Below are 56,229 nucleotides of genomic sequence, written 5' to 3'. Positions count from 1 at the left end.
AACTTGCCGGGAGTGGGTTGAGGACAATATTGGGATTCCCAAAGACCAGTATCAGTGGTCACAGAAAGAGGATCAGGTTGGGAAAGAAAAAGGGGAGTGGGAACGCTGGGGAAGCCATACCTGGGAGATTTTTATGGGTTGGGGACGACCCGATCCGAGCGATCCTGACAAAAATTTGATCAAAGCAGCAATGGACGACCTGGAAACCCGCAAGCTGAAGCGAGATTGGGTTGCTGTTAACTGGACTGGTGAAAGTTCAAGTTTGTCTGGAACAGATGCGATCGCGTGGCACCGGCTTGGTGAAAAGGATCTCGTTAAGCGGGATCTTAAGGGTGAACTAACATCAGAAGAAAGACGAAAACTAAAACAAGAGTTAGAAGATTTTTATTTCAGACTATCTCAAGCATTAGAAGAAGACTCATCTGATGAGGAGCTACCTCAAGGAAAGTTTCTTCGCTCTAATGAGCGTCTCAGCATTCCCGAATTAGCAAAACGCTTAGTAACTCGATACGAAGGTGTTGGTGAGCATCTAGACGAGTCTTTCAAGGTAGAGAGCTTTTCTGAAATGGTGCGAATGCCCGAACCTGGACAGCTTGGGCACTGGACAGGTTGGTTTATGGGTGATGGTGATGAGATTGGTAAGTATCTCAAGAACCTCAAGAGTGAAGCTGAACTTCAAGAATTTAGTCATGCAATGCGAACATGGGGAAAAGACTTCAAAAAACAGTTTCCTCAAGAGCTAGGCAGAGTTGTCTATGCAGGGGGAGACGATTTCATGGGAGTCATCTATAGCGGAGATCGACAAAAGCCAATTTCTCCTTCTACTGCATTAACTTGGTTGACTCAACTCAACTCTCAATGGACTACTCATAAGCAACCTGTCAGTCTTAGTGTTGGCTTTGTTTGGGCGGGTCATAGTGTGCCCCAGCGGGATGTATTGCAGCATTGTCGAGAAGCAGAAAAACGAGCCAAGAGTTTGGGGCGAGATCGCGTCACAATTCGAGTTGTTTTCAACAGCGGTCAAAAAGTTGAATGGACGTGTCCTTGGGACTATTTGGATATTTTGACGAAGTACCGCGATCGCAACGACAAAACCTGGGGAGATCCAAACCTTAACTGGACTCACCTCTACAGTGATTGGGCACAACTCAAAGCCCGTCATGCTATTCCCATACAAGATCGCTCCGATCAAGTGGACGATCGCATTGCCTTGAAGATATTTGAACTGTATTTCGATGACATAGAGCGTTTTGAGCAGTACAGCCAGGAAATTTTTAAGAAGGATTACACGCCAAAAGCAGTGATTGAATGGCTGGATGGTTTAGTGAATGTGGGGTGGCAATTATGTTCAAATACCTGATTACGATTCAGCCCCTTGGCTTGATGTATGGCAGTGCTGGAGCGTTTCTATCGCCTGAAAATCTGGTGGGGCGATCTGGCACGAAATTTCCACCCGATGCTGCAACCTTATCTGGTTTGTTGTTCAGTGCCAATAAAGAACAAAAGTTTTCTTCCCATAAGGAGCTAGCTGAACATCTTCGTGTTGCAGGTCCATTTTGGGCGTTTGTGGATGCGGAAGATGATTTTTATGTACCCTTGCCACGCCATAAGGTGATTGGTAAAGATGACTATGACGAATGGACAATCAAAAACTACAAATGGTGCTTGAAATCTGAAGGGGAAGATCCCGATCAGGAAGAAGAAAAGAAAAAAGAAGAGTCTGAGTATCGCTGGCTGAGGATTGACTATTGGGATGCGTCAGTAGAGACGATTTATAGCGATCGCACCGAAGAAAGACCTTCCGTAGCTGAGAATCCTTGGAAGATGTCACCATTCTTACATCCTCAGTTGAAAAAGGATGAGCGACATGTGCTTTCAGAGAAAGGGCTATTCCTCGAAAATGCCATTCAGATGAAGGAGGATACTTGCTTAGTTTATCTCTCCAACTATCTCCTAGAAGATGGCTGGTATCAATTTGGTGGAGAGGGGCACATGGTTGAAGTCAAGTCTATGGAACTACATCCTGAAAGTCGAGTTTTGAAACGACTACAAGCTCCCATTCAAAAAGCCTTTGCATTGCTAACACCAGGCATATGGGGTTCAAATCAACTTTCTACCCGTTATCCCAAGCAAGCAGGTTTTGCTGAGGACAACAACAAGATTACTTTGCTGACTGATAAAGCAGTGCCTTATCGCTATCGCATTGGGTATGGCGATAAGCCAGAGAAAAAACAAGATTTCCGAAGTCGCGACTCTGGACGGCTATCCCGTGGGCGCTATGCGGTGCCATCCGGCAGTGTGTACGTCTTACGAGAACCACTCAATGAACCGTGGTGGAACTTTCCGAAAAAATGGTTTCCAGAAAAGGGCTTGCTACAAAAGTTTGGTTGTGGGCTGTGCCTGCCCGTTCACATTGAAGGAGTTGATAAGTAATGTACAAAAAAGCATATGGCGTGATTGAAACCCTGGCTCCACTGCATGTGGGGGCAACCGCTGGGGAAGAAAGCGGCAATTTGAATCTAATTTTCCGCGATCAGTTTACTCAAACGGGCATTGTTCCCGGTAGCTCGATCCGAGGGCGATTGCGGTCTGAGATGCGAAGAGCAACCGATGGAGATGAAGACTATTGGTATGGGAGTGAAGCAGAAGAGGGTGTCCCGGATTCCACCAGTGAATCCATGGTCAAGTTTGAATATGCTTCGCTGCTCTGGTTGCCTGTTTTCTGTCCTGGTCAACCAATTGTCTGGGTCAGTTGCCCCAAATTACTCAAGCGTTACAAGCGTTTTGCCAAGAACTCTGAGAATTTGCCTGATCCTGAAAGCCTGAAATACAAGGGTTCAAGCAAACTTCAAGCACCTACCATTGAAGGTTCACCAAAGTTGTTTTTCAATTTTGGGTTTCTTACGGTTGAAGGAACTGAAAATTTATCATCATGGTTTCCACTAGGTAAGGAACTACCTGCGGTGGTGGTTGGTGATGATGAAATTGCCATGATCCACGATATGGCACTCTATCGCCAAAGTCGTGTCGCTCTAGACAAAGAACAGAAAAAAGTTTCTAAGGGCAAATTCTTCAATACTGAGGCACTACCCGAGGGCACGATCTTGGTTTTTCCTATTGCAATTCGAGAAGAGAAAGCTGAAGCAGACGACGCTCAAGTAAAGAAATGGCAACCCTTTGGAGCAGGTAAAACTAAGGCTGATGTTTACCTGGGTGGTCTGGAATCAATTGGCTTTGGACACTGCGAAATCACATTAGAAGGAGTGTAGGAAATGGGGTGGGAATCGTACAACCTCGATCAAACCGCGCATGATCTCGTGTTTAAGTACCGTAACAGTAGTGAAGCACTCCAGCAATCCTACAAGATGAGATCCGCTGTCGCTTACGGACTCGAGCGTTTTTGGGGTGAGCAACTGCGTTTGAGTGGCGATAAAGAGCAGATTTGGACAGATACCTGGTCTGAGCTACGAGGCATTTTGGCAGGAACTGGAATTCGTTTGCCAGCTAAGAATGCAAATCCTGAAGATCTGTGGAATTTTCCAATACAGCAGCGCAAGATTGCACTCGCCATTCTGATACAACTCTGCGACGCAATTGTGTGGTGGACACAACGATACAAGAAAACTGATAGTGGGTTTGATGGAGGAGATGATGACTGAGGCAAACTATGTTCCCCTCATGTTTCAGGCACAGATTCCTGATCGGGGGAAAATCCAGTATGCAGGTAATCCTGAGCCTGCGTCGAGATGGGTTAATCAATGGTTAAAAGGTTGTCCGCCTGTAGCTGAACAACCGGATGATCAGGTTCCCGTCTGGAAAAGGCAAAAACAGAACCCAACTGTTGAACTGCCTAAGTTTGGAGGTAACGTCAATATCCAGGAATATCAGTTTTCTTGGCGTTTTGTTACCAATAGCGGACAAGATGAAGGTGTTATTCGTCCTGTGATTGGTGCAAAGGGCTTACCCTTCTTCCCTGGTTCCAGTATGAAAGGAGCTTTTAGTCGCGCCTGTGAAACCGAAGAAGATCGTAAGCGATACTGTGGTGGTGAGGAAGTCAACGCACAAGGGGAAAAGTCCACAGTGCCAGGAAAGTTGCGCTTTCATGGTGGCTACCCCATTGATATGGCATCGTGGGCAAAGCGAGATCGCCTAGTGGATGTAGTGCATGGTCAGCAACCTTTTCAGGTGATCAGTAATAGTGAAAGTCACAGTGCTAATGTTCAAATCTCTCTCTATCAGCCCAAGTATAAATTTGGGATTTCAAGTGATGTCATTCCCAAAAATGATCCGGAGTGGGGAAAAATTTGGAATATCTGGGAACGCTCACTTGCAGGAGGTTTAGGGTCTAGAGTTAGTGCAGGCTATGGCTATGTAGAAGAAATTGAGTCACAAGCTCGAAAAATTCTATCCGTTCATCTCAGTGGCAAAGGTTTAACATCACAACTTTTGAACCGTACCCCTGAGTTTCGTCCCAATATGTTCAAAGCAACTTTGCGAGGTCATACCCTGCGAATTTTGGCAGGTATTACAGATGAAACAACTGCAAGGCTAATGACCAATCAACTTTGGGGTGGTATTCAGGGTGGAGCAGTTGTTGGGAGAGTTGGGATCAGCTTTTTAGTCGGTGCTGAGAATCTGAGCTTTGGTACACATACCTATCGACCTCAGAGTAAACCTGTTTCCATGTCAACTTACAACTTAGAGGATGGACGCTTAGATTTACTTCAAGTCAAGCCAATTTCACCTGAACTGAAGCTATTTCTAAAATATCTTGTATGGTTTGCTTGCTTAATGGGCGGCTTTGGAAAATCATGGCGACGTATTCATCATGATATTTTTTACAAGGACTATTTCAGAAATAATGATAAACCCATGATTGGTTGCCATTGGGAAATTTTAGAGGAATCCCAAAAGCTATGGGTTCTCACCAACAACATTAAGCAAATTACGGGTTTCCTAGACAAGGCTAGAGAGAGTGCGATCGCATGGTTGGCATCTGAAAACCAACCAATGGCGGAATACGTTCAAACCTGGCGAGAGGTTTGGCATCCCAACAAAGTCCAAGTTTGGGGCAGGTTGAAAAAGAAGAATGATGATACTCCTCTGAGTGAAGCTGTTCAGTGGTTTCATGGAAACTATGATGCCCAGCAATCTATTAAAGGCTCAGAATTGACAGGATGGTCCGCAAGACGGGGAGTTGACAGTCAAGTTGGAAGAATTTGGCATCGCATGTATCCCCACTATGTCAAGACTAAAGCTGGAAAGCTAGTTCGGATACCAGACGAGTATGTGGAGTTGCTAACTATCTTTCCAGATGAGTCAGATCTATCACAGCAGTTCCTAGATTTTCTGGACAATCACATTAGCTTTGAGCGGCTTTGGGGAGGTGATCAATCATGAATATCTGGATTTTGACGATCGGGAGTAGCGATGTCCAACTCAAGGTTAAGAATAACTGGACAAAATTATTTAGAGAAGGTCGAAGTCAGTTGAAACCCGATCGCGGCTTTAGTCCTCATCCTATTCCAGATAGCGATCGCTTGCGGATTCCTGCCAGAGTAATGGGCGTTATTTATAGCCAACCCCAGGCAAAACTTGACGATCTTGCTTTTCCGCTCATTGACAACTTTATTAATGAAATCAAAACGCAGACAATTGATATCGATAGAGTAATTCTGGTTTTGAGTGATCAATCGGTATTCATCGAGGCAAAGCGGACTCAAAATCATCCCTACTGGCAAGACACTTGTACATTACAAACCCTCTTAGAAAAGTATCTTAAAGAACAATTAAAAGAGGTTTCTCCGAGTTTAGCGTTTCAAGATCCTCCATTGCTTTTGAAAGCCAAGTCAACTGATGAAGGCTTGGATGATTGGAATGCTGTTCTCAAACTTGTGCAGGATGAATTTTCTTTGCTGGATTTTCCAGGTGATGCGATTGTTTATGTTAGCCATCAGGCAGGCACTCCGGCTATTTCCTCAGCAGTGCAGTTTTGCAGTTTGGCGAAATTTGGCGATCGCGTCCAATTCCTCGTCAGTAACGAACAAAACAAAACTCTCACCGATATAGTCGAAAGCTCTACCTATTTACGAGGAATTAAGCGAGAACAAGCTATAAAGCTGCTCAATCACCATGACTATTTAGGGGTTCAAGATTTATTAGTAGAGTATTTAGAAGATGACATAAAAATCTTGCTTGAATCAGCAATTCAATGGAACTTTGCTCACTTTGCTGAAGGCTATAACCTCATTAAAAGTAACAAGCTAATTAAAAAGGATGATAGAAGAAAAAGCTTTGTAGAAATACTGAGCCAAAATCCATATTTTCGTGATCCTGTTGCAAAAAGAACAGGAGACGATAAATGGTGGTGGGCAGCTTATGAGGCTGCTTACTTGAGTTTTATTCGCCTTGAGCAAGGAAATACCGTAGAAGCGGTCTTTCATAGCTTTCGCTCTGTTGAAGGTTTACTCAAAACCTGGGCTGAAAAAAAATATCCTGGAGAGCTTGTCACTACCAAACATCCAAGACATCAAGAAAATCCTCGCTGGGATAGAAATCTTCGTTTATACGGAGAAGATCTATACACTTTTCTAGATATTAAAAGAGAGATCGATCAAACTAAGGACTTTGATATTTGGGTGTTTGGAAATATAGTGATTAAAAGAAGAAATGATCTATTTCACAATATCAAGGGCTTAAACGATCAAGGAAATGTATTTGAAGCATGGCGATCATCCAATGAAACTCAATGGAAAGATCAAGCTAAAGAAAAATGGAAGAGCAGGGTTTTAAATTGTCTCAACTTTATCGTAAGAGAAGATTTTCCTGAAGGATTCAAATTAGAAGATGCCAGTTTGATGGTGAAGGTGCATCGGGAATTGGAAAGGGCGATCGCCGCCCTCTAACCGTTATCCCATCTTTCCCTTACCATAGAAAGACGATCGCCCCTTGCTTTAGCGTTAGACCGATGGTTATTAGTTCAGCCAAGTTCCCACAGCTCCCACAGTTAATTGGTGAAAAGCGTGTCACCTTTCACCACCTCAACTGGCAATCCTACCAGCAAATCCTCCATGCTCTACCCCAGAGCCGTTCCGCCCGCCTCACCTACGATCGCGGAATTTTAGAAATCACCATGCCCCTGGAAGACCACGAATTTGCCGCCCGCCTAATTGAGCTATTTATCCGCATCCTGGTAGTTGAGATGGGGCTAAAAATCAAAACGATGGGATCGACCACCCTGGAGCGGCAAGATCTGGATCGCAGCCCCGAACCCGATAACGCCTACTATATTCAAAATCAACCCCAGGTCGCAGGCAGAACCGTCAACCTGGAGAGCGACCCCCCGCCGGATTTAGTGGTTGAAATCGACATTACCCATACCGATATTGATAAGTTTCGCTTGTATGCCAGCATGGGGGTGCCTGAATTTTGGCGTTACAACGGGCAGATCTGGCGCATTTACCAATTACAAGAGGGGCAGTACCAGGAAGTTACTGCCAGTCCAACATTTCCCTTTGTAGCAAAGGAGAAGCTTTACGAGTTTCTGGCGCTGGCAGAACAGGATGAGGTAGCAGCAGAGCAGGCATTGCGGCTCTGGGTTCAGCAGCAACGTTTAGGTTAGCCAGTGAATCCTGTTGCCGACCCTGAGCGCCATACGGGCGATCGCCCAGGCTGCGCCACCGCCCACCTGTAACCATCGCCCGACTAATCCCAATGGCAAGTATCCTGCTTTCGTTTGTGGGACAACAAGACCCCTTTGCCAAAACGGACACTGAAGGGTCGATTGTGACCTTGATCCGGCATCTGGTGGCAACTCAGCATCGGCTAAAACGGGTGTTTTTGTTGCACACCGATGCGACTAAGCAAAACGCGATCGATACCCAACATTGGCTTAGTTCCGAACAAAATTTATCTGAGGAAACGATCACAGTTATACCAGTTAGTGAAGCTCTATCTCTCGATCCAATCAACCAAAGGTTAGCGGTACAGGAGGCTCGCAGAGCGGTAGAACTTGTGCAACAGGAACAAACAGAGCAAGACACCCTGGAATTCAATGCCTCATCTGGCACACCGGCAATGAAATCCGCCTGGGGCATTTTGCAAGCATCCGGTTATGTACAACATAGTCATCTGTGGCAAGTGCGTAATCCTGAGCAGATGAAGCCTGGTCAGCTTTTAGTATTTAGAGATGATGTAAACGCTTTAAAGAATGAATTCGACTTAAAACTAATCAAGCAACAAATTCAAGATTATGACTATTCGGCGGCATTCGTCACCTTGCAGGGGAGTGACCTGGCAACTAACGCACTGACTACATTGCTTAAATATGGGCGCTGCCGACTTTCACTAGATTTTGATCGCGCCTATGATGTGTTAAATCATCAAGCCAGCAATTACCCCAAACTTAACCAGGAAATCGTTGCACTTAGTTCTAAGAAGTTGAGCGATCGCTTACAAGCTATTTCAAAGCAAGACTGGCAACGTAGGCGTGAGATGCAAGAAGCGAATGATAAGGCGCTATTGTGTGAAGCCTATTTCAAGGCGTTAGTTCGACTAAAACGAGGAGAGTACTCAGATTTTCTGGTAGATGTTTTTAGATTATTGGAAAGCATTCCTAAGTTTTTAGTACAGTACCGAGTTGGGTTGGCAATCCCTCGATCGAAAGCTGAAATAGATTCTTGTTGGGCAAAGGTGAAGCAGTTCCAACAAGGACAGCTTTATGTCTATTTGCAAACTTACCAATTTTCTAATGGTAAAAGGCTTGAGCTGGATGGGTTTATGAGTCGTTATTTGTTGATGGCGATTCTGGAGTATTTTCCTCAGTTCAATGATATTCTTCCAGCCATGCAACGACTCAATGAATATTGTGATCAGCGGAATGAATATGTACATGGATTTAAGGGAGTATCCGCGATCGACAAAGCACATGAATTGATAGCCGATTTACGAAAAGTCTTGTTAAAAGCAACTCCTGTGACTTCAGACAGTCCCTTCGATCGCTTAAATCAGCAAATTTGTGAGTTTCTTGATCGTGCAGTACAAGCGACTCAATAGTTGGGACTGTCCATCATACACAGGAAAAATTACCGAAGAAAGCCTGTACTAAAGCGAATAAGTTCCGTAGAAACCGTGAACGGAAAAGTCTTTTTGCCTTTGGAGTCTAGTTGGTAGGAGTGCAGCCTGACCGGAATTCCGAATCAATTGAGCTGCGATCGCTCTAATTACCAGCTATGAAATCGCTTTATATCTCCCAGCAAGGTTGTTATCTCTCGCTTGCGAAAGAAGTGGTCATCGTCAAGCAGGACCAAACAGTGCTAGATGAGGTGCAGTTGCCCCTGATAGAACAAATCCTGATCTTTGGGCAGTCTCAGGTCACCACTCAAGTTATCCGTGCCTGCCTGCAACGGGATATTCCCATCGTCTATCTCTCTCGTATGGGACGTTGTTACGGTAGGCTAACTCCGATTGAGCGGGGCTATCGTTACCTGACTCGTCATCAACAGGCGATCTCTGATGACGTAAGATTAACAACTGCCAAAGCGATTGTGCAGGCAAAGCTGAAAAACAGCCGTGTGATTTTGATGCGTCAGCAGCGGCGGCAAAACTCGGATGTAGCCATAAAAGCGATTCAATCACTTGAATCGTTAATTCAGCAGATAACCCACATTGATTCAGTTGAACGATTGCTGGGAATAGAAGGAGCCGGAAGTGCCAGCTATTTCTCTGCGTTTGGTGAGTGCATTAGCAATCCAGCCTTTGAGTTTAGCGGGCGATCGCGTCGTCCTCCTGGTAACCCAGTGAATGCCATGCTCAGCTTTGGCTATCAAATTCTGTGGAACCATCTGCTCAGTCTGATTGAGTTGCAAGGCTTAGACCCCTACTATGCCTGCCTGCACCAGGGAAGTGAACGCCATGCAGCACTGGCTTCAGACCTGATTGAGGAATTTCGTGCCCCAATTGTGGATTCACTGGTGCTCTACCTGATCAACAAAGGAGTGATGGACAAAGAGCATGATTTTGAGCATCGGGATGGCGGGTGCTATCTCAATGAGTCTGGACGGAAGAAGTACCTGCGGGCTTTTCTCTTACGCATGGAGGAGAAGGGGCAGGCTTCTGCAACTTCATCTCAACCTGATCATGGCTCTGAACCTGTGCGACGCTTGAGGCGACGAGTAGCAGAACGAGAGGCTGAAGGTTTGGTTGAACCAGCCCTTGATACTCAACCACGACGACTACGCCGTCGCAGTGCCCAGCTTGAAACAACCGATCAACCACGCTGGGATATTTTGACGCAGCAAGTTAAGGCATACAAACAATTTGTCTATCACCCTAACCAAATCTATCGACCTTATCTGATTCGTTAATCGACTCATCAAACCTATTATCTTTCTTGCCCCGCCATGCTTTTCTACATTGTGACCTATGATATTCCCTGCAATAAGCGGCGAAAGAAGGTATCTGACCTGTTGGAGGGTTATGGTCAGCGGGTTCAATACAGTGTCTTTGAATGTATTTTGACCCAAGCAAAATTTGAAGAGCTGCGATCGCGGTTACGGAAAAAGGTGAATGAAGAGGAGGATAGTGTGCGGCTCTATCCAATATCGCGGCACACTTTGGGGCAGGTGGAAGCTTGGGGTGGTTTACCGCTACTGAAACCCAGGGGGTCGATCATTGTTTAAGGGCTTTTCCCGCGAGGGATCTGCTCTCCAGGCTGGGATCAAGGACTGTCGTACTAAGCCTCGATCAATGATTTATCAGGGGTTTTGAAACTTTGGAATAGATGAGATAATGAAGCTGGCTCTCCTAAATCCTTATCCCTCGCAAATCCAGTTTGGACATTCGATGAAATAAGGGTTTTGAAGAGGGCAGTCCCCACTCGCTGGGGAAACCAATTGAATGGAAACGAAACCTCGGTCTGTGTAACCGATCGCTGCAATGATGTGTCGTCCCCACTCGCTGGGGAAACCAATTGAATGGAAACTCGATTTCGCAATCGATTTGATCACAGTATTCGTCTGTCCCCACTCGCTGGGGAAACCAATTGAATGGAAACCTAGGGCATTCGGCGGCTGATACCTCCGATCAGCAATCAAAGTCCCCACTCGCTGGGGAAACCAATTGAATGGAAACAGCCAAGCTTTTGACCGCATATCCAGCACAGTTTCTTCTTGAGTCCCCACTCGCTGGGGAAACCAATTGAATGGAAACGCCATCCGACTCAATCTTTTGATCTACCCCGATCAGGTTCCCGTCCCCACTCGCTGGGGAAACCAATTGAATGGAAACGCACCCAGATGCCCGCCTCGTCTGCCGGGTCGTTCCAGGCGAGTCCCCACTCGCTGGGGAAACCAATTGAATGGAAACGTATTCGGATCTGCGATATTCTGTGCAACTTTATCAAGTGGTCCCCACTCGCTGGGGAAACCAATTGAATGGAAACCTCAAGCTCTGTCACTCTTTTCTCTAAAACCGACAGCCGATGTCCCCACTCGCTGGGGAAACCAATTGAATGGAAACATAAAATAATTTCTGCCTTTCTGCCCAAGAAAGATCGAGGTCCCCACTCGCTGGGGAAACCAATTGAATGGAAACAAGATTCCCTGGTGTCCGGTACGAGTAGCTGATCCGGTAGAGGTCCCCACTCGCTGGGGAAACCAATTGAATGGAAACTCTACGACAACATCGTTAATCCCTCTACCTGCCTGAAAGAGAACAAGTCCCCACTCGCTGGGGAAACCAATTGAATGGAAACGAACCCCGTCCTCTGCTGAGTAGTAGACGACGACTCGGCGGATGCCTGTCCCCACTCGCTGGGGAAACCAATTGAATGGAAACTAATTAACTTGACTGGGAACATAGGGAATAGACTCATATCGTCCCCACTCGCTGGGGAAACCAATTGAATGGAAACCATTTGAATCGCCATCAGTATATTGAGTTCCGCCGCCGAGTCCCCACTCGCTGGGGAAACCAATTGAATGGAAACGAGATAAAAAGAAAAGACGTATTCGTAACGGATTAATGATTGTCCCCACTCGCTGGGGAAACCAATTGAATGGAAACGGCCTGATCTGGTGCGAGTAATAGTTCGACGTGTTGTCCCCACTCGCTGGGGAAACCAATTGAATGGAAACTATTGTTGATGAGAACACTAATCTAATTCCCCCTTCTGAAGTCCCCACTCGCTGGGGAAACCAATTGAATGGAAACTTCTGGAGTAATTGAAGTCTCCAATAAAGACGGACTCAAGTCCCCACTCGCTGGGGAAACCAATTGAATGGAAACGTGCCGACCCCATCAGTAGAAGCATCTGAGCCTCCACGTGTCCCCACTCGCTGGGGAAACCAATTGAATGGAAACTCCAGTCAATCGGTGTATCTCGCCAATGCTCCTTTGCCATGTCCCCACTCGCTGGGGAAACCAATTGAATGGAAACTGAGATGAAGGGGAACGACTACAAGAGGGGGAAGCCTCAAGTCCCCACTCGCTGGGGAAACCAATTGAATGGAAACATCAGAATTGATTGACCATTGGTAGATCCTGATAGTTTGAGGAAGTCCCCACTCGCTGGGGAAACTAATTGAATGGAAACAATTGAAATCGGGCGATGACCGATAGGTTTCCAGTCTTCAGGTCCCCACTCGCTGGGGAAACCAATTGAATGGAAACCGTTCTGGGTAAAGCTGATACAAATGAGCGTCGTAGGGGTCCCCACTCGCTGGGGAAACCAATTGAATGGAAACTTCGACCGACACCCTCCCCTCTCGCAGCGAACCCCAAAGCGAAGTCCCCACTCGCTGGGGAAACCAATTGAATGGAAACTTAATCCAGGCGATAGAACTAGCACTAACAGCTTTATTGTCCCCACTCGCTGGGGAAACCAATTGAATGGAAACCCAAACTCAGCCGTCCACATGGTTCCAACCTTATAAACGTCCCCACTCGCTGGGGAAACCAATTGAATGGAAACATTTCCTCAACTCCGTCAATTCCCTGGGGATTCTGGCGGTCCCCACTCGCTGGGGAAACCAATTGAATGGAAACAAGAGTAGAGCCAACCACGCCTCAAAGACTCCCCTTGAGTCCCCACTCGCTGGGGAAACCAATTGAATGGAAACTAAGCCACCTTTCCTAGACATATATTTAACGCTTCGTGTCCCCACTCGCTGGGGAAACCAATTGAATGGAAACTTGATGGGAAGAAAGCACAGTAGCGTCATAGAGATACCGACCTGGTCCCCACTCGCTGGGGAAACCAATTGAATGGAAACCTGATGACTATCTGCAAACTGGGATGAAGGACATCACTTTAGTCCCCACTCGCTGGGGAAACCAATTGAATGGAAACCTCCTGTATTTCCTGCCACTTCACTCGGACAGACACGTTTTCGTCTCCTGTGTAGCGTTAATGCTCCTGACAAACCGGGAACTCTAAACTTACTTAGACATAATGCACCCGCGATCGCTCGGAGAACTCGGCGATCGCATTTTTCTAGGTGACATTCCCATAGGCAACGGCATGGGTTGGGCAATAAGTGAGGGTACTTCTCCCACCGTGCTTACCTATGAAACTGAAAATCTTCACCCTGCTGAGCTTACTCAGCCTCTCGTTGACGTTGACATCAGGCTCCATTGCTGCCTACGCCACCAGTGATCCGGTTGATCCTTATCCAGCCTTCATTTACCCAACACGAGGCGTTCTCACCAGTGGTTATGGCTGGCGCTGGGGACGAATGCATAAAGGAATTGATATTGCTGCTGCCACAGGTACACCCATTGTTGCCGCTGCTGAGGGAACTGTCACCTTTGCAGATTGGAGTAAAGGGGGGTATGGCAATCTAGTTGAAATTCAACATACTGATGGGAGTCAAACTCTGTATGCCCATAACAGTCGGTTGTTGGTTCACAAAGGCGATTATGTAAAGCAGGGGCAGGTGATTGCACAGATGGGTAGTACAGGATACTCAACAGGTCCTCACTGCCGCTTTGAGATTCGTCTTCCGGGAAAGGGAGCCGTTAACCCGATTTCGTATCTCAACAGTTCATCTCAAAACTATGCAGCTAACCGATGAGCGGTCAGAGGGGCTGAAGTAATACTTACCTCTCTGGTTCTGGCTCTCCTGATGCAGAGAAGCTAGTTGAAGGAACGCGATCGCCAATATCCTTTGAGACAACCACCAGATCGCAAGATGCTGACGTTATGGCGTGGATAAAGCAAAGACAGGTTTTCCAGTCGTAATGACTTGTTCAATAATATCAGTCGCTCGATGCACCCCACCTGCTTGCCTAATCGCAGTTTGGAGCCTACCTGCATTCTGCCGATACGAATCTTCACGCAAAACTCGCTGTATGATTGTCCGCAGTCTGGAACTCGTCAAACTTCTTAAGCCTAATACTTCTCCGGCTCCAGTTCTGGCAAGTCGTGCTGCAATACCCGGTTGTTCATTGGTAATGGGGATGGCGACCAGGGGAACTCCGCTACTTAATGCGGCAAGAGTCGTATTCATCCCCGCATGCGTAATGACAAGTGCCGATCGATTGATGACCTGCTGGTGAGGCGCATAAGGAACAACCAATGGAGAACCTGGTAATTCACCAAGAAGATCTTGTCGCTTTGGGTTTCCAAGTGAAATTACAAGCTGTACGTTAAGTCCAACGCAGGCAGCCGCAATCGTCTGAAAGATTTCGGGTCTTCGATTTTGTAAGGTGCCCAGGGAAGCATAGACAAGCGGATCTTCTGTGAGTGATTCAAATGGAAATGAAACAGAAGGGAATGAAAGTGGCTCTACCCCAGAGGGGTCTTGGAGCGGTCCAACGTAATGAAAGCACTGAGCAAGTTTGGTCCGTGGGAAATCAAATTCAGCAGGAATCTGGCACAGTTGAGCAAGTTGAGATCCCGATTCTTCGCGGTTGTTAAATGGTAGCAAGTGCCATTGTTGACGTTGGTGGTTGACTAGCTTCCATAATGGTTGGGTCAGTTGCCGCACCAAACCATTGGCAATCTGATTGCGTAGCTGCGCCCACCAGACGGGGTGATAACCCCAGGCTGTAAACCAGGTCGGAACATTGGCTTCCTGATTGATTAACAGGGCATTACAGATTGTAATGAAGGGAATCTGCAAATAGTCTGCGATGCTGCCCCCCGCAGGGGTGGACTGGTCAACCAGCAGGGCTTCTACCCTCGCAGCGTTGAGTGCAGTGGGGGCTTCATTAAACAGCATTGAGGTTTCCCGCTCAAGCCAACTCAGAGTGAATTTTAGCCCTTCTATTCCACTGAGCTTGCCTAATCGAGAATAAAGCTGCTCTTGAGTTCCGAGTGGGAATTCCGCTTCGCCAACTTTGCAAAAATCCAACCCCGTCCTAAGGACTTGTGTTTCAATATCCGAGATTCCAAGCAAGGTAACCCGATGACCCCGACGCTGCAATTCTCGACCCAAAGAACACATCGGGTTGAGATGACCAATCGCAGCAGGACACAAAATACCAAAGTGAGTCATAAATACTCAATTAATTTTGCACTACGAAAATTAATTTTACTCCTATTAACCTGTCCACTTACTTCCTATACAACAGCGTTCTCAGTTTTGCCTGTCTCATTAAGAAATGGCTTTGAGTCGGCAGGATGTTGAAAAGATGCTGGGCATCACCCTTCAAGAGACACGGTTTTACAGGAAGCCAAAGCCGAAGGGCAACAGGAAGCCCTGATACACTTGCTTGAGCGATTGCTGACCAGACGACTCCAGCAAGAACTCCCTGAACCAGTACGATCGCAGATTGCATGCTTATCTGACCCCCAACTGGAAGAATTGGGTGAGGCGTTATTGGACTTTACCAACCTGAGCGACTTGCAGGACTGGTTAGAAATTCAGTCTGTCACTTAGCCTAACCGCGTATACACATCTTGCTTGATCAGAAAACGGATGCTTAATGCGCTTCCTAAACCCTGATTTCGTAGGCTATTCTCAATAGCTCTTGATTGTTGGGAATTCTAGAATTTGTAAAAGTCTTATCTAGTGAGGGTTTCAAGAGATGTGTAAGTTGAAGCTGGACTTACTGAATACACGGCGGTCACTTAGCTGAAGGAACGGGGTCAGAGGCATCCACCCGATCGCGCAACTGCCTGAGTTCCTGGTTAAGTCCCTGCTGGCGTTGAATCAATTGTTTCAACTCAGTTTTCGTTGCAAAGTTTCCTTGTCTCAGGGGTGAAGACACTTCATTTAAGCAAGCCTCTAACCCAACCGCAAATTCGTAACGGGTAACCGGGTGGTTGCCCTCAGTAGAGGTTTGAGGATAGCTGGATAGGCAATTCAACAACTGTCTGGCATCGGGTGACAGCGGTTGTTGCGCCAGCACTTGTAGGGGAGCGATCGCCGCCAGCGTTGTGATTGTGTTCAGAACCAGGGAGTGTAGAAGTTTCATAGGGTCACGGTGATCAAAGCAAACCTCCCTCCAGGTTAACTAATTACCATCGCTGCCAGCTTTTGATACTTCCGCTCCAGCACTGCCAACCGCTTATTCATGGAAGTGATAGATTCCACATCCGTTTTGCCCAAATAAGCGGCGATCGCTTCCTGCACAACTTCACTTTCACTCTTTCCTGCCTGCTGGCAAAGCTCCTGAATCTGGATTTTCCAGCTATGGGGAATACGTGCCCCCACCATTGGCTTCTGTCCGTCGCTCATGTTATCCCTGCAATCCTGGCTAATTGTTTTCAGTTAGAGTGCCCAGCCTTTTCATAGCCTGCTCAACTGCAAACTTCGTTAACCGGGTTGACCCTGACCAGACGCAAACCTGCCTCTTTTCTCTGGTTGCAATAAGGGGGGGTACGTTTGCATTAAAGCGGGTAATTCCAGGGGGGACTGTGACAGTTCCAGGGGGAACTACGAAATATTGGGCGTTGTGGGTCTTACATCGGGAAACCTTGTTTTCCCGGTGTAGAATCTCTGTACTGGTGTATTGAGATGAATTGTGAAAATTGCAGGGCATGGTCAAGCCAAAATTTTGACTCAAGAAGAAATTGATCGATTGTTTGAGGTTGGACTAACGACTGATCGCGATCGCGCCTTGTTTGGGGTGTGTCTTTACACCGGATGCCGCATTAGTGAATCCTGCTCTCTCCTGGCAGCCGATGTATATGGGGCAAATGGGCAGGGTTAGACCCAGAATCACCCTACGCAAGGCAAACACCAAAGGGAAACAGGCTACTCGTTCAATTCCAACCCATCCGGCGCTGGCTCACCTGCTGGAGCAACATTATCCAACCGCCGGTGAGATGTATTTGTTTCCAGGACGGCATCAGCGCGGGCATGTCCATCCCGACTCAGCCGCTGCCATCCTAAGAGACGCTTTGTTAACCGTTCAGGTTGAAGGTGCCAGCACTCACAGCTTTCGACGAACCGCACTCACCCGGCTGTCTAATGCCGGGGTGCCCTTGAGAGTCATTCAGCAAATATCAGGACATCGTACCCTTTCAGAGCTACAGCGCTATCTAGAAGTGACTGAGCGGCAGGTAGAAGATGCGATCGCTTACCTGTAAAGAAGCTGTTGTAATTTTACGAAAATGCACCTTTACCATTGTCATGACGGAATTTTACTGTCCTAGAAGACGATTAAGATCCAGTAATCTGCCGAAACCAATTGGCATAAGGAATCTGCCCAACTCCAAATGCTCTGGACTTTCAGGTTTGTAGTGAACCCAGAAGGAAAGTTTTGGCGGTAAGCCTACGACTGTACCAAAACCTTCAAATCGGTAATCGGAATTTCCTGGAATGTCAGGATTTCCACTCTCGTTAATTGGAAAGGCAGGAGGCAATCCCTTATCTAAACAAGCCTGGTTGATTTGATCAACGGTTTTGCGAGAATTTGCCAGCGCTTCCAATAAAATTTTGACTACACTAAGTGTTGAAATAGACATAATATAAATATCCTCAAGCACTCGCTCCATAAGCACTTCAAGTCACTTTAAAAGGGTTTCTGAAGCCATATAAAGTGAGCTTTCTATTTTCGCTTAAGCCTGGAAATGGGAAATTTCCAAGAATCCCTAAAAATCTCAAAAGCCAGTTTTTCATCCATATAAAGTGGCTGATTAGACTCTTTGGCGTTGCACCTTCTAGTTGAGTTATAGATTGCTTCAAGTCAGCCTTATAGTACCCTCAAGGGTTATTATTAGATGTTTGAGTAACGAAGGCTAACCACATTGTAGTTTTTTGTTTTATAGCAGTAAGCAACCGTTGAATAAGACTGCTTGAGAGATTAAAAAAGCTATCTATCTTTAAAAGGTACCCTTAAAGGTAATCGACACATTAAAGCAAACTTTTCAGAATTAAGTTATAGCTGAAAGCGATCGTCGCCCTGGCTGTTCCCTTTAATGTCTACTGGATTCTGGGAGTGAAAGTCATTTCAACCCTATGATGTGACATCACACTTCAGCCTGGTAAGTCTAGGGTCGCAACTGGTAGAAGTAACTGGGACTGATGGAAGCGATCTGTTCAGACAAGCGATCGTAGTGTTTCTTCGTGTTTATTTAGTCGGCTTTTGCTGCTTCAACAGAGTTACCAAAATTATCATTTCCCCAAGAATTCAAGCCGAATTACTACAGCTATCAACCGTTTAAGTAGACATTTCCACACTCGCAGCAACCGGGTGGCTCAATGTCTTTTCAGTTAAATATCTCAAATTTAGAGAGGTCTATATTCATGCTTAATGGTTTTCGGATTGCAGTTGGCTGCACCCTGTCCCCAGTCCTGGCAGTGGGAATGGTTGCAGGCGCGGTACAAGCACAAGACTTCAATGATCCGACCTCCATCGCCTGGAAGTTTGGTTACGGTCTAACTGATGCCGCCTATTCTAAAGCCTGGGAGGACTACAAGAAACAAGGTTTCATCCCCATCGACATTGAAATGGACAATGGCGGTGCCACCTACTCCGGTGTCTGGCAGAAGAATACAGATGGGCGCGACTGGGTGAGTTGGCGACGGCTGACTGACGAACAATTTCACAAAAACTGGGACGAGTATCGTAAGAAGGGCTATCGCCCAATTGATCAGGATGCAGAAGTAATTGGTGGAAAACTCCTCTATTCCCTGGTCATGGTGGAGAACAAGGAAAGACTTGATTGGATCTCGAACCGTAACCTCACTAGTCAGCAATTCGCCGAAAAATTTGCGGCAAATAAAGCGAAGTACAAACCGATTGATATTGACGCGATCGAAGTAGGCGGGAAGATGCTTTATTCGATCATCTGGGTTGAAAATAAATCGAATCAGGGCTGGATCGAGCTTCGTGATATGACACCGGATGGCTATGGTCAGAAGTTTGAGGAACATCGCCAACAGGGCTATCGAGTTGCCGATCTCGATTGCTACAAGCGCAATGGCAAACTGACTTATGCTGCAATCTGGGAGAAAAACCAACCGGGGAGGGGATGGGCTGCGCTGCGCCAGATGTCTGCCCAAAGCTTGCGCAACAATTGGCATAAGTATTCTGATCAAGGTATGCGCATCGTTGATATTGAAAGCTGCCCTGCAATCAACGGTAGTGGTACAGAATACGCCGCCGTTTGGCGCGAGAATGAGGATCGCTTTGATTGGTCCGGGCGTGAACAAGCCGAGAAGGAGCTATCGGACTACGCCAGCAAACCAGGAACTCCTGGCGTTGGTGCTGCCATCATCCGTAATGGTCGTGTTATCTTCCGTGGTGGGGCAGGCTTTGCAGATAAGGACAAGAACATTACTGCCCATAGTGGCACCATCTATCGCCTCGCTTCTGTAGCCAAAGCTGTGACTGGCACTTTGGCATACGATCTTGAACAAGCGGGAATCATTAATCTAGACAATCGCACTGACACAATCCTTTCTGGGCTGGGGACACAGCACCTTCATACTGTGCGGCAATTGCTACAGAATACGGGTTGTGTGAAGCATTACACGAGTGATGGATTTAACGACAACAGCACCCAGGTTCAATACAATACTGCTCTGGCAGCCTTAAATAACCATATGGGTGGAGCGATGAAAACCAATTCCTGGATCATTTCAGGGTGTTCGCCTGGAACGCGGAACTATTCCACCCACGGCTATACGCTTGCCGCCGCCGCGCTAGAGGATCGAGCAAATACGTCCTTTGCCAATTTAATCAAGACCCGGATTGCTGACCCATTGGGACTCGAAACGCTGCGGGTCGAAATACGCTCAACTCCGGATTCCTCAGGTGAGCGAGCGACAATCATTTCTGATGGCACCAAGGTGAGCAAATCGGAATTTGAGAATGTTAGTTGGAAGGCAGGTGGTAGCGGGATGGAATCCTCCGCACTGGACCTTGCTTTGTTTGGTGATGGGGTTCTGCGCAACCGCTATTTCCCGCAAGCTACCCGCGATGTTATGTGGAGTGGGGGAACTGGCAATGGACGTGCCAATGGGTGGACCTTAAATGCAGGGGCAACCCAAGCAACAAAGGGTGGCGACAACCAGGGATCTGATTCGCACATTCGCATTGATGTTGCCAACGGGATAACTGTTGTTGCTTTGACAAACACTAATCCCCCACCTGATGAAACCAGTACGCTGACGCAAAAGCTCCTGACCATCGCACTCTCTAACCCGTAAGGCAGGTTGGGCAGACTACGCCGGATTGTATTGACTGAGCTTTTTCATGGCTAAGGCTGTTCGCTGAATCAAGCACCTGGGCACACTGAGCTTTACAAATTTTGTAAGCACGCCTGATGATAAGTACCCGGTCACTATGGCTTGTGATCGGGCTTTTTGCTGAAAATGGAAGATTTCACTGCTGTCGATGTTGCTCTTGACTCTGGCTATTACCAGGGACATCCTGAAGCCTTCCCGCTGGTGCTGGTAGCGATCGCCGTTCTAGTGGTCGTGCAGTGGGGATTACAGGCTCTGAAAAATAAGAACTAGACACTCAGGTACTTATGTACTATAAATAGATTTTCCTAAGTCTTTGAAGGGCTTTGGGCAATCAGGGGAGTCTGCCGTCTGTCGTTTAGAGGGACGGTTGTTTTGTTCGTCATCACTGTAACTGCTGGCTTTCCTTCGCCTGCCGCTGATTTTGTTGAGGGTCCGCTTGATCTAAATCAGCATCTAATTCACCATCCATCTGCCACTTTCTTTGTCCGCGTCAGTGGCGATTCCATGATTGGAGCAGGCATTCATCCAGGTGACCTCCTCATTGTGGATCGGGCTGTAAAGGCTATTTCAGGCAAAGTTATCATTGCAGCCATTAACGGAGAGTTAACCGTCAAACGATTGCACCGGAACCAGGGGCAGCTCTACCTTGTTTCAGAGAACCCAAACTACCATCCCATTCTGATTGATGAGGCGATGGAGTTTGAAACCTGGGGCGTTGTTACCACCGTGATACATCGGGTCTAATGAAAGTTTTTTCTTTAGTCGATGCCAATAATTTCTATGTCAGCAGTGAGCGAGTCTTCAACCCCAAACTACAGGGGAAGCCAGTTGTGGTGCTCAGTAATAACGATGGCTGTGTTGTGGCGCGATCGCAGGAAGCCAAGAAGCTGGGTATCAAAATGGGAGTGCCCATCTTCCAAATTCGATCGCTGGTCAAGCAGCACCAGGTACAGGTCTTTTCGTCAAACTATACGCTGTACGGAGATATGTCGATGCGGGTGATGGATACGCTGGCACAGTTCACTCCTCGACTGGAAGTATATTCAATTGATGAGGCGTTCCTGGACCTGTCTGGTTTTACCCACCGGGATCTAACGGAGTATGGGCAAACTATTCGGCAAACGGTGAAACAACAAACAGGCATTCCTGTTTCTGTGGGCATCAGTTCCACCAAAACACTGGCAAAGATCGCCAATGCCCTGGCGAAACGATGTGGTTCTGGAGTCTTTGAGTTATCCCTCGTTAATTTGGATGAGGTGCTTTCAGCGACTGCGGTAGAAGAGGTGTGGGGAATCGGTAGGCGTTACGCTCAGTCATTACAGGAGTATGGGATACGAACGGCTTTGGACCTGCGGAAAGCAGATCTGGAATGGGTCAGGCAGCGCTACAACATTGTGATGGTACGAACCGTTCTGGAACTGCGGGGGCAGTCCTGCCTGCCACTGGAGTTAGTTCCCCCACCACGCAAGAGTTTGATGGTTTCTCGCTCCTTTGGGCAGCCAATTCAAACAATGGCGCATCTCAAGCAAGCGATCGCCACCTATACCAGTCGGGCGGGTGAGAAGTTACGGCAGTACCAGTTAAGCACAGGTGTTTTGAACGTATTCGTTTCTACGAACCGCTTTGGTGACAATCCCTACTCAAATACAGCATCCGTTTCGTTGCCAGTGACGACAAACGATACCGCAGAGTTGTTACATTACGCCCTCTGTTGTGGTGAAGCACTTTACCAGCCTGGGGTTGAATTCGAGAAGGCAGGGGTGTTAATGCTCAATCTGGTGCCAGCCAATCAGTTCCAGATGTCGCTGCTGGATAAACGCGATCGCGAACGTAGCCCTAAGTTAATGACGGTGATGGATCAGATTAATCGCCAGTTTGGAGCGGGGACAATCCGGTTTGGAGCAGTGGGCTTACAACAGCCCTGGGCACTGAAGTCTGCTTACCGCTCACCTCGTTACACAACCCAATGGAGTGAGTTGTTAGTTGTCAAATGATGATTGTTCCGGGCGATCGCTAACCTTGTGCAAGTAGTCGTTTCATCCAAAAATTAGCCTTCTATCAGGGTTCTTAAATAGAACACCAGGATGCAATCAATCACTCCTCTAAATCCGGTTGCAGAATCATCTTCAACTCTTCCAGAAGGGCAATCTGCCCCTTTAAGATGCGCTTTTTCGCTTCAGGCAGTGGGAACCAGGCAAACTGGTCAATCTCAGGAAACTCTTGAAGTTGTCCTGAACGTGGTGGCCACTCCATTGAAAAGGTATTGCTGACTAACACAGAGGGGTTACAGTCGCTCTCAAATGCCCAGGCTGTAACAAGCTTTCCACCTGATTGTCTGACTTCAGTGAGAGGGATGAAATCTCCAGCAGGGGCTAATCCGGTTTCCTCAAAAAACTCTCGCTTGGCAGCGGTCAGTGCCTCTTCTTGCCCTGGCAAGTACTCTCCCTTTGGAATTGACCAGCTCTCCCATGCTTTCTTTTTCCAAAAAGGTCCACCAGGATGCGCCAGCAACACTTCTAAAGTTCCTGCCTGCCAACGATACATTAACAACCCGGCACTGGTCTTACCCATGCTGTGCTTCAGCTAGTCCAAATCCTCCATGCTGATCTTTCGCAGTTTCCCTTCAACCAGACGAAACCCTTGGTTATCCATCAATTCAATAGCTGCCTGAATTAGAACCGAAGCCATATTGGCAACGGGACGGGCATCCTGATCCGCGAGTTCTTCTAATCGCTTCATCACATCTTCCGGCAGGGGTGTGTGTACCCTGGGCTGCTTTCGTGGCAATTCCGTTAGTTCCTGTACCTTTTGCATCTGATCGTACCAAAACGCTACTGAATAACTAGATTAGCAACCCGTGGATAATATTGGATATAAATGGCTACCATTGGCAACCATATCTGATACAGTAGCTGTACGTCTGTACTGTGCGGTCGTACACCCGGTTGTACATACCACGCACTCCTGGTTGTACGGCAGCGCACGAAGCAGAAAGTCCATGCAGCAAAGAATTGGAGGAATGTATGGTCAACTACACGGAAGGGTCAGATGTGCTGATAAACCGTTCTGTTCACTTCATCAGCACACCTGGCGCACAACTCCCTGCACAGCCCGCACAACCCGCACGCTATACCGCACAGCAACTAGCGGCTCGTTATCCCGACCTGGGCAAGGGAGGAAAGCCGTTAGGAGAGGGAGCCATTCGTACTCGCTGGTGGAGTTGGATCAGCCAGGTTGCCCCAGAGCTATTGCTCAAAGACAGTCTGGGCTATACCGACCTGGCAGCAGAGTTATTTGATGACTTTGCTCAACGAGTGAAACGGGAAGGGATGAAACCGGAAGTCTGGGTATTGGATGCCAAAGCACGGTACTCAGCCGAGTGGGAAAATGCGGGGGTGATTGAAGGGGAACTGATGCCTAGTGGAGTTGGGGAAGTGCTTGCCCTAACTCAGACAACGGCTTCCAACCTGACCCAACAGGGAGAAGACCGCAAGGCAAAGCTACTTAAGCTTATCCAGCAAACTCGCTCAGCCGAATCAAACCTATCCCAAACCCAACGAGCGATCGCTGAGCAGCGGGGAGTCAACCAGGCGATCGACGAGTTTGAGATTGAACTGGAGGCAAAACTACAAACCTTAAGCGAACTTCGTCAGGCATTGAATGGTTGAGGAGGTGTCCGCTACTGCCGCTGGTTCGCTGGTAGGAGGAGTCGATTAAGCCTCTGCTGTAATTCTCAGATGTTCTAAAAAGTTCAAACCGGGGCAGTGGTTTGGTCGCCTGCGCCCCGGTATCTCGCATAGGAGACATTCAGATCATGCCAATTATTAGTAAACCTTGCCAACTCCGGCAGGGCAAAGGGAGCATGCACCTCTGCGGAATCCTGGGGGTGCTTATCTCAACCATCATTCCATTACGCGCCCCGGCTCAGTCCATTTGCACCAGGATGGTTAATCCCTATGGGCAAATCACCTCACGGCAACTAGCAGATTTACTAAAAACACCATCAGGTACGGCATTTGAAGTCGCAACCAGGGGGTTTGGGAGAGCCTACTGTAAGACACCGGGGGGATATGCATGGCAACTGCAAGATTCCCCAACAACGCTTGTGATTGTGACTATGAACGGTACCCGATTTGTTGAAGTCAGGTTTGTGAGGCATCTATGAAAAAAGTTAGCAATCTGTTGGTTGCTGGAGGATTGACAGTGACACTGCTTCCTTTAGCTCCATTACTGGCAGAAGCTCAGGCAGTCCCTTTACCTGTCGCTGCCTGTGCCACTAACCCCTATTGTGCAATCGCGGTGCTGGGGGCAGGGGTATGGCTACTGACGAATCGAAACAATCAGGTGGTTTGTACCCGGCAGGGATGCGTCAGGGCTGAAGAATACTATCGACAGCAGTACAATAGACCTCTAAGAATCGATGACCCAGACTCCCCAGTTGAGTCTGTTATGGTCGATTATGTCTGGGGAAGTGATAAACCTGAAGCGGATAGAAACTGCCAGAGCCTGCTCTCACGCTATGGGATGAAGTTCCATCAAACAGTACGTAATTCCAGAAATAGCCGGAAATGGCAGTGTTGGGGCTGGTCAAACCACCCTGAAACGACTCATATCCCTGATAGAAGGAGATAGCCCATGCACCTCGTTGAATCTGCCCTGTGTTTCTTTGCCGGGGATGGTCGGTACGAATCGGTGATAGACCCGACTGAGTGCCTCCCCAATGACTCTGGCAAGATCGAAATCTATGACTTTCAGATGTGCGATCGCATCCCAGATGTCGGTGAGGTGCGAGAGTACCCGGAGGGGAAGCTTCAAGTGGTTGAGGTGTATCAATACTTCCCCCAACAGCCCTGCCCAATCGAGTCCTATGCGCTGGCGGTTTGTACCGTGGATGGCTCAATTCCCCGCCGGGGTGATTGGGATGGCGAAGTACCGATTTTGTACCTGGTGATTGATGGCGATCGCATTGTGGAGCGGGAACCTGGAATGTCTGATTGGGGCATTGCTGCCGGGTTATGGGCAGTACCCAAGCCGGTTGGCTCCCAGATCTACCTGTTCAAGCCAGAGAGCCACCATGCCCAGGCTTGCACTGTAGCCGTGGTGGATGTGTCAACCGCCAGAGTAACGGTGGCGGCTTAGGTTCCTGAGATGACTTGAGGCGATCGCTCTCAATGGGGGCGATCGCCTTTTGTTCGGGAATCTACCCTCAATTCTCTGTAGCACTGTATAAAGCCTCTTGAGGTTTTGGATTTAGCGACCCTCGAATACATGGGCAGACAACACTGGAATGTGATTTATATCGACCGTAACCCGGATAATCCTGATGAAGGGTGGGGATGGGTCGAAGTGTTACCAGAAGATGTCAAGCGGTTTGGAATTTCTAAACAGCATCCCGCTCCGAGGTATGTAGAGAAGCAAAAAGAGATTAGAGTGAGCCGGTATAACGAATCAGGTCCCTACACCGAAACGTACATCAACACCTACACCGACTATATTCAACCTCCTTCCAGGGGCAGGGCAGGGGCAAAAAAGTTCACGCTCAATGTTGGTGGTGAGTTAGTTACCATCAAAGCGCAAAAGTCATTAACACTGAAAGCGGTATGTATATGGCTTAAGACCTGGGCACCTCCAGACACCAAGATTGTTACTCCAGGTAATCGCCTGATCTCCCTCGATGGCGAAAAGCTGGCTCACCAAACCCACTTTGTTTACTTCATCCTCAATGCCGACAGTAACGCAATCAAGATTGGTCGGGCAAAAAACCTGGAAAAGCGGATGAAGTCATTGCAAACATCCAGTCCGGCTCAATTGAAGCTGGTCAAGTCGATTCAGGTGGCAGGGGATGCCGCAGCTCAAGAATTAGAGCGTTCCTTACATCAGCAGTTTCAGGAACTAAGACTGGCGGGGGAATGGTTCAGGGCAGATACGAGACTATTGGACTGGTTGAAATCTGCCAGTTCAGCAGAGGAATAGGCTTGCATGGAATGGTTAGCGATCGGCACATTACCTGCTTAAATGCCATCCAATCTCAGCCCGCATTCGGAATCAGATTGAGGGCAAGTTTGGTCAGGGCAAACGTCGCTTTTCGCTCAATCGGGTCATGGCAAAGTTAGCCTCCACCGCTCAAACCTCGATCGCCGTTACAGCCGAGCCAGGGTGAGTAATCTTATGGGGGCTGCAAACTACCTTCCAGATCAGGGAAAAAATGTAAAGCTTTATAAAGCAGAAGGATTGGGCATAATTTGGGACTAGAAATATTTGTTAACGCCTAAAATCCTTGCTACGCCTAGATCGTAATAAGCTTCCCAAGCTTTAGTTGCGAGTTCGATTCTCGCTACCCGCTTTTTTAAAGAACCCCCTGAAAGCGTTAAGTTTCGAAAAACCCTCTATAACCGTGACTTGGTATTGGACTGAACCAGAGCAATCCGCAAGTACACGGGCAATTGAGGTGTATCTAGCCAAACTGCCATCTAACCAACCGTTGAAACGGGGACGGAGGACAGGGTAATGGTATTAAAACAAGACAGCGATCCCCGCGATCGCTGCACTGAAAGTAACTCTTCTAATCACCATTTTACCTCCAAGTCTCAAGTCGATACTAAGCAAGCGATCGCCCATCTAGAGCTACTGGGGTATCAACCCGGCAAGCCTGTTTTTCTGAGGTTTTTCTATGACAAGAAAGATCCTCGGAAGGCTGATGATAAGTGACGAAAAGCTGATGGGGCATTTCCCGCCTCGCCCTGGCAGGCAGTTGAAGCCTACCAGGGTGATAAGCGTAGTATTTATTTCGTAGTGAATGGGGGCGGTCATAGGGATGCTGATGTTCAAACTGGTAAAGCATTCTTCTACGAGCGTGACAACCTTGACAAGGAACTTTCAGAGTCTCTTTGGCAGGAATTGGGACTATCGAAACCGACCTTTCAGGTAGACACGGGTGGAAAATCAATCCACTCCTATTGGGTACTAATTGACCCTTGCGGGGTTGAAGATTGGAAAAAACTCCAATCTGATTTTCTGGAATTTGCCGATGCGGATCGAACCTTAAAGAACCCTAGTCGGGTGATGAGATTGGCAGGATGCAGGCAGCCTGCCACGAATCAGAAAGCTTATATCATCAGCGATTCCAGGAAACGTTACTCGTTTGAAGAATTGCGGGTGATTGTTACTGCTGTTCAGAAATCTGACGGATGCCGCGATCTGCTATTTCCTTGAGTGGTAGCATTCAGCCAGAGATTCTGCAACGGGAAATGGGCAATTTGCGGGTAATCGATGGGTTCTGGCAACGGATTGCCTATTTTCCTATTCCTCTGACTAAAGCCCCAATTCCAGAGGAGGGAGAGACTTGCAAACTGTCAGAGCTATTGAAATTAGCCTATCAGCGGTTAGATGCCTTTGCGGTTCAACCGTTCTATTTCGATCCAGAGGCTAACCAGCTATGGAAACAGTGGTTTGAGGAATGCGAGAACCTGAAGGTCAAGGAATTGCACCCAGCGATCCGGCCACTCTACCCCAAGGCAAAGGAACGGGCAGCGAGGATCGCCCTGGTCGTTCATTGCCTGAATGCAGCCGTTGGAGGCACCAACCCAGCAGAGAAGATATCTGCACTGACATTGCAGGGAGCAATTGCTCTAACCTGCTGGACGCTAACTCAAACCCGACTTCTGTTTGCAGATTTTGGTCACGGGGAGAATCCACAGGCAGTAAAGCTGAGTCGTTTTGTAGAGCGGTTTAAGTCCTTTGATTGGGTTAGCCCCAGAGATGTGATGCGATGGCACTATCCCAACTTAATGCCAACGAAGCACGGGATTTTATGCTGCGGGTGGTTGAGATGGGATATGCAACCACGAATGGAGAAGAACCAAACTCTAAGAAATTCAGACTTAAGATTGTCTCTGACAACACTGACAAATCCCTGCAATCCTTTCCCCTGCAACGGGTTAAAGCCCCTGACAAATCCCCTGCCATTGTCCCTGACAATCCTGACAGATTGCTGACAAATATTAAGGAAGCTGATGATGGGTTGGTTCGTGACGGGCGGGTAGTTGATGGAGCGGCTAACGGTTTGTCAGGGGATGTCAGTGGAGTTGTCAGTGAGTTTGTCAGTGGGACGGAAAGCAGCAATGGCAAGGCTCTAGAACAGTTTGTCGGGGTTGTCAGTGGTGGTGATTGAGTCGTTGAGTATCCTGGTAATAATCGATTGAATGGGGTAGGTTTGCCAATGGGTGCTAATCCTGAAGTATGCCGGATGAATGGGTCAAAATCGAGAGGAGCCATTACTCAACGGGGAAAGGCGATCGCCCCACCTGACCCAACTTTCGCTGACTCAATGGTTGCAACTCACCGACAGACTTTCAGGAAGGACAGACTTAAAACGGAAGGCACAGCTAACGTTGAAGTTGTGCGCGGCAAGATAACCTTAACACCCACCGATAACCTCTGTACCGTCCGCACCAATGCAGTGTTAAGCGTACTTTTACAACCGAGATCTTTAAGAACGCTTTTCCGGGTTCTAATATGGGCCGAGGAATCTCTCTCCATTGAAGTGAATCATATGATCGGGTTGATCAGCTACCCAAACTTCTGTTTCCCAGGAAATTTCAGCAAGATACCGAGTCATTTCCCTACGGCTTGGGAAAGCAGTAACAAAGACTAGACTCTTACTGCTTGACTGAAAAAGTTGCTTTAGTTCGTTGTGGCGTTTCAAGTTAACTGGACCATGACTAGTCACCGCTTCTATGAGGACAAGCCAATCTTGCTGTTTGTGATATATCACAACATCAGGCATCTTTCCATGAGGATCTAATTCAATCCCCATTTCTCGGAATTTCTGTGTTTCGTTGATTATAAATTTATCGCCAGCATCGCCAATATACAGGACTACGCCTCCTGGTGTAAATCTGGGACAAAATCTTTCCAGGATGTCTTTGATTAAAATATTTTGCCCACCTGACGAAAGCTGGATAGCTTGACCATCGGGTAAACCTATGGGAATCATTGGTATGTTTCGATTCCTATCTTGCAATAAATTGGTAACTGCAACGACATAATTCCTACGAGCTTCTTCCCACTGCTCAGAGCCATAAGCTTGAAGAAGTGATAATGCTTGCTGATTAAGTTGGTAACACCACTTAGGGCTATTAATCGGTCGATCCGGTTTGTCTGGATTCTCAACCACTAGTCCCATCTGCACAAACTGATGCATTGTCTGCCGCCGAACAGTTTCGCGTGTATTTGGTGCATATTGTTTACCGTAATGATCACGGAACCAATCCATCATCTCTGTAATTCCGCGTCTTGGTGCAGTGGACTGGCTCCAGGGTTTATCAGGTTGAATATCTGCCAACGCAAGTAAGCAAAGCGCAGATCTTTCATTCTGCTGCTCTCTGGGAGCAGAGATAGCCTTGAGAATTGCAAGAGCTTCTTCAATCCGCTTGTTTGCTTGAACTGCATCTGTCGCTTCATTCATGATTGATAAAACTTCATGTACAAGTTTATCGATTTCTTCTTGGCTAAAGTCATTGTCACCAATTTGAACTCCTATTTGGATTAAGTCATCTTTACATGGATACTTAACCCTACGAAGATCGGTAGCATTGACCTGTGTATGTCCACTAAATTGACGGAAATAGCTATCGAATAAAGTTGAATTAAGAAATGTCGCCAACCCTTTAGCTAAATCAGAGGTCATTCCTCTTTTTTTAGCATGGTAATAGTTAAGATGATTTTCTATACCTAAAAACTCCGAATCAGTAGGAGAACACACGGCAGCAACGACACGACGTTTTTCCTCTTTGGCGGAAAAACGTCGTGTCAAAACATACCAGCCAGGTTCAATCAACCACTTTTCTGTGTCTTGATTTTTCTCAATCGCAATGGGTTTGCGAGGATTATCAGGAGGAAACACTACTTTCCTTACTTTTATAGATTCTGGATAAAGTAGTGGAACATTTTTATCACTTAAACAGCTTCTCAAAGCTGATTTCAGACGAAAATCAACAATTGGACCTGTCGAAACTTCTAAACCAATTTCATTCAAAGTGCAGGGCATTTTATTCATCTGAACTCTCAAAGAATTTTTGAGAGAGTTTGTAACAATATGAATAAACTGTTCAGAATCATTCGGCTCAATCACCTCATCATAAGGGACACATCTTGATTCTGAAATTTCATCTAATTCAATCTCAGAATTGCTAGTTATTTTTACAGTGTTAGGTTTATGTTTGGATTTTAGAGCATGAAAAATAACATTTTCTTGTAACACCTCATCTTCTGAGAAGGTTGCTGATCTGCTCTCAAAGATATGGATTTTCTCTAATTCCATGTATTTTAGGAAGGCTTTGCGGAAAGGACGAAAATACGTACCATTGCAGAAACTTCTAGGTGTAATGGCAACTATTTCGCCATTATCTATAATTTGTAAGGTCGCGAGCCAAACAAATGCACTGTAGAGATTTACAGTATCAATTCCAATACTCGAAAGAACTTTCTTTTCTGCTGATTGGCTATGAATCTTTTTATAAGGTGGATTAAGGATCGCATGAGTAAAGCCTGGAAATGCCTTCTTAAAAAGTGGCAAATTCACTTCACCACTAGCTCTTATAAAGTCATCTCTCTGCAAGCAATAGTCTGTTTGAATTCCTTTGCTGCTTAAAGCGGCACAGCATTCTGTGAGAGTTTGATTTAACGAGGGCAAGAAGGCTGGTTCAATCTCATATGCCGTAATGCTGCAACTACTAACCTGCTCAGGATTTGCCAGTAACCGCTCTACTACAGCAGCGGTTAAAGTCCCAATTCCAGCACCAGGATCTAGAAGGTGAATGTGACCAGATAGATTGTTGAATTGCCCTGCCATGAAACGCGCAACAGTTGCAGGTGTCAAGAACTGACCCAACTCACTACGCTGTTTCAAGTTCAATCTTGAAGAGTAATGGATTCTGGTGATGTCAGCAGAATCAGTAAGGAACGTTGTCATATGGTCACTTAGTAGCAGTTATGAATGAATACCACAGAACTGCTTCCTGGTACACCTAACTATTATTTGAGCGGCACTGCACCCCTTAAGAGCCTAATCCTCCTGAGAAGGGGACTTATCCAGCATCTAAATCTAGATATAACCTCTATAGGAGGAATAATCTTTAAAAAGTCAGTATAAACACCCCAATTGGGATTTTATGCAGCACCTCTGCAACCTATCTGCCCCAAATGGCTGATTAGACGGCTCAAACGCAGGATAAACCCCCAATCAGGAGGGTTAGTCAGTACTCGGATTGGCTCATAGCTATGCCCGGGTGTGTTATCTGGCATAGCTATGAGCCAATCCTGACTCTCTGTAGTTGAGTCTTAAGCTTTAACAATAGGGCTAACTTTTGCCCGATAGAGGAGGCGATCGCCCTGGCGATATCCCGTATAGCGCACCCGCACGCGATCGCCTAGCTCTGCCGAACCGTCCATTAGCTGATGCTGCTGTGGGTCATAGGGAATTTCACAACCAACGGCGGCAATCGATTCAATCCCCCATTCTTGTAACAGACGTTCCAACGGTTTCAGAAGTGGCAATAGCTTGACGGCTGGAGCCTGGGGGTTTTGCTGGGCGGCATAGGCAGCCGTTGGCAGTTGCAACAACAGGGACTCTAGCACTTGCAAGCTGGACTGTTGAAACTCCTGCTGAAGTTCCTGCTTTTGCTGCTGAAGCTGGTGCTGGAGGCGATCGTACTCCTGTCTGAGCATGGTTAGCTCTTGGTCAAGGACGGAGGTTTCAGCTTCCGATCCCAAGGTTTGAGTTCCTGGTACAGAAAGTATATTCAATAGATCAACTACAGACACCTGTAGTGCCTGACTCAGCCTCAGCAGCGTTTCTAATCGAATTTGACCAACCTCTCCCCGACGCAACCGCCTGATTTGCTTTTCAGAAACTCCTGCCGCCTGACTCAGCGATCGAAAACTAGAAAACCCCACCCGCTGCATCAACTGATGCAACGGATGGGGACTGGTTTGGGGGGAAGATAGGTTCATAGGGGATGGCAGGTGGTAGGGAGTGAGGAGGGCGTTCCGCAGGTCTCTAACAACTAACAACCAACCACTTCTGGCGTTGCTGATTTTGGGTATGAATTTAGAGTTGTATGAATTGAAGACTTTCAATTCATGCTGCTATTCAGCACCACCTTACTGCTCAAGCAAGCTTCTCAGCATCCATGCCGCCTTTTCATGGACTTGCATCCGCTGGGTCAGCAGGTCTGCCGTCGGTTCATCGTTGGCTCCTTCAACCACAGGAAAGACCGATCGCGCTGTGCGCACAACCGCTTCCTGACCTTCTACCAGTTGACGAATCATATCTTCAGCCTTGGGCACGCCTTCTGCATCAGAAATGGAACTGAGACGAGCAAATTCCTCATAGGTACCAGGAGCAGGAAATCCTAATGCCCGAATGCGCTCTGCGATCAAGTCTACTGCCGTTGCCAGTTCGGTGTACTGAGTTTCAAACATCAAGTGTAGTGTTTGAAACATTGGACCAGTGACGTTCCAGTGGAAGTTGTGGGTTTTCAGATAGAGGGTGTAGGTATCTGCCAACAGCTTGGATAGCCCTTCGGCAATTGCACTCCTGGATTTTTCATCAATCCCGATATCAATTGGCATTGCGACAGGTTGAGTCACCATATTATTCTCCTGAGGGTTAAGTGGGGTTAATGGCTTGGTAGAGAGCGAGGGGTGAGGAGGGAGGGGTTTTTGGTTCCCCATCTCCTCTACACTCTACGCCAGATGCATCTTTAAAACTGATCGTGGGGCACGACGAACCCGGCAGCGAATCGTTTCGTGTCCCAGCCGAGTGCAGGCTTCGTAGCGGTGACAACCGGAAAAACCGTAGTATTCACCATCGACTTCTAAAACGTCGATCGGCTCTTTTAGCCCAACTTCCTGGATGGAATCCATCAGCGCAGCGACCTTAGTCTGATCGTTTTGCCGAAATAGGGGGCGACGAATTTTTTCAAGCGGAATCTCTTCAACCCTGGCCATACCTGTTCTTTTAAGCATCACTTTCTAAATCATACTCGTTATGAGTTTGTTTTGCAACAACCTTTTTGACGGATGGGTGATGGTGACAGGGCAGGGAGAAAGCTGATAAGTGCTAACACTGGACGTTACCAATGCTTTGCCAATAATCTTTGTTTATCGAAATCTCAAATTAAGCGTCTTAGGTAGGTTCGTCTATGATTCTGAAGGGGGAACTCCTGAAAAAATAGCTCGTCCTTGGGGTAGATTGCTGTAAGAATTGGCGATTATGATGCGTTAGGTATCTTCAGTTTCTATGACTAGTACTTCTCAATGGCTGTCTCGCACCATGCTGACAGCGGCACTCTTTCTGGGAATGACGGCAGAGGCTGGATTGGCAACCAATCGTTCAGCCAAGGATCTTGAGTTGCAGGTTGGCGTAGTGCAGCGGTTTGGCAGGCAACCCCAGGATAAGCTGACCCTGCAAGCTGGGGCGGGCGATCGCCTGACGTTGCGCTTTCAGACGGCAGGGAAGCCGATGACAGTAACCAGCAATAGCGCCCAGTTCGATATTGTGATGCAGCCTCTACCAGAACCCAGGCTGGAAGAACGGGTAGTACTCAGTTCCCATCGCAGCTTTGAAAGTGCGGAGGACAGTGCTAACCAGTGGCAGGCAAAGGGAATTCCGGTTGAGATTGCCCAGCCCCAGCGCTGGCAGGTGTGGGCGAAACGGGAGGTCTATCACACCCCCCTACTGCGACGGCTTTTGGTTCAAAGTCTTCAATCTCAAGGGTTTCAGGAAGCTTTGATTGAATCCAGGCTGGTGGAACAGGAACCCCGTGCCTCCCTGGTGGTGAATGGCTATCGTTACACCCGCGATCGCGTTGAGATTTCAGCCGATAAGAGGATGATTCAGGTAGACCGGAAAGGGAGTGAGTCTAGCCGCCACCTTTATGCAGGAAGCTTAAAGCTACAACCGAATGCCTACGGTACGTCTACCCTGGTCAACCGGGTTCCGGTGGAAACCTATCTGCGAGGAGTGGTGCCCCACGAAATTGGTAGTTTTGCTGCCCAGCCAGTTTTAGAAGTGCAGGCAATTCTGGCTCGTACCTATGCGCTACGAAATCTACGACGATTCGCGGTGGATGATTACCAGCTCTGTGCCGATACCCAGTGCCAGGTTTACTATGGACTGAATGGGACGACGGCTGCCACTGACCGGGCGATCGCGGCAACCAAAGGGATGGTGCTGACCTATAACAATGAACTGGTCGATGCCGTCTATTCCTCTACCAACGGTGGCATCAGCGCTCCCTTCCATGACGTTTGGCATGGGGAAGTCCGCCCCTACCTGACGGCAGTGGTGGACTCGGTCGGGCAATCTTGGGATCTTTCCCGTAAAAGTCTGGCAGATGAGAAAAACTTCCGTGCGTTTATCAGGCAGAAAAAGGGATTTAACGAGGAAGCGCAATCAAATTGGTTCCGCTGGCGCTCAGAAAGTCGGTTGCCAAGCCTGAATGATGAGTTGAGGCAATACCTGAAGACTCAGAAGAGTCCGCTGGTTAACTTCAAGTCCATTCAGAAAATGGCAGTTACCAAGCGATCGCACGGTGGGCGGGTTCAAGAATTAACCGTTACTTTGGATAACGGAACGGTCAAGCTCTACAAGGATGATGTGCTGAAGGTGTTTGATGCGCCGAATAGCACTCTCTTTTACCTGGATCCCCTCTACGGCGCAAACAAAGCGCTGGTCGGGTACACCTTTGTGGGTGGGGGCTTGGGGCACGGGGTTGGCTTAAGTCAGACGGGATCTTATCACCTGGGCAAACTGGGCTGGTCTAGTGATCGCATCCTTAGCTTTTACTACCCAGGAACCCAACTTCAGCCCATCAGTGAGCAGCTTGTGTTCTGGAGAGATCCCCAGCCAGCATCGGCGAGCGATCGCCTTTAAGCCAAAATCCCCAACTTCTATAAGAAGCTGGGGATCTTAAGTCGGCAGTGGCAGGTAAATCTGGCGCGATCGCTAAAATCCCCTGCTATTTGAACTTTTTAAGAAAGAAACCAAAAGCAGGAAGAAGACTTTCCTGCTTTTGATACGATAGCTTAGAGATTAAGAGGTCAGTCATTGCTGGCTGTTAGGCATAGAGAATGCCTGATTGCAACTCAATCACTAACAAGAACAATGAACAACTCAATAACTCCTCAAAGTCTATCCAAAAGCCTTAACTGCCAAGCTCAGAACTGACACCAGACAGTTTGCGGATAGGCTTTTAGTACAGTTCCTCTTCCTGATGAGTCAGGATGGTGCAGTCAGAGGTGGGGTAAGCCACGCAGGTCAGCACGTAACCAGCTTCGATCTGGTCATCATCCAGAAAAGATTGGTCAGACTGGTCAACGGTACCTTCCTTCATTTTGCCAGCACAGGTAGAGCAAGCGCCTGCCCGACAGGAATAGGGAAGATCGAGACCGGCTTCTTCAGCAGCGTCGAGAATATACTCGTCGTCGGGAACTTCAATCGTGGTATTCAGCCCTTCGGCCTCGTTCACTAACGTGACCTTAAAAGTTGCCATGCAGTGGTCCTCTCAATAATGGAAACAGCACTTTAAGCTTATTGGAAGCTGGCTCTGTAGCTTTATTCAAATAAAGTCTGCTTCCTGATCAGCTTTACTCTAGATACTACGGGAAAAGATATCGATTAGAACCGTAGATCTCTGACTGGGTGAATGGGATTCGTAATAAAAGCAGTTGATTTAATCTGCTTATCTTATAGGACGAAAATTGTTCAATCGAGGATAAGTAGCTCTTTAGCTTGCCCAGTAATCGTTTCAGCCAGTCCAACCCCTGGAATACAGAATGCGGAAATTGCCATGATTAATTAAATTCAACTCATATTTAAGCAGGGCTTATATTAGCTGAAATTGTTGATTTGATTGAAATAAATTTATTGTTACTATCAGTCATTCTGGTGAATACTGGATCCCAGTCATTTTTTTAAGGGTAAATAGGACCTTGACAGATTCCATTTCCTTGCCGTTGCAAGTGGGGTTGGTTGGTACTGGCTATGCTGCCAGGTTACGGGCTGAAACCTTCCAGAAAGACCCCCGCACCCGTCTTGTCCTTGTATCGGGTCACAGTCCAGAGAAAACCCAGGATTTTTGCCAGGTCTACGGGGCAGAAGCGATCGCCTCCTGGCGGGATCTGGTTCAACACCCTGCCCTTGACCTGGTTGTCGTTTGTACCATCAACCGGGATCACGGGGCGATCGCCCGTGCCGCCCTGGAAGCCGGTAAGCATGTCGTTGTCGAGTATCCCCTGGCTCTGGATGTCTCCGAAGCAGAAGCGTTGATTGCCCTGGCAAAGGCTCAAAACCGGCTGCTGCATGTGGAGCATATTGAACTGTTGGGCGGAGTGCATCAGGCGTTAAAGACCTCCCTGCCGGCGATCGGAGCGGTATTTTATGCCCGCTACGCCACCATCAAACCTGAACGACCTGCCCCCCGCCGCTGGAGCTACCACCGGGATCTGTTTGGCTTCCCACTAATGGGGGCACTTTCACGCCTGCACCGACTCACTGACCTGTTTGGCACCGTTTCCACCGTAAGCTGTCAGGCGCGGTTCTGGAACGGTGCAGAGATGGAGCCAGCCGATCCCTACTACTCCGCTTGCCTGTGCGCCGCTCAGTTACGCTTTCGCAGTGGGGTTATTGCCGAGGTCACCTATGGCAAGGGAGAAACCCTCTGGCAAGCGGAGCGTCAATTTAAGGTGCATGGGGACAAAGGGGCGGTGATCCTGGATGGAGAGAATGGAGTACTGATCCAGGCAGAGGGCAGCCACCCGCTTGAAGTCGGCAGTCGGAGAGGACTATTTGCCAAAGACACAGCAATGGTTTTGGACCATTTAATCTCAGGCTCTCCCCTTTACACCACTCCAGAAGAGAGTTTGTATACCCTCAGGGTTGCAGATGCGGCGCAGCGATCGGCAGTGGAGGGGGGGAGAAATGTGAGGTGTGAGGTGTGAGGTGAAGAGAGAGGGAGGGTAAAGAGTTTTGAGTTGAGAATGGAGAGTTGAGAGTTTGTGGAGAAGGGGATGGTCGTTGTTGGTGGTTAGCTTGGAAACTTTAAAACCAACACCCAACAACTGACAACTGATACCTCACACCTGATCCCTACTTAATCTTTTTCGCCTCATCCTGTGCCCGCTTTTGCCCTTCCTTGTCCCCAGCTTTGAGGAACAGGCTGGCGGCTTTGTTGAGATCTTGCTTTGCCTGTTTGTTATTCTTCAAGCGGAGGTAGGCGAGTCCCCGGTTATTGTGGGCATTGGCAGAATTAGGGTCGAGCTTGATCGCTTCGGTATAGTCGGCGACGGCTTTCTTGTCATTACCAGACAGAGCATGGAGCAATCCCCGATTGGTATAGATTTTGGCATCGTTGGGCTTCAGGCTGATCGCTTTATCGTGATCCGCGATCGCGTTCTTGTAGTCTTTCATTGCGCCCTTGACCAATCCCCGACCCGCGTAGGCATCGGCATAGTTCTCATTCAGCTTGATTGCCTGGTCATAGTCTGCGATCGCGCTCTTCAGATCTCCCATCCCGGCACGCAGAGAAGCCCGGTTGGTATAGGCATCCGCCAGGTTCGGATCGAGTTTGATTGCCTGGTCAAAATCTTCGCCTGCCTTTTTCCAGTCTTTCATTTTGGCGTAGGCAAGCCCCCGTCCGTTATAAGCTGGTGCCAGTTGGGGATCCAGCTTAATCGCCTGGTCGAAGCCTGCGATCGCTGCCTGATACTGCCCTAGCGTCGTTTGGCTGATTGCTTTTAGCACCAGAACATTTGGATTATTGGGGTCATTCTGAGCTGCCTGACTGGACCCCTTGTTCCCTTCAGTCGAGCTATCTGGACCTGCTTGAAGCTCTGTAGAGCAAGCCCCAGTTAATCCACTGAGTAAAGCCACAACACTTAAAACTGCAATTCTTCTATAAGCCAGATCAATTACCCGTTTCACAACAGTTCACCAAAACGTTTGTAATACCGCTCTTCTTATACGCCAAATTTACAAAACTGATCCCCTTTTGTCTCCAAAATCCTCCCTTACCCTCATCTCCGTTTAGGGCATAGCTTGCTTACAAAAAGCGGGAGCAGATTCTGCTCCCGTAGCATAAATCCTCACTCCTCATCCTTAGCGGTAGGGGGTTCTGGAGTGGCAACTGGCGTGGTCGTGGTTGGAGTGGGTTTAGCGGGTTCGGCTTTGGGTGGGGAACTCATGACCAGTGGTGGCTCAGGTTTGTTTTCGATTCCTAACTGGTCTTTAGCCGCAGCGAGTGCTGCTGCCGCTGTGCTTTTGCCAACTTCTAGAATGGATTTACCCGTCTCACTCAAAACCTGGTCTGCACTGGGTTTCTCAGTGTTCATACTGTTCACCCATCCCCGGAAATTCCAGCCAGTGCGATAGCCAGTCTTCCAGACCCATTCGCCAAATACCAAAACCAGACACACGACTAACCAGAGCAAATAGCCCGTCTCTTTAAGGATTGCCCAGGTCACCCCCAATGTCTGCTGATAGGCTGCGGCAGTGGATTCATCCGTAACGGTTTTCCAGAGTTTGTTTGCCTGGGTTTGAATTTGAGTACTCATCTATTAAATCTCCCTATTTCCCTAAGTACGGTAGAGGCACGGGGGCTCCAGTAGGTTAAAAGCAAGTCATTTCCCTAACTATATGGATACCTCCAGGAGTTTGTTAAGCATTGTCTTAACAAAGCTATCCGAAAAGCCTCAACCACTACAAAGCCCGGTATGAAACCCAGGAAGTTTTCGGATAGGCTGATCAAAGGGCTAAAGCAAGTCAAGCCTATGATGCCATGCTATCGAGACAGCGTACAGATTGGTTATAGGCTAAAAATATTTAACCGCCAAAATATTTGGTAAATTCTTAGGCTTTACCGCTTCCCATCAGGTAAAGCAGTGCCATCCGGACAGCGACCCCACTAGTCACCTGTTGAGAAATCAGACTGAACTGGGGGTCATCCATCAGATCGGAACTAATTTCAACGCCACGATTGACGGGACCGGGGTGGAGCACTTTGACATCCGGGTTGCAGAGCTTGAGGCGATCGCGAGTAATGCCAAATTGCTGGTGATACTCTCGCAGACTGGGCAGCAAATGATTGGTCATGCGCTCCTTTTGCAATCGTAAGGTCATGACAAAATCGGCATCCCGGATAGCAGGCTCAAGCGACCAGTGGAGAAAAAGCTTGCGGGAGAGCGTCGTGTCGGGTGTCGGATGAACCGTTGCTAGGGGTGGGTGGTTAGTGGTTAGTCCTTCGTGTTTACTCTCAATACCCTGTACCCTGTACCCTGTACCCTGTACCCTATCCTCTCTATCCTGCCCCCCATACCCTGTCCCCTGTCCCCTGACAAATTCCTCAAACAGCCTCGGCAAGAGCGTGGGTGGTCCTGCCAGGTGAACTTCTGCGCCACTGGCGGTGAGACTCCAGATATTGGAGCGGGCAACGCGGGAGTGGAGAATGTCTCCTACGATCGCAATTTTCTTGTCCTTGAGCAGGGACAGTTGGGGTTGATTCGGGTCAATCAACGTGCAAATGGTAAACAGGTCTAGTAATGCCTGAGATGGGTGCTCATGTTGACCATCCCCAGCATTCAAAACCCCCACTTTGACGTCCAGTCGATCCATTTCGCGGGCGATCGCCTGGGGCACTCCCGCTTCCTTATGGCGTACCACCATCATGTCGGTGCCCATTGCCAGATAGGTCTTGGCGGTGTCCAGAATGGTTTCACCTTTAGTTAGTGAAGAAGTTCCCGGTGCAAAGTTGAGGATATCTGCTGAGAGGCGTTTTGCTGCCAACTCAAAGCTGCTGCGGGTACGGGTAGACGGTTCAAAAAAGAGATTGGTGATCACCTGTCCCTGAAGCGTAGGAACCTTCTTCGTCCGACGTGACAACACTTCTCGAAAGCTGTTTGCCGTTTGCAAGACAGTATCATATTCCAGGGGTGTGAAGTCAGCCAGAGAAAGGACGTGGCGGCGCGTCCAGAGGGGAGTAGCCATACCGAAAACTGAAGAAGGAACGCCTTCAGCGTACATGAATTGTTCCGCCAGGGCTGATAGATTTTCACTGGATTGCATAAACCAGGTAGATGAAGGAAAGATTATCCTTTCTCTTTCATTGACCCGATCGCTCTTCAGGACTTTTTGCAATCACAATTCCAGCTAAAGGGTAAGGTTGCCCAACTTTAAATCGTTGAAAGTCTTTCTCTAACTGGCTCCTACATCTCTACTATTTTCGATAATATTGATGACTCCGTATGGATGGGGAGATGTACCATGCATACAGATCTTGGCTTCGTTGCGGTCTGGCTCTGGGGGACTTCCCCCCAGTCCCCCGCCGCTTGGGGTCCTAACTCCCCCAAACCCCCCGAAAGGGTCTAGCGTTTGGGCTTCAAGTCTAGCGCAACGAGAATCAGTCAAACATTGCCTCCGCCTCAAAAACCAACCGCTCCCCTTGCCACCCGTTTGCCCTTGCTTGAAGACCCAATGGGATAAATGTTGCCATTCACGCCGAGATTGCATCGTTTTGGAGGGGTGCGGGGGACGCAACCTGTTTTACTGGTGAGAACTGACAAAGCTTGTCTCGTGTTCTCACCAGTAAAATCCTCTGCCACGGGGGGTTTGGGGGGCTGCCCCCAAGCAGGATTCTGCCACCCACCGTCAACGTTGCGATCACCTGCCGATTCAACTTTTACGACTTGTGTATACACCGTAGGATAGGGAGATTGGGGGATGACTGAGGACTTAAAAGCACAGACCATTCCTTTGAAGCAGTCTCTGAGTATAAACCCTAAATAGGTAGACTAGATGTACAGTCATTGAAACTGTGCCCTAAATCAAAGACTTCCAATGAAAGAACGGCTGAGCCACGAACAATTAGCTCAAATTGTTGGTGAAGTGGAGCGAATAGCCCAGCGGCAACAGAATGAGGTTGACCGTCAACAGGTGGAGCAGATTTTACAGGAACTCAATCTGCCACCTGAACTGCTGGATGAAGCCATCCTTCAAGTGCAGCGGCGGGAAGTCCTGGCAACTCAACAGCGCCGTCGCCGCAACATTACCATTGTGATGGTTGCCGTTCTGGTGATGACGATCGCGGCGGGGACTTTCTGGTCACAGCAGAACCAACAAAAGCTGGCGAATGTCTCTGCCCAACCGGGGCGAATTACTCTGGCACAGGACAGCAGCGGCAACCTGACAACCGTGACCCGTCCGGCAGAGGTCGCTTACTATGTCACCTTACAGAATGCTCCCATTGGTAAAAAGTTGAGCCTCTCTTGCAATTGGACGACCTTGGGTGACCAGTTGTTGAAACAAAACCGCTACCAGACCCAGGAAATCACCACATCGGTCTGGAACACTCGGTGCAGAAACCTGATTGATTCGGCGGCACCGACTGGAACCTGGAAGGTGACGATGTTCCTGGGCGATCGCCCCATTAGCGAAACCACGTTTGAAGTAAAATAATCCGGCGATGCTCGGAGTGGGGCAAATGGAAGTTTCCCTAGAAGCCCAGCCGTTGGTGGGATACTGGGGCTGGGGTGAATCAGTCCTTCTAGAAAAGCAGTTGCATCAGGTGCTGAGCCAAGTGGAGGGGACAACCCAATTCCTCTGCTGTCAGCAACCCCTCTCACATGATGGCGGGCTTGCCTGGGGGCTTGCCTGGAAAGGGCAGGATCGTGTTCAGTCGCATTCGGCTGAGGTTCTGGTGACTCTCTCTGGCTCTGGGGTGAGAGCAGGCTTAACGGATTGCCTCTTTCCTGCCGATGCCTGGATCCGGCTGAATAAACACAGGCTGTGTCTGGGTCGGGAACCCTTTGGGCGACTGCCCCTTTACTGGTTACAAATCGCGCAGGTGATCTGGTTTGCCTCTCGCCTGCGCCTGTTGCTGCCCCTGGTAGAGAACCCTCAAATTAGCATTCCGGCTGTTTATGGCTACAGTTGTTTTTCCTATGTGCCCACACCCCTGACTCCGCTGTCTCAACTATTTACAGTTCCGGCAGGAGGGGAGCAAACCTGGAGCAGCCACCCCCACGGGTTAACTGAGCCAACCTGGGAGCGATCGCTGGAATGGCAGGAAGTTCCCCACCAGATCCAGGATGAAACCGTTGCGATTGACCAACTGCAAACTCGGCTGAAAGATGCCGTTCACCGTCAAATTGCCGATTTGGGCGATGAACCTGTTGGTGTGTTCCTTTCAGGAGGGTTAGACTCTTCCATCATTGCGGCTCTGTTAGTGCAGGCAGGCATCAAAGTGCGCGCCTATACCCTGGACTTTGGAGAAACGGGAACTCCGGAGCATCCCTACGCTCAGATGGTTGCCACATTTCTCAACATTCCTCTGGTTAAAGTCGATGCCACGGCTCACCAAATCCAGCAGGCGTTGATTGCCACTGCCCAGGCATTGGATTTACCCTTTGGCGATGGGGTCACTATTCCCTTGTTTTTGTTGGGACAGGCAGCCCGCCAGGATGTGCAGGTGGTCTTTAACGGGGAAGGCGGCGACCAGCTATTTGCTGGGTGGACGAATAAACCACTAATCGCAGCCGGTGTTTACGCTAGGGAAGATCCCCTAGAAGGGGATTTCACGGCTCAGTATCTCCGCACCTTCCATCGCTTCTGGGGATACGAGCGCCAGATTTTTCAACCCGAAATTTTTCAGCAGGTCAGCCAACTGCATTCCCAGGAATGGATCAAGGAGGCACTCGATCCTGCTTTTACCACTTCCCTACTCCATCGTCTACGGCGAGCAACCCTGATGCTGAAAGGGGCACAAAACATTCAACCCCGTGCCGTTAGTCTGGGGCAAGCTCATGGGTTACAGGTGCGATCGCCCTTCTGTGATATCCCACTGGCTACCTGGGCATTTCAGTTAGCGGGAGAACTTTACCTCCAGGGTCCCTGCGAAAAATACATTCTTAAACGTGCGGTGGAACCCTGGCTGCCACCGGAAATTGTCTGGCGCACGAAACGAGGCATGGGTGTTCCCCTCACCTCCCAGTGTTTGAATGAGTTATGGTCCGACCTGGGAACCTGGCTGAATCCAGGACGGTTACGCCAGGAGGGTATCTGGCAACCGGATATTGCGACTCGCCTGGTTGCCGGTGAACTGGGCACGCTCCAGGGTCGGCGGATGGGGGAAAGCCTCTGGCTCCTATTGATGTGGCAGGTATGGCGAAATGCGGTTCTGGGTGAATCCAACCCCAGGGTTGCGTGGGATCATCCCTTCTGGCTTCCTCCCTGGCTTGGGCTGCCATTCCTTCAATTCCGCAGGAGGATGGAACAATGGTGAACCAGTTTTCAGAACGGTTGCAAGGGACTGCCTCTCTGCCTTTTTCCCTTAATCTGGCGCAGGAACTCCTGGCGATCTATGGCTCACCCCTTTATGTTTATGATGGCGATCGCCTGCGTCAAACCATTTGCGACATCACTCGCTCCATCCCCTATCCCTTCACCCAATTCCAATTTGCCAGTGTGACCAACGGCAACCTCTGCCTGTTGCAAATTTTTCGGGAAGCAGGCTGGGGTCTCCACGCCAACACCCCTGGCGACATTTACTTGGGTCTCCATGCCAGGTTCCACCCCAATCAGATAGTCTACAGCGGTAGCAACCTCAACCGGGCTGACATGGAGCAAATCCTTTCCTGGAAAGTTGGAACGCTGAACCTGGACAGCCTGTGTCAGTTGCAGCGTTTGTGTGAAGTTTACGGGCAAGTCAGAAGCCAGGAGTCAGCCCCGTTAGTAACCCTGCAAACCCAAAAACCCGAATTCTCAACTCCCAACTCTCAACTCTCAACTTTTAACTCTCAACTCCCCACTCAAACCCCCCTCCGCCTGGGTCTGCGCCTTAACCAGCCCGATCTAACTGGTGACAGCCGAATTGGGATTCGTCCACAGGAATTTGCAGAAGCGGTTGCGATCGCCCAACAGGCAGGACTTAAAATCTCTGGTTTACATTTCTATCGGGGCACTGGCACCAATGCCACCAGTGCCTTTACTCAAGTCATGGATGATGTGTTGGAAATCGCTCAACAGCTTCCCGACTGGGAATACCTGGATTTTGGTGGTGGGTTTGGCTATCCCTACCACCCTGGTGGACCCTCGTTCAATTGGGCAGAATTTGGCAGGGCACTCACCGATCGCCTCAACTGTTTGAATCGTTCCATTGAATTAGTGATTGAACCAGGAAGAGCCGCGATCGCTGGTTGTGCCACCCTCCTCACCCAGGTCGTTTCCGTCAAATGGCAGGACAGTAAACAAATCCTTGGTACCGATACCACCGTCGCCAATCTATCCGTTCCTTCAGTGCATGGAGGCTACCGGGAGATTGGGACGTGGGCAGGGGAGCAGGGGAGCAGAGGGGCAGAGGAGCAGAGAGTCAGGGAAATACTCGATCCATTAACAACCGTTCGGCTGAACGCCCACGTCGAAGCCAACAACCAACCACTAACAACTAACAACCTTACCCCTCTCCCCTCTCCTCTCTCCCCTCTCACTGTTGCCACAGACATCTGTGGCAACACCACCTATTCCCGTGACTATCTGGGACGCAATTGCCAGCTACCCGCCCTCCAAATTGGTGATATCCTCGCTATTCGGGATGTCGGAGCCTATGGCTACGCCATGTCCTCCCACTTTCTGCACCGTCCACGTCCTGCCGAGGTCTTACTCGAAAACGGTAGCCATCGCCTGATTCGTAAACGCGAAGATTACAGCATTTTGCTGCAAAATCAAGTTTTGTAGGCTGACACAGACTCAACCCTGATACTCCCTACCCAACATCTACTCCCCCGTCTGGGTGACTCGCCAGTTCAGTTTCAGGTTAATCCAGAAGTTCCAGAGGGTGACGATCGCGATCGCCAGCAGATTGGCAAGGTAACGGTTGATCCCAAGCCCGTTAAACAACAGGTTCAGCAGGATCACATTCAGAAGGAGTCCCACCAGGCAAATGAGATTAAACTTTAGCAGTCGTTTAATCCGGGGTTGCCAACCAGTTTGGGGCTGAGATATATCCCTGAATGTCCATAAATCGTTCCAGCAAAAGTTATTCAAAATGGCTAACTCTGCCGCCACAATTTTACTGCGGGTTAGCCCCCAGCCCAGGGAAGCAGGATCACTCAACAGATACAGAACCGCCATATCCACAAATACGCCGCTTAACCCCACCAGTCCAAAGCGAAGAAAGCGGACCATTGGAAACTGGAACGTTTGCCGGAGTTTATGAATCCGTCCCCTGGAACGGAGCTTCAACAGGTGCAAAACGTAATCGATATACTGCTTCCAGGTTACTTTGCTGACACCTTCCTGCCGTTCCTGGAAGACATAACCCACTTCAGCAATCTGGCCAATGTCTCCTCGCCCCAATACCTCGATAAGAATTTTGTAACCCTTTGGGTTGAGCAATCGCCCCGCGATCGCTCGCCGTCGCACCATAAAATAACCACTCATGGGGTCCGATACCCGCCCCACCACATTGGGCAAAATGAGCAGTCCCAGCAATTGCGCTCCCCGCGATAAAATTCTGCGGGTTAAACTCCAGTTGCTCACTCCGCCCCCGTCAATGTGGCGACTGGCAACTGCCAGGTCGGCTCCCTGATTCATTGCCTCCAGCAGTTGCAGCAGGGTCTTTGGTGGATGCTGCAAATCCCCATCAATCACCCCCAGCACTTCTCCTTGGGCGACCTGCCACCCCCGAATCACAGCCGTCGAAAGCCCCCGTTCATGTTGCCGTCGCATGACCCGTAATTGGGGATACTGAGACATCAGCGTTTGAGCCAGACTCCAGGTACCATCTGGGCTGTCGTCATCCACGACAATCAACTCATAGCGATCTGGAATAACCGAATCCAAAAGTTTGCTCAAAATCTGGATCAGATGCTCCACCGTTTCCCCCTCGTTGTAGGTCGGAATCACAAGAGAAAGCCAGATCTGGCAGGTTGAGGGTAAGGAAGTCCAAGGGGTTCCGGTAGAAACCGAGGCTGAAGTCACCTCAGCAATCTGCAAAGGGGCTACAGGTACGGGTAAAAGAGCATGGGTCTGATGGATAACCATTGGCTGCTTTCAAAAGTGTCCTAAATCCAAGACGACAATGAGCAGGTGTGTTACCTGTTCATTTGCCAGACGCAGGAACGGAGAGAAAAGTTACTCTGACAAGTATTGCGTGATTGGTGCCAATTCGCCTACTAAAGGGGTACCTTGATGGGTCATGCATAAGATTGAGTGATTTGTCAAGATACGAATTACAAATTCCCAAACAGAGGCATCCCATGCAGAAAGAAATGTGCTGGCTCCCCAAACTGGGGTCCGATGGAACCAAAATATTACATCTAAGGACAGCCACCCATGAACCGTGGCGTCCTTACAACACCTTTCCCCAATACGCCGTTCCGGACTATCCCATCCCCAAAGGGTCAAAAGGGTGGGCAACGTTTCAAAAGCTGAGGCTGGCGGGCTGGACGCTGGTACCGTCTGATCAAGCGATGAAAGGAGCCACTTCAAAAGTAAGCGCCTAAACCCGATGCGATCGCCTTCGAGCGCTAATCCCAGAGGATTCAACATCCCTGGCACTCAAACGTTCCTGTAAAACTGCCGACTGATTGCCGCCAGTGATTACTTGCAAGAAAAGTCTAATGGAGGCAGAATGGGCAGAGTTAGAGGATGCTCAGGTTCAACATGCTGAAGCCACAAGATTTTTCGCGACTGAAAGCACTAGTAGCTGAAGGTCAAAAATATATGGAAAATGGCGACATAGAAGCTGTTGAACGGATAAGACTGGAAATTGAGGCGCTGAAACAGAATTGGCGGGAAAAAGAGAATGTGGATGAGTAGAAGGCAAGCTTTTGTTGTAGAACGCTTGAACTAATCTTCATCCTGAAATATAATCACACTCGACTTACGTGAGGGCTTTGAGATGAATAAAGGTGAACTGGTTGATCAAATTGCTGAAAATGCCAATGTTACCAAGAAAGAAGCGGATGCCATTCTGACAGCAATGCTGGATGTCATTCTGGAAACGGTTGCTAAAGGCGAAAAGGTTACTTTGGTTGGGTTTGGGACGTTTGAAGCCAGAGATCGTCAAGCCCGCGAAGGTCGCAACCCTTCAACTGGAGAACCTATTAAGATTCCTGCTACCAGAGTCCCTGCCTTTAGTGCAGGCAAGCAGTTTAAGGACCGGGTTGTCAACCTGAACGAATGACCTGAGCTTAATGGTCTAAAGACGGTGCTGATTCCAAAGATAAATTTGGAGTTGGATGAATTGATTTTTTTTGCCGTTCATCTTGCTTTTCAGCAACATCATTCTGAATCTGGTTGGAGCAGTCCTAATTGGACTGCTTTTGTTTCAATGGGAGCTAGTGTTATCCACCCGAACTGCGCCCCTGTGAGTTATAAAAATCAGCGCTCATATCCTTGCAGTGCAGAGTAGGATGAAGATTGACCTGTTATTTGTAGGATCATGGGGCAACGCCGCTGGGGAGATACCCGCACGGACCGGCAATTTATTAGTGCATTCATGAAGTGCATTAATGAGATCAAAAGCATTGAAGCGCCCTACCTGGCAAAGCCTCACCCCTCCCCAGACTATTGGGCTTTTCTTACCCTGTTGATGATCATGGAGCGTCAGACCAAACAGCTTAAACTGGACGATAAAGAAATTCAGAATTTTGCATCCTATATGCTCACGATCGCCGCCAGCTTGCTCATCGAGCGAGAATTTTCCAATGACGAAATCCTGGAAGCACTTCAGCTAGATGATGAAAACCTGATCGTGCTCAGAAAGCTGGTCAATAAACATGAGAGGTCGTAGGAAAAGCCTGGGAGTGGCTAGAACAGCCGTACAGATCTGTATAAATGCTGACGCTGGTCTAATTTGTGAAGTAAGCTTGAGAAAAGTGTGCCATTTCCCTGATAAGCAAAGCATAATGCGTCATAAGGCGATAATTGATAATCGCTCGTTCTAGCATGAGGGATAACCCGGAGATTCCGGTTATGGTTCAGTTTCATATTCAGGCAGACAGTGATATTCCGGCTTCGACCCAGCTTTATAATCAAATATTATTTGCGATCGCCTCACGTCAGTTTCCGCCAGGACATCGGTTACCCAGCACTCGCCAGTTAGCGATGCAAACCGGGCTGCATCGCAACACGATCAGTAAGGTTTATCGTCAGCTAGAGGAAGCGGGTGTAGTTGATGCTCAGGCTGGCTCTGGCATCTATGTGCGTGACCCGATTCAGGACGGTGGCGCAAAGGTCAAGTCTCCTATTCTGGACCAACATCCAGAAGCCTATCGGGTCGTTCAGCATAGCCTGGATGAACTGTTGCGGATGGGATGTTCACTCAACCAGGCAAGGGAGTTATTGCTAGCAGAAATTGACTGGCGGCTACGGTGCAGTGCCCAAGTACTGATTACCGCTCCCAATCATGATATCGGTGCTGGGGAATGGATGGTACGGGAGCTGGAGCGGGCACTCAATATCCCAGTTCAGCTTGTGCCAATGGAGGAGTTGGGGCAGGTGCTGGATCAAACCCGGTCTGGTACGGTGGTCACCAGCCGCTATTTTATTGCCGATGCTGAAGCGATCGCGGCTCCCAAGTCAGTCCGAGTCATTCCTGTCGATATTTACGATTTTGACTCTGAGATTAAGCTGATTAGAAAGCTACCTAAAGGAGCCTGTCTGGGACTGGTCAGCCTTAGCTCTGGAACCGTTGGCGTTGCCGAGGTTATTGTCCATAGCCTGCGGGGCGAAGATTTGCTAGTTATGACCTGCCAGTTGGGAGATACCTACAAGTTAAGTGCGATCGTGCGTAGCGCCCAGACCATTATCAGTGACCAGGCAAGTTGTTCTGCGGTCAAAGCTGCGATCACGGCTGCTAGAGAAGATCTGATTCGCCCTCCTCAACTCATCTGTTGCGAGAATTTCATTGTCACCAAATCCATTGAACTGCTGAAGCGAGAATTGGGTTTAGATTAAATGACCGATTCATCCCCAGATTCAGCAACGCCATAAAAGGGATGTTATTTAATTCTCATTCCTAGCCCAATTAGACGATGGCGAATGAGACGAGAGCGATAGCTACTACCCCAAAATTGGGTTTCCATTAAGATTATCAAATGAGGAAGGCGGCGCAGAACACTCTGCACCGCCTTTTTGCCGGAGGACGAATGGTGCTAACACCAATCCTATTTGAAAGATCCGGAGGCTTGAGAAAATCTTAGTCTCTTTGGCTTCAGACCAAAAGTTGTCTGGACTCAGCTTCTAGCATAGTAATCAAGTGTTGATCACCTTGATTTCTGGCGGATTGCAAACGCCGCTCCAAGTTACGCCGCATGTTTTCTCGGTGGGTGTCTTCAAGTGTTTTACGAGCAGCCAACGTCGTAGCCACAGCAACAGGTTTAATTGCCCTCACTTTGTCGGATTGAGTAGCTGTTTGACAGGCTTCAACCGCTTGATTGGTGTGGTAAGTGACACCACGATACTTGAGCGTCAGATCAGGTCGGGGAGCTGGCATCTCTTCAAGTGTGTGACAACGCCAGGTCGCCCCACGATATTTGCCTAAGATCTCACCTTCAGTAACTTCTAAACTTAAAGGATTCTGTTCGTAATGAACGCCGCGATAGGAGAGCTTCATATGTTCCGCCTCGGTTGCTGTCAGTGTGTGCAATAGAATGAGGCGCGTTCCTTCAGGATCACTCCCTACTTCCGTCTCACTAAAAACGTTCGCAAAAGCTTCTTTGGCGATCGCTAAGTGAGATGAACGAATTCATTTATATCTGTATCTTATTTTACCGTTCCTAGAAATAGGTCTAACTTAAGAAAGATTTATAATGATCTCCTGACAAAAATGCAGAGGTGAGGGGATGAAAGCGTAATGTGGATGCGGTGAGGGGTGATGCAGTGAGCAAGGGAAGAGTTTGAGCACTAGTTTCTAAGATGCTATTAGCCTACTATGCCCTGAGGGGGGGTAACGGGTTCTGAAATGCACCTTAAGGATCATGAATTTAATTAACTCATAAATTGGATGGGCGAGTTTCACGGTGCAATCATGAACCGGGCGACAATATCAGTAAAACCGCTCTACCAATCCTGGAGCCTACTGGTCTGTCAAATTTAATTTGACAGGTAGCGAACACCTAGGAAGTTAATGAGGGCTAAATTTTGAGGGTCTACGACCCGTCAAAATTTTCCTGACGGAACACCACCTAATTCCCATTCCTAAATTACCAATTGTGAAAGTCATTATTTTCGACTTTGATGGGACGATCGCTGACTCGTTTGAGATGGTTCTGACCATTAGTAACCGATTGGCAGCCGAATTTGGCTATTTGCCAGCATTGCCAGAAGATATCAAACGGTTGAAAGACTTGAGTTCCAGGGAGATTCTGCGACAGGCAAAGGTTCCCTTCTTTCGATTGCCCTTTTTGTTGCGGCGACTACGCTTTGAACTCAACTGTGAAATTTGTAACCTCAGCCCGATTCCCGGCATTAAAGAGGCACTACAAGAACTGAAACAACAGGGGCACCTACTGGGAATTGTGACCTCTAATTCGGTTGAAAATGTAGCCGAGTTTTTAAAGGCTCAGGGAATGGAGGATTTGTTTGACTTTATTGGCTCTGGGCTGACGCTTTTTGGTAAGGGGAAGGTCATTCAACGTATTATCAAGCAACAACAGTTAAACCCGCTAACAGTAATTTATGTTGGGGATGAAACAAGAGATATTGAAGCTGCGAGAAAAATCCAGATTCAGGCGATTGCCGTCACCTGGGGGTTCAACTCTAGCGAGGCACTGCTAGAGCAGAAACCCGACTTTCTAATCAGCCATCCCAGGGAGTTGGTAGAGGTGATGGGTGGTGGGGTGGAGCAAGTAAGGAGAGAGCAGAGGGGAGTGAAATACCGCTAACTTACAGCGATTTTTAGATGAGTTAACCATAATGGCGGGTGGATGGGTGGATGTAAGGGGAAACGGCTGTAAAACGCTTAAATCCAAACTCAAAACCCAAAACTCAAAACCCTTCTTCCCTTTTCCCTACTATGGGTGAGCAGACAGCGGTTAGTGGCTCTGTGGCGAATTCCCCAAGCTGAACGGATTGGAGCAAGGTGGTCCAGTGGTTGCGGGGGGAGGACTCGTTAGGGTAGGTGCATTGATTCTGAGCCAGGATGGCGATCGCATCGTGCCAGATTCCGGCTGAGGCGTAGATATTAGCGCGATCGTAAACAGAAGTGGCTTGCTTTAAACGGTTGTTCAAATTTGGATTGGCGTTGATGCGCTGCACAACTCCCTCCACAAAGGGATTGCGAGAGGGATAGTTGGGGTCACAGAGGACAGTAAATTGCCAGTAAAAGTCTTTACTGACCTCCAGCACTGATTTGGTCACTGTTTCAGGGATTGTGTAACTGACAATTCCTGGGGTTGCTGGTAAGGCGATCGTTGTTTTGTAAAGTTCCTGATCGTTGCCATCCAACAGGGCAAACTCAGCCCTTTCGGCAGGGGAAGGGGGAACATACCAGAAAAAAGTGGGGCTATTTGACACCGTTGCACTAAAGCCATCGACGGGGGTGAGGGGCATCAAAAATTTTTGCCCTGCCATACAGGTTCCTCGAGTTCCGGCTCCTTCCCGCCGACCGGGTATGCCTCGACTGGGTGGGCGATACTGTTGAGCCATTGCCAGGAATGGGGTTCCAACCAGCATTAATCCTACGAATATCGATAGGCTAAATAGGAGCGATTTGTTACGAAACATAAATGTGGAGCCGCACAGTTGCTTATTAACCATCATTTTGAACTTACAGCCATTTTCATTTGTGTATGCCACACCGATTGTCTTGTATTAATCTGAAGGCATCGTCTGTGTGTTCATCATCTGAAAACCGCTGTCAGGACATTCCAAAAAATAAGTGCTTCTTCTGTCAGTCCTGACACTTTCCCCTGCCCTCGGTTAGACACAGTGTTCTAATCCAGCACTCGCCTACCTGATAGATGGGCGCTATACCTACTCGATCGCATTCGTCGTCTGAATGTTCCCATCAAGGGAATCGCTTTGATGACTTGTTTGATGGTCTGTGGCTTCAGGGAGAGCGGTGGCATAGTCCAATACCCGGTAGACCTCGACCATTTGCTGTTTCCCTTTGAGGGCAAGCGGTCCCCAGGATTCAACGTCAAACTTGTTTTGCAAATGCACTAAAGTATCTTTAGCAATCAGAATGCGGCAGATCTCGTTCTGACGGCTTTTTTCATAGCTTTCCAGGCGGGCAGCCGTGTTGACACTGTCACCGATAACCCCGTACTCCAATCGGTCTTTGCCCCCCAAACTTCCGGCAACAATGGGTCCGGTAAAGATACCAACTCGCATGGCAGCAGTCGGTAGACCCCGGTTGTGCCAGTCTTGATTCAGTTGCTGGAGGCGATCGCGCATTGCCAGCGCACATTCCACCGCCAACCGGGCATCTTCTGCGACTTCAATGGGAGCCGTCCGATTGATGGGTACCCCAAACACTGCCAGCATTCCATCTCCGGTGAATTTGTTAATAATGCCGTGGTGGGAAATGACCTCCTGGGTAATGGCACTTAGATATTCATTCAGCCATTCCAGCAGGTTTTCCGGGGGCATATACTCCGAAATGGTGCTGAAATCTTTAACGTCGGTAAATAGCATGGTGGCATAGAACCGCTGACCGGGAAGTTTGCCAGATTTGAGCAGGCGATCGCGGCTGTTCCAGAGGGCATTAGCAATTTCGGGGGAGGTGTTTTGCCCCAACAGTGTCATCATCATCACTTGCTGGCGGTAAGCCTGCTGTGCCCGGTAGGCAACCATAATGCCTGCTGTCATCATCAATCCCAGCACAGGCGACATGACCGGCACCCATCCTGCTTGCAAGAAGAAGCCATAGTAACCAATGCCACCCAGTACAGTAATGGAGACTGAGATCGCCACAATTAGCCCCAGTGGATGCCGAATAAACCAGGCAAGACTACCTCCCAGCAATGCCCAACCAGCAATCCAAACCATTTCTACCCAATCTGCCCAATACCAGAACAAGGACTGTTCACCTAATGCTGCACTAAGAATCTGGCTGACAATCTGGGCGTGGATGATGACCCCTGGCATGGACCAGTTGCGATCGCCAGCGGCGGCACTATAGGGAGTCAGGAACATGTCCTTCAAACTACGGGCACTGGTACCAATTAGAACAATTTTGCCCTTGACCCAACTGGGGTCGAACTCGTTATTCAAGATCTGGGTCAGGGTCACCTGGTTTGCCAGGTGATGGCGAGCGCGGTAGTTGAGTAAAATCTGATAACCCGCGGCATCCAGATTTTGGTACAGTCCTGAACTCGACTCTAAGGGAACGAACTCGGCTTTTCCAAGGCGAAGATAGTTAGGGTTCATGTGCCCCGTCTGGGGGGTAATGCCCAGATCGCGAAGGTAAGCGATCGCCAGTTGCAAGGAAAATGCGGTCAGAGTCTCCGTCTCGGTATCGGCATACAAAAGCCCCCGACGAATTACCCCATCATTGTCTGGGGGAATGTCATTAAAACCAACCCGTGCCGCTGGTACACTCGCAGGCGGTGCAACTCCCAGATCTTCCTCATCACTGATTTTGGTAATCACCACCACGTTTGGAGATTGCAGCTGTTTAGCGAGTTCCTGGTTGCCAGGTTCCTGGGGCAAATCTCGATAGAGATCCAGCCCAATCACCTTAGGATTGTGCTTTTGTAGGTTAGCCAACAGGGTTGCTACTGTCCGGTCAGAGAGGGGCCAGCGTTTCTGTGCCTTAATATCGGCTTCGTTAATAGCCACAATTAGCAGGCGGGAGTCAGGTGCCAAATCCGGGCGCAGGCGCATCATCTGATCATAGGCTGCTAGTTCTGGAGTCTGGAGCCACCCAATCTGACGCGCTGCCAGTAGACTTCCGGTAACTGCCAAACTGGTTACGCCGATCGCCAGGGGCACCAAAATTGCTTTCGGCAGAGTTGCCAGGGTAGACCAGGCGGCACGAGCGTTAAATTTTATGCCAGATACAGGTGCTTTCAAGTGCAAAATATCGGAATGGTTCCGGTAGTCTTGAGGTAGGGTCAGTGAAGCGATGCACCTGCATCCATCCTAGCGGGAGCCGCATCCCTGATTAAAAGCTATACGCATTCTAGCCAGGCAGATCCTGATTAGCTGCTGGATAGAACGGAATCCCTATATATTCATCCCCCTGGCTTCTCCAAATCTTCAATTTCTTTAGAAAAAATTGGCTACCTGAAAAGATCCCCGGTGTCTGTCAGAGTGATTGCATGAATCAAACTAGATTCGAGAGACACCGGGGATCTAATACCAATTTGAATTGAAACCACAGCAGATCCCGGTACGGGCTTGGCACTGCCAAGCCCCTCCTGAAGCTCCTCCTCAACTTTGATGTGCCCACAAGTTCGTTTAAATCGGTATAAAACGCCAGATTAGCCATCAAATAAGACTGAATTGGTCAAATTTGACCACGGCTGATTCGGGTTTTCGCGTGTCAAAGTAGTAGCTGCTGACCGTTCCTGCGCCCGTGTCCAAAATGCTGAACACGGTGATATCATTACTGGCGACATAGGGCATCGGTTGACCGCTGGCATCCTCTAAAGGAGCAATGGTTGGAATCACAGGTTCTAAACCATTGGGGTCGCCAATCGCGACATAGGCTTCCTGGTAGGCTGAGCTGGGAGGCACTGGACGCTGGCGATCGCCCAGGTGTGCTCCGTAGGAGTTGCCCACATTTGAAGTCTCCAGGTAGTGAGTGCCTCTGGGACTGACAAACCGATTCCACAGGTGGGAATGCCCAAAGAAAACAAGCTGGGTTCCGGCAGCTTCCAGCAAGGGTACAACATCTCTGATAATGTAATCTGCTGGTTTGGGGTATTCGTAGCGAATGGCAGTGATAGTGCCTGCGGCATTTCGCTCAATCACCTGCACCGGGTCAGTATAGGCAGGAACGATGTTGTCACCCAGGGTATGGGGCGGGTGGTGAAACATGACGATTTTGTACTTTGCTTGCTGGAACTCTGGACGGGCAAGTTCCTGTTCCAGCCAGGTATATTGGGGACTGCCTTTGGCGATCGATTCAAAGATGTGTTGCCCATGGCCCCACTGGTCTGGCTGGTTCAGATCTGCATCCCGTTCTTGGTAACGTCCTTTGGTATCGGGTGTCAATTTGTAGCCGCGCCAGATGTTCGTAATGTAGAGAACAATCAGCCGGATATCGCCAAAGGTAACGGCGTAATACTTTTCCCCACCTGGGGAACTGGTGGGCAAGGTCAGGATTTCTTCGTAGGTATCGACATTGAAGGAATGGTTATTTAACCAGGTTTCCTTAATGGCAGGATCGTTGGTCGGATTGAGGGTTTTAGCTTTCTGCTGGTAACGCTTTTCGGCTGCCCACCGGGGAACCGCATCTTCAAACTGATCATCCAGGCTATTTGTAGTGGAAAACCGTCCCATCACCTCATGGTTGCCGATCGCCGCAAACAGAGGAGCAGACTGGATCAAGGCACCGCCGGTATAACGAGTTTTGCTGCC

The 56,229-nt window shown here is 48.6% G+C and carries 59 protein-coding genes, 1 pseudogene, 1 CRISPR repeat array and 1 riboswitch (2 of these 62 running past the window's edge); of the genes and pseudogenes, 40 read left to right on the top strand and 20 right to left on the bottom strand.

Translation table 11 applies throughout. The annotated features are described in order from the left end of the window. From AC1S52_RS08535 to AC1S52_RS08485, 11 genes are all read left to right on the top strand, one after another. Window positions 1–1,360, top strand: the 3' portion of a protein-coding gene (locus AC1S52_RS08535) for a Cas10/Cmr2 second palm domain-containing protein (RefSeq protein ID WP_482028603.1). The gene continues 287 nt to the left of window position 1, outside the view; the window shows 1,360 of its 1,647 coding nt (coding positions 288–1,647); its start codon lies off the left edge, out of view; the stop codon is at window positions 1,358–1,360. Further along, entirely contained in the window at window positions 1,309–2,433 is a 1,125-nt protein-coding gene (locus AC1S52_RS08530; RefSeq protein ID WP_482028602.1) for a type III-B CRISPR module-associated Cmr3 family protein, read from the top strand. The genes AC1S52_RS08535 and AC1S52_RS08530 overlap by 52 nt, the downstream gene beginning before the upstream one ends. Next, window positions 2,433–3,269, top strand: coding sequence for a type III-B CRISPR module RAMP protein Cmr4 (cmr4, locus tag AC1S52_RS08525; RefSeq protein ID WP_482028601.1), 837 nt, complete (start codon window positions 2,433–2,435; stop codon window positions 3,267–3,269). Before AC1S52_RS08530 ends, cmr4 begins: the two co-directional genes overlap by 1 nt. A gap of 3 nt (window positions 3,270–3,272) precedes the next feature. Then, a complete protein-coding gene (locus tag AC1S52_RS08520) occupies window positions 3,273–3,659 on the top strand; it encodes a hypothetical protein (protein WP_482028600.1) in 387 nt (128 codons plus the stop codon). Beyond that, a complete protein-coding gene (locus AC1S52_RS08515; RefSeq protein WP_482028599.1) occupies window positions 3,652–5,400 on the top strand; it encodes an RAMP superfamily CRISPR-associated protein in 1,749 nt (582 codons plus the stop codon). The genes AC1S52_RS08520 and AC1S52_RS08515 overlap by 8 nt, the downstream gene beginning before the upstream one ends. Next, the gene (locus AC1S52_RS08510) at window positions 5,397–6,905 is read left to right on the top strand and encodes a hypothetical protein (protein ID WP_482028598.1); all 1,509 of its coding nucleotides are present in this window, start codon (window positions 5,397–5,399) and stop codon (window positions 6,903–6,905) included. The genes AC1S52_RS08515 and AC1S52_RS08510 overlap by 4 nt, the downstream gene beginning before the upstream one ends. Before the next feature lie 62 nt (window positions 6,906–6,967). Further along, on the top strand, window positions 6,968–7,621 hold the full coding sequence (locus AC1S52_RS08505; protein WP_482028597.1) for a Uma2 family endonuclease: 654 nt from the start codon (window positions 6,968–6,970) through the stop codon (window positions 7,619–7,621). 92 nt (window positions 7,622–7,713) lie between these two features. Then, window positions 7,714–9,054: a hypothetical protein gene (locus AC1S52_RS08500; protein WP_482028596.1), complete on the top strand. Its 1,341-nt coding sequence runs from the start codon at window positions 7,714–7,716 to the stop codon at window positions 9,052–9,054. A gap of 176 nt (window positions 9,055–9,230) precedes the next feature. Beyond that, entirely contained in the window at window positions 9,231–10,364 is a 1,134-nt protein-coding gene (cas1, locus tag AC1S52_RS08495; protein ID WP_482028595.1) for a CRISPR-associated endonuclease Cas1, read from the top strand. A gap of 36 nt (window positions 10,365–10,400) precedes the next feature. Continuing rightward, complete coding sequence (cas2, locus tag AC1S52_RS08490; protein WP_482028594.1) at window positions 10,401–10,679, top strand: CRISPR-associated endonuclease Cas2; 279 nt, start codon at window positions 10,401–10,403, stop codon at window positions 10,677–10,679. 189 nt (window positions 10,680–10,868) lie between these two features. Continuing rightward, window positions 10,869–13,348: direct repeats of the CRISPR family, unit length 36 nt; unit sequence GTCCCCACTCGCTGGGGAAACCAATTGAATGGAAAC. Between the two features lie 217 nt (window positions 13,349–13,565). After that, window positions 13,566–14,072: a M23 family metallopeptidase gene (locus AC1S52_RS08485; RefSeq protein WP_482028593.1), complete on the top strand. Its 507-nt coding sequence runs from the start codon at window positions 13,566–13,568 to the stop codon at window positions 14,070–14,072. 126 nt (window positions 14,073–14,198) lie between these two features. Here the strand turns inward: AC1S52_RS08485 and AC1S52_RS08480 are convergent, their stop codons facing one another. Next, entirely contained in the window at window positions 14,199–15,497 is a 1,299-nt protein-coding gene (locus tag AC1S52_RS08480; protein WP_482028592.1) for a glycosyltransferase, read from the bottom strand. Window positions 15,498–15,710: 213 nt separating this feature from the next. On the opposite strand from AC1S52_RS08480, the gene AC1S52_RS08475 reads away from it, so the two are divergent. Further along, complete coding sequence (locus AC1S52_RS08475) at window positions 15,711–15,881, top strand: DUF4351 domain-containing protein (RefSeq protein WP_482028591.1); 171 nt, start codon at window positions 15,711–15,713, stop codon at window positions 15,879–15,881. A gap of 187 nt (window positions 15,882–16,068) precedes the next feature. On the opposite strand, the gene AC1S52_RS08470 is transcribed toward AC1S52_RS08475, so the two are convergent. Both AC1S52_RS08470 and AC1S52_RS08465 read right to left on the bottom strand, forming a co-directional pair. Further along, window positions 16,069–16,419 carry a hypothetical protein gene (locus AC1S52_RS08470; protein ID WP_482028590.1) on the bottom strand — a complete coding sequence of 117 codons (351 nt, stop codon included), beginning with the start codon at window positions 16,417–16,419 and terminating at the stop codon, window positions 16,069–16,071. 35 nt (window positions 16,420–16,454) lie between these two features. Further along, entirely contained in the window at window positions 16,455–16,682 is a 228-nt protein-coding gene (locus AC1S52_RS08465) for a hypothetical protein (RefSeq protein ID WP_482028589.1), read from the bottom strand. Between the two features lie 286 nt (window positions 16,683–16,968). Between AC1S52_RS08465 and AC1S52_RS08460 the strand changes: the two genes are divergently transcribed. Both AC1S52_RS08460 and AC1S52_RS08455 read left to right on the top strand, forming a co-directional pair. Further along, window positions 16,969–17,157, top strand: coding sequence for a hypothetical protein (locus tag AC1S52_RS08460; protein WP_482028588.1), 189 nt, complete (start codon window positions 16,969–16,971; stop codon window positions 17,155–17,157). Next, entirely contained in the window at window positions 17,102–17,536 is a 435-nt protein-coding gene (locus tag AC1S52_RS08455) for a tyrosine-type recombinase/integrase (protein ID WP_482028587.1), read from the top strand. The genes AC1S52_RS08460 and AC1S52_RS08455 overlap by 56 nt, the downstream gene beginning before the upstream one ends. A gap of 54 nt (window positions 17,537–17,590) precedes the next feature. Here AC1S52_RS08455 and AC1S52_RS08450 read toward each other — a convergent pair whose 3' ends face one another. Then, window positions 17,591–17,914 carry a hypothetical protein gene (locus tag AC1S52_RS08450; RefSeq protein WP_482028586.1) on the bottom strand — a complete coding sequence of 108 codons (324 nt, stop codon included), beginning with the start codon at window positions 17,912–17,914 and terminating at the stop codon, window positions 17,591–17,593. Between the two features lie 781 nt (window positions 17,915–18,695). Here AC1S52_RS08450 and AC1S52_RS08445 point away from each other — a divergent pair. The 4 genes from AC1S52_RS08445 to AC1S52_RS08430 all read left to right on the top strand — a co-directional run bounded on the left by AC1S52_RS08445 (window position 18,696) and on the right by AC1S52_RS08430 (window position 22,636). After that, entirely contained in the window at window positions 18,696–20,603 is a 1,908-nt protein-coding gene (locus AC1S52_RS08445; protein WP_482028585.1) for a serine hydrolase, read from the top strand. A gap of 165 nt (window positions 20,604–20,768) precedes the next feature. Then, a complete protein-coding gene (locus tag AC1S52_RS08440; RefSeq protein WP_482028584.1) occupies window positions 20,769–20,912 on the top strand; it encodes a hypothetical protein in 144 nt (47 codons plus the stop codon). Between the two features lie 102 nt (window positions 20,913–21,014). Further along, the gene (locus AC1S52_RS08435) at window positions 21,015–21,386 is read left to right on the top strand and encodes a LexA family protein (RefSeq protein ID WP_482028583.1); all 372 of its coding nucleotides are present in this window, start codon (window positions 21,015–21,017) and stop codon (window positions 21,384–21,386) included. Further along, window positions 21,386–22,636 carry a Y-family DNA polymerase gene (locus AC1S52_RS08430; RefSeq protein ID WP_482028582.1) on the top strand — a complete coding sequence of 417 codons (1,251 nt, stop codon included), beginning with the start codon at window positions 21,386–21,388 and terminating at the stop codon, window positions 22,634–22,636. The genes AC1S52_RS08435 and AC1S52_RS08430 overlap by 1 nt, the downstream gene beginning before the upstream one ends. A gap of 100 nt (window positions 22,637–22,736) precedes the next feature. Here AC1S52_RS08430 and AC1S52_RS08425 read toward each other — a convergent pair whose 3' ends face one another. Together AC1S52_RS08425 and AC1S52_RS08420 are read right to left on the bottom strand one after the other, a co-directional pair. Further along, complete coding sequence (locus AC1S52_RS08425) at window positions 22,737–23,213, bottom strand: NUDIX hydrolase (protein WP_482028581.1); 477 nt, start codon at window positions 23,211–23,213, stop codon at window positions 22,737–22,739. Window positions 23,214–23,225: 12 nt separating this feature from the next. Further along, the gene (locus AC1S52_RS08420) at window positions 23,226–23,456 is read right to left on the bottom strand and encodes a ribbon-helix-helix domain-containing protein (protein WP_482028580.1); all 231 of its coding nucleotides are present in this window, start codon (window positions 23,454–23,456) and stop codon (window positions 23,226–23,228) included. A 209-nt stretch (window positions 23,457–23,665) separates the two neighbouring features. Between AC1S52_RS08420 and AC1S52_RS08415 the strand changes: the two genes are divergently transcribed. The 11 genes and pseudogenes from AC1S52_RS08415 (at window position 23,666) to AC1S52_RS08365 (ending at window position 29,056) form a co-directional block, all read left to right on the top strand. After that, window positions 23,666–24,310 (top strand): hypothetical protein, encoded by a 645-nt coding sequence (locus AC1S52_RS08415; RefSeq protein WP_482028579.1) that lies wholly within the window; start codon window positions 23,666–23,668, stop codon window positions 24,308–24,310. Between the two features lie 146 nt (window positions 24,311–24,456). Then, entirely contained in the window at window positions 24,457–24,807 is a 351-nt protein-coding gene (locus tag AC1S52_RS08410) for a hypothetical protein (RefSeq protein WP_482028578.1), read from the top strand. Continuing rightward, entirely contained in the window at window positions 24,804–25,274 is a 471-nt protein-coding gene (locus tag AC1S52_RS08405) for a hypothetical protein (RefSeq protein WP_482028577.1), read from the top strand. Before AC1S52_RS08410 ends, AC1S52_RS08405 begins: the two co-directional genes overlap by 4 nt. Before the next feature lie 3 nt (window positions 25,275–25,277). Continuing rightward, window positions 25,278–25,781, top strand: coding sequence for a hypothetical protein (locus tag AC1S52_RS08400; protein WP_482028576.1), 504 nt, complete (start codon window positions 25,278–25,280; stop codon window positions 25,779–25,781). Window positions 25,782–25,886: 105 nt separating this feature from the next. Further along, window positions 25,887–26,615, top strand: a complete 729-nt coding sequence (locus AC1S52_RS08395; protein ID WP_482028575.1) for a GIY-YIG nuclease family protein — start codon at window positions 25,887–25,889, stop codon at window positions 26,613–26,615. A gap of 34 nt (window positions 26,616–26,649) precedes the next feature. After that, window positions 26,650–26,787 (top strand): annotated as a pseudogene (locus AC1S52_RS08390) (transposase); the annotation flags it as partial. A 362-nt stretch (window positions 26,788–27,149) separates the two neighbouring features. Further along, the gene (locus AC1S52_RS08385; RefSeq protein WP_482028574.1) at window positions 27,150–27,350 is read left to right on the top strand and encodes a hypothetical protein; all 201 of its coding nucleotides are present in this window, start codon (window positions 27,150–27,152) and stop codon (window positions 27,348–27,350) included. Window positions 27,351–27,434: 84 nt separating this feature from the next. Further along, a complete protein-coding gene (locus AC1S52_RS08380) occupies window positions 27,435–27,854 on the top strand; it encodes a hypothetical protein (protein ID WP_482028573.1) in 420 nt (139 codons plus the stop codon). Then, complete coding sequence (locus AC1S52_RS08375) at window positions 27,830–28,636, top strand: DUF3987 domain-containing protein (RefSeq protein WP_482028572.1); 807 nt, start codon at window positions 27,830–27,832, stop codon at window positions 28,634–28,636. The genes AC1S52_RS08380 and AC1S52_RS08375 overlap by 25 nt, the downstream gene beginning before the upstream one ends. Beyond that, complete coding sequence (locus AC1S52_RS08370; RefSeq protein ID WP_482028571.1) at window positions 28,630–28,812, top strand: hypothetical protein; 183 nt, start codon at window positions 28,630–28,632, stop codon at window positions 28,810–28,812. Before AC1S52_RS08375 ends, AC1S52_RS08370 begins: the two co-directional genes overlap by 7 nt. Before the next feature lie 79 nt (window positions 28,813–28,891). Further along, window positions 28,892–29,056, top strand: a complete 165-nt coding sequence (locus AC1S52_RS08365; protein ID WP_482028570.1) for a hypothetical protein — start codon at window positions 28,892–28,894, stop codon at window positions 29,054–29,056. A 95-nt stretch (window positions 29,057–29,151) separates the two neighbouring features. Here the strand turns inward: AC1S52_RS08365 and AC1S52_RS08360 are convergent, their stop codons facing one another. The 4 genes from AC1S52_RS08360 to AC1S52_RS08345 form a co-directional block, all read right to left on the bottom strand. Next, window positions 29,152–31,614 (bottom strand): BsuBI/PstI family type II restriction endonuclease, encoded by a 2,463-nt coding sequence (locus AC1S52_RS08360; protein WP_482028569.1) that lies wholly within the window; start codon window positions 31,612–31,614, stop codon window positions 29,152–29,154. 368 nt (window positions 31,615–31,982) lie between these two features. After that, window positions 31,983–32,654 carry a helix-turn-helix domain-containing protein gene (locus AC1S52_RS08355; RefSeq protein WP_482028568.1) on the bottom strand — a complete coding sequence of 224 codons (672 nt, stop codon included), beginning with the start codon at window positions 32,652–32,654 and terminating at the stop codon, window positions 31,983–31,985. A 150-nt stretch (window positions 32,655–32,804) separates the two neighbouring features. After that, complete coding sequence (locus tag AC1S52_RS08350; RefSeq protein WP_482028567.1) at window positions 32,805–33,296, bottom strand: Dps family protein; 492 nt, start codon at window positions 33,294–33,296, stop codon at window positions 32,805–32,807. A gap of 93 nt (window positions 33,297–33,389) precedes the next feature. Further along, window positions 33,390–33,653, bottom strand: coding sequence for a ParB N-terminal domain-containing protein (locus AC1S52_RS08345; protein WP_482028566.1), 264 nt, complete (start codon window positions 33,651–33,653; stop codon window positions 33,390–33,392). A gap of 292 nt (window positions 33,654–33,945) precedes the next feature. Here AC1S52_RS08345 and AC1S52_RS08340 point away from each other — a divergent pair, with 292 nt between their 5' ends. Continuing rightward, on the top strand, window positions 33,946–35,580 hold the full coding sequence (locus AC1S52_RS08340; protein WP_482028565.1) for a SpoIID/LytB domain-containing protein: 1,635 nt from the start codon (window positions 33,946–33,948) through the stop codon (window positions 35,578–35,580). Between the two features lie 319 nt (window positions 35,581–35,899). Here AC1S52_RS08340 and AC1S52_RS08335 read toward each other — a convergent pair whose 3' ends face one another. Further along, window positions 35,900–36,199, bottom strand: coding sequence for a ferredoxin (locus tag AC1S52_RS08335; protein WP_482028564.1), 300 nt, complete (start codon window positions 36,197–36,199; stop codon window positions 35,900–35,902). 439 nt (window positions 36,200–36,638) lie between these two features. Between AC1S52_RS08335 and AC1S52_RS08330 the strand changes: the two genes are divergently transcribed. Then, window positions 36,639–37,646: a Gfo/Idh/MocA family protein gene (locus tag AC1S52_RS08330; protein ID WP_482028563.1), complete on the top strand. Its 1,008-nt coding sequence runs from the start codon at window positions 36,639–36,641 to the stop codon at window positions 37,644–37,646. Between the two features lie 148 nt (window positions 37,647–37,794). On the opposite strand, the gene AC1S52_RS08325 is transcribed toward AC1S52_RS08330, so the two are convergent. The 4 genes from AC1S52_RS08325 to AC1S52_RS08310 form a co-directional block, all read right to left on the bottom strand. Beyond that, the gene (locus AC1S52_RS08325; RefSeq protein WP_482028562.1) at window positions 37,795–38,628 is read right to left on the bottom strand and encodes a tetratricopeptide repeat protein; all 834 of its coding nucleotides are present in this window, start codon (window positions 38,626–38,628) and stop codon (window positions 37,795–37,797) included. A 161-nt stretch (window positions 38,629–38,789) separates the two neighbouring features. After that, window positions 38,790–39,257, bottom strand: coding sequence for a hypothetical protein (locus tag AC1S52_RS08320; RefSeq protein WP_482028561.1), 468 nt, complete (start codon window positions 39,255–39,257; stop codon window positions 38,790–38,792). A gap of 295 nt (window positions 39,258–39,552) precedes the next feature. Further along, a complete protein-coding gene (locus AC1S52_RS08315) occupies window positions 39,553–40,686 on the bottom strand; it encodes an aspartate carbamoyltransferase catalytic subunit (protein WP_482028624.1) in 1,134 nt (377 codons plus the stop codon). Window positions 40,687–41,120: 434 nt separating this feature from the next. Next, entirely contained in the window at window positions 41,121–41,396 is a 276-nt protein-coding gene (locus AC1S52_RS08310) for a hypothetical protein (protein ID WP_482028560.1), read from the bottom strand. 139 nt (window positions 41,397–41,535) lie between these two features. Here AC1S52_RS08310 and AC1S52_RS08305 point away from each other — a divergent pair, with 139 nt between their 5' ends. The 3 genes from AC1S52_RS08305 to AC1S52_RS08295 are packed head-to-tail and all read left to right on the top strand — an operon-like array spanning window position 41,536 to window position 45,429. Beyond that, window positions 41,536–42,153 carry a DUF3859 domain-containing protein gene (locus AC1S52_RS08305; protein ID WP_482028559.1) on the top strand — a complete coding sequence of 206 codons (618 nt, stop codon included), beginning with the start codon at window positions 41,536–41,538 and terminating at the stop codon, window positions 42,151–42,153. Between the two features lie 25 nt (window positions 42,154–42,178). Then, window positions 42,179–43,978, top strand: a complete 1,800-nt coding sequence (locus tag AC1S52_RS08300) for an asparagine synthase-related protein (RefSeq protein ID WP_482028558.1) — start codon at window positions 42,179–42,181, stop codon at window positions 43,976–43,978. Then, window positions 43,972–45,429, top strand: coding sequence for a diaminopimelate decarboxylase family protein (locus AC1S52_RS08295; RefSeq protein ID WP_482028557.1), 1,458 nt, complete (start codon window positions 43,972–43,974; stop codon window positions 45,427–45,429). Before AC1S52_RS08300 ends, AC1S52_RS08295 begins: the two co-directional genes overlap by 7 nt. Window positions 45,430–45,468: 39 nt before the next feature. Here AC1S52_RS08295 and AC1S52_RS08290 read toward each other — a convergent pair whose 3' ends face one another. Further along, on the bottom strand, window positions 45,469–46,737 hold the full coding sequence (locus AC1S52_RS08290) for a glycosyltransferase (RefSeq protein ID WP_482028556.1): 1,269 nt from the start codon (window positions 46,735–46,737) through the stop codon (window positions 45,469–45,471). Between the two features lie 215 nt (window positions 46,738–46,952). On the opposite strand from AC1S52_RS08290, the gene AC1S52_RS08285 reads away from it, so the two are divergent. From AC1S52_RS08285 to AC1S52_RS08265, 5 genes are all read left to right on the top strand, one after another. Next, complete coding sequence (locus tag AC1S52_RS08285) at window positions 46,953–47,198, top strand: hypothetical protein (RefSeq protein ID WP_482028555.1); 246 nt, start codon at window positions 46,953–46,955, stop codon at window positions 47,196–47,198. A gap of 160 nt (window positions 47,199–47,358) precedes the next feature. Next, a complete protein-coding gene (locus tag AC1S52_RS08280; RefSeq protein ID WP_482028554.1) occupies window positions 47,359–47,514 on the top strand; it encodes a hypothetical protein in 156 nt (51 codons plus the stop codon). Window positions 47,515–47,596: 82 nt separating this feature from the next. Beyond that, complete coding sequence (locus AC1S52_RS08275; protein WP_482028553.1) at window positions 47,597–47,881, top strand: HU family DNA-binding protein; 285 nt, start codon at window positions 47,597–47,599, stop codon at window positions 47,879–47,881. Window positions 47,882–48,139: 258 nt separating this feature from the next. Beyond that, window positions 48,140–48,490 (top strand): hypothetical protein, encoded by a 351-nt coding sequence (locus AC1S52_RS08270; protein ID WP_482028552.1) that lies wholly within the window; start codon window positions 48,140–48,142, stop codon window positions 48,488–48,490. Between the two features lie 182 nt (window positions 48,491–48,672). Continuing rightward, window positions 48,673–49,656 carry a GntR family transcriptional regulator gene (locus tag AC1S52_RS08265; RefSeq protein ID WP_482028551.1) on the top strand — a complete coding sequence of 328 codons (984 nt, stop codon included), beginning with the start codon at window positions 48,673–48,675 and terminating at the stop codon, window positions 49,654–49,656. Between the two features lie 256 nt (window positions 49,657–49,912). On the opposite strand, the gene pirA is transcribed toward AC1S52_RS08265, so the two are convergent. Further along, window positions 49,913–50,314: an arginine synthesis PII-interacting regulator PirA gene (pirA, locus tag AC1S52_RS08260; RefSeq protein WP_482028550.1), complete on the bottom strand. Its 402-nt coding sequence runs from the start codon at window positions 50,312–50,314 to the stop codon at window positions 49,913–49,915. A 41-nt stretch (window positions 50,315–50,355) separates the two neighbouring features. Beyond that, window positions 50,356–50,445: riboswitch (Glutamine riboswitch) on the bottom strand. Between the two features lie 467 nt (window positions 50,446–50,912). Here pirA and AC1S52_RS08255 point away from each other — a divergent pair. Continuing rightward, a complete protein-coding gene (locus AC1S52_RS08255; RefSeq protein ID WP_482028549.1) occupies window positions 50,913–51,584 on the top strand; it encodes an HAD-IA family hydrolase in 672 nt (223 codons plus the stop codon). 103 nt (window positions 51,585–51,687) lie between these two features. Here AC1S52_RS08255 and AC1S52_RS08250 read toward each other — a convergent pair whose 3' ends face one another. The 3 genes from AC1S52_RS08250 to AC1S52_RS08240 form a co-directional block, all read right to left on the bottom strand. Further along, entirely contained in the window at window positions 51,688–52,497 is an 810-nt protein-coding gene (locus tag AC1S52_RS08250) for a DUF928 domain-containing protein (protein ID WP_482028548.1), read from the bottom strand. A 177-nt stretch (window positions 52,498–52,674) separates the two neighbouring features. After that, window positions 52,675–54,717, bottom strand: coding sequence for a CHASE2 domain-containing protein (locus AC1S52_RS08245; protein WP_482028547.1), 2,043 nt, complete (start codon window positions 54,715–54,717; stop codon window positions 52,675–52,677). A 417-nt stretch (window positions 54,718–55,134) separates the two neighbouring features. Then, window positions 55,135–56,229: the 3' portion of a metallophosphoesterase family protein gene (locus AC1S52_RS08240; protein ID WP_482028546.1), read on the bottom strand. 711 nt of this gene lie beyond the right edge of the window; 1,095 of the gene's 1,806 nt are visible here — the last part of the coding sequence; its start codon lies beyond the right edge, outside the window; the stop codon is at window positions 55,135–55,137.

Source organism: Kovacikia sp. CALU 1929 (genome assembly GCF_056784235.1).
The sequence above is the reverse complement of the archived record's forward strand: the minus strand, read 5'-3'. Positions and strand labels throughout refer to the sequence as shown.

What these genes read in the sequence shown, in the direction of transcription:
- AC1S52_RS08375 (WP_482028572.1), top strand. Translation starts at nt 27,830, where the DNA reads ATGCCGCGATCTGCTATTTCCTTGAGTGGTAGCATTCAGCCAGAGATT.
- AC1S52_RS08405 (WP_482028577.1), top strand. Translation starts at nt 24,804, where the DNA reads ATGAAAAAAGTTAGCAATCTGTTGGTTGCTGGAGGATTGACAGTGACA.
- AC1S52_RS08470 (WP_482028590.1), bottom strand. Translation starts at nt 16,419, where the DNA reads ATGAAACTTCTACACTCCCTGGTTCTGAACACAATCACAACGCTGGCG.
- AC1S52_RS08340 (WP_482028565.1), top strand. Translation starts at nt 33,946, where the DNA reads ATGACTAGTACTTCTCAATGGCTGTCTCGCACCATGCTGACAGCGGCA.
- AC1S52_RS08335 (WP_482028564.1), bottom strand. Translation starts at nt 36,199, where the DNA reads ATGGCAACTTTTAAGGTCACGTTAGTGAACGAGGCCGAAGGGCTGAAT.
- AC1S52_RS08520 (WP_482028600.1), top strand. Translation starts at nt 3,273, where the DNA reads ATGGGGTGGGAATCGTACAACCTCGATCAAACCGCGCATGATCTCGTG.
- AC1S52_RS08355 (WP_482028568.1), bottom strand. Translation starts at nt 32,654, where the DNA reads ATGAACCTATCTTCCCCCCAAACCAGTCCCCATCCGTTGCATCAGTTG.
- AC1S52_RS08485 (WP_482028593.1), top strand. Translation starts at nt 13,566, where the DNA reads ATGAAACTGAAAATCTTCACCCTGCTGAGCTTACTCAGCCTCTCGTTG.
- AC1S52_RS08365 (WP_482028570.1), top strand. Translation starts at nt 28,892, where the DNA reads ATGGGTCAAAATCGAGAGGAGCCATTACTCAACGGGGAAAGGCGATCG.
- AC1S52_RS08315 (WP_482028624.1), bottom strand. Translation starts at nt 40,686, where the DNA reads ATGGCTACTCCCCTCTGGACGCGCCGCCACGTCCTTTCTCTGGCTGAC.
- AC1S52_RS08295 (WP_482028557.1), top strand. Translation starts at nt 43,972, where the DNA reads ATGGTGAACCAGTTTTCAGAACGGTTGCAAGGGACTGCCTCTCTGCCT.
- AC1S52_RS08430 (WP_482028582.1), top strand. Translation starts at nt 21,386, where the DNA reads ATGAAAGTTTTTTCTTTAGTCGATGCCAATAATTTCTATGTCAGCAGT.
- AC1S52_RS08265 (WP_482028551.1), top strand. Translation starts at nt 48,673, where the DNA reads ATGGTTCAGTTTCATATTCAGGCAGACAGTGATATTCCGGCTTCGACC.
- AC1S52_RS08415 (WP_482028579.1), top strand. Translation starts at nt 23,666, where the DNA reads ATGGTCAACTACACGGAAGGGTCAGATGTGCTGATAAACCGTTCTGTT.
- AC1S52_RS08280 (WP_482028554.1), top strand. Translation starts at nt 47,359, where the DNA reads ATGCTGAAGCCACAAGATTTTTCGCGACTGAAAGCACTAGTAGCTGAA.
- AC1S52_RS08400 (WP_482028576.1), top strand. Translation starts at nt 25,278, where the DNA reads ATGCACCTCGTTGAATCTGCCCTGTGTTTCTTTGCCGGGGATGGTCGG.
- AC1S52_RS08275 (WP_482028553.1), top strand. Translation starts at nt 47,597, where the DNA reads ATGAATAAAGGTGAACTGGTTGATCAAATTGCTGAAAATGCCAATGTT.
- AC1S52_RS08410 (WP_482028578.1), top strand. Translation starts at nt 24,457, where the DNA reads ATGCCAATTATTAGTAAACCTTGCCAACTCCGGCAGGGCAAAGGGAGC.
- cas1 (WP_482028595.1), top strand. Translation starts at nt 9,231, where the DNA reads ATGAAATCGCTTTATATCTCCCAGCAAGGTTGTTATCTCTCGCTTGCG.
- AC1S52_RS08480 (WP_482028592.1), bottom strand. Translation starts at nt 15,497, where the DNA reads ATGACTCACTTTGGTATTTTGTGTCCTGCTGCGATTGGTCATCTCAAC.
- cmr4 (WP_482028601.1), top strand. Translation starts at nt 2,433, where the DNA reads ATGTACAAAAAAGCATATGGCGTGATTGAAACCCTGGCTCCACTGCAT.
- AC1S52_RS08360 (WP_482028569.1), bottom strand. Translation starts at nt 31,614, where the DNA reads ATGACAACGTTCCTTACTGATTCTGCTGACATCACCAGAATCCATTAC.
- AC1S52_RS08530 (WP_482028602.1), top strand. Translation starts at nt 1,309, where the DNA reads ATGGCTGGATGGTTTAGTGAATGTGGGGTGGCAATTATGTTCAAATAC.
- AC1S52_RS08320 (WP_482028561.1), bottom strand. Translation starts at nt 39,257, where the DNA reads ATGAGTACTCAAATTCAAACCCAGGCAAACAAACTCTGGAAAACCGTT.
- AC1S52_RS08350 (WP_482028567.1), bottom strand. Translation starts at nt 33,296, where the DNA reads ATGGTGACTCAACCTGTCGCAATGCCAATTGATATCGGGATTGATGAA.
- AC1S52_RS08440 (WP_482028584.1), top strand. Translation starts at nt 20,769, where the DNA reads ATGGAAGATTTCACTGCTGTCGATGTTGCTCTTGACTCTGGCTATTAC.
- AC1S52_RS08500 (WP_482028596.1), top strand. Translation starts at nt 7,714, where the DNA reads ATGGCAAGTATCCTGCTTTCGTTTGTGGGACAACAAGACCCCTTTGCC.
- AC1S52_RS08465 (WP_482028589.1), bottom strand. Translation starts at nt 16,682, where the DNA reads ATGAGCGACGGACAGAAGCCAATGGTGGGGGCACGTATTCCCCATAGC.
- AC1S52_RS08420 (WP_482028580.1), bottom strand. Translation starts at nt 23,456, where the DNA reads ATGCAAAAGGTACAGGAACTAACGGAATTGCCACGAAAGCAGCCCAGG.
- AC1S52_RS08270 (WP_482028552.1), top strand. Translation starts at nt 48,140, where the DNA reads ATGGGGCAACGCCGCTGGGGAGATACCCGCACGGACCGGCAATTTATT.
- AC1S52_RS08300 (WP_482028558.1), top strand. Translation starts at nt 42,179, where the DNA reads ATGGAAGTTTCCCTAGAAGCCCAGCCGTTGGTGGGATACTGGGGCTGG.
- AC1S52_RS08285 (WP_482028555.1), top strand. Translation starts at nt 46,953, where the DNA reads ATGCAGAAAGAAATGTGCTGGCTCCCCAAACTGGGGTCCGATGGAACC.
- AC1S52_RS08445 (WP_482028585.1), top strand. Translation starts at nt 18,696, where the DNA reads ATGCTTAATGGTTTTCGGATTGCAGTTGGCTGCACCCTGTCCCCAGTC.
- AC1S52_RS08290 (WP_482028556.1), bottom strand. Translation starts at nt 46,737, where the DNA reads ATGGTTATCCATCAGACCCATGCTCTTTTACCCGTACCTGTAGCCCCT.
- cas2 (WP_482028594.1), top strand. Translation starts at nt 10,401, where the DNA reads ATGCTTTTCTACATTGTGACCTATGATATTCCCTGCAATAAGCGGCGA.
- AC1S52_RS08510 (WP_482028598.1), top strand. Translation starts at nt 5,397, where the DNA reads ATGAATATCTGGATTTTGACGATCGGGAGTAGCGATGTCCAACTCAAG.
- AC1S52_RS08305 (WP_482028559.1), top strand. Translation starts at nt 41,536, where the DNA reads ATGAAAGAACGGCTGAGCCACGAACAATTAGCTCAAATTGTTGGTGAA.
- AC1S52_RS08505 (WP_482028597.1), top strand. Translation starts at nt 6,968, where the DNA reads ATGGTTATTAGTTCAGCCAAGTTCCCACAGCTCCCACAGTTAATTGGT.
- AC1S52_RS08385 (WP_482028574.1), top strand. Translation starts at nt 27,150, where the DNA reads ATGGTATTAAAACAAGACAGCGATCCCCGCGATCGCTGCACTGAAAGT.
- pirA (WP_482028550.1), bottom strand. Translation starts at nt 50,314, where the DNA reads ATGAAGCTCTCCTATCGCGGCGTTCATTACGAACAGAATCCTTTAAGT.
- AC1S52_RS08425 (WP_482028581.1), bottom strand. Translation starts at nt 23,213, where the DNA reads ATGGGTAAGACCAGTGCCGGGTTGTTAATGTATCGTTGGCAGGCAGGA.
- AC1S52_RS08450 (WP_482028586.1), bottom strand. Translation starts at nt 17,914, where the DNA reads ATGTCTATTTCAACACTTAGTGTAGTCAAAATTTTATTGGAAGCGCTG.
- AC1S52_RS08515 (WP_482028599.1), top strand. Translation starts at nt 3,652, where the DNA reads ATGACTGAGGCAAACTATGTTCCCCTCATGTTTCAGGCACAGATTCCT.
- AC1S52_RS08345 (WP_482028566.1), bottom strand. Translation starts at nt 33,653, where the DNA reads ATGGCCAGGGTTGAAGAGATTCCGCTTGAAAAAATTCGTCGCCCCCTA.